Origin of the sequence: Massilia polaris, from assembly GCF_012927275.1 — a bacterium.
In the GTDB taxonomy this organism is placed as follows: domain Bacteria; phylum Pseudomonadota; class Gammaproteobacteria; order Burkholderiales; family Burkholderiaceae_D; genus Telluria_A; species Telluria_A polaris.
This window is the reverse complement of sequence record NZ_JABBGG010000012.1, coordinates 1-56,672: the sequence shown is the minus strand read 5'-3', so window position 1 is coordinate 56,672 and position 56,672 is coordinate 1. Positions and strand designations below refer to the sequence as shown.

General features: G+C 64.0%; 53 protein-coding genes, 1 tRNA gene and 1 pseudogene (1 of these 55 running past the window's edge). 40 read left to right on the top strand and 15 right to left on the bottom strand.

The window, feature by feature from the left end:
• The 3 genes in view from HHL21_RS18385 to HHL21_RS18375 are tightly spaced (at most 29 nt apart) and all read left to right on the top strand, a layout consistent with a single transcriptional unit that may run on beyond the window.
• Positions 1-556 carry the final stretch of an Ig-like domain-containing protein gene (locus tag HHL21_RS18385; RefSeq protein WP_169468576.1) on the top strand. 1,523 nt of this gene lie to the left of the window's left edge, so the window shows 556 of its 2,079 coding nt (coding positions 1,524-2,079); the start codon falls outside the window, past its left edge; the stop codon is at positions 554-556.
• Between the two features lie 29 nt (positions 557-585).
• Positions 586-2,211 (top strand): bifunctional shikimate kinase/3-dehydroquinate synthase AroKB, encoded by a 1,626-nt coding sequence (aroKB, locus tag HHL21_RS18380; protein ID WP_229496588.1) that lies wholly within the window; start codon positions 586-588, stop codon positions 2,209-2,211.
• Complete coding sequence (locus HHL21_RS18375) at positions 2,208-3,344, top strand: deoxyguanosinetriphosphate triphosphohydrolase (RefSeq protein WP_169468572.1); 1,137 nt, start codon at positions 2,208-2,210, stop codon at positions 3,342-3,344. The genes aroKB and HHL21_RS18375 overlap by 4 nt, the downstream gene beginning before the upstream one ends.
• Positions 3,345-3,421: 77 nt before the next feature.
• Here HHL21_RS18375 and mutY read toward each other — a convergent pair whose 3' ends face one another.
• Genes mutY through mutM form a run of 3 tightly spaced genes read right to left on the bottom strand, consistent with a single transcriptional unit; the run spans position 3,422 to position 7,333 of the window.
• The gene (gene mutY, locus HHL21_RS18370) at positions 3,422-4,525 is read right to left on the bottom strand and encodes an A/G-specific adenine glycosylase (protein WP_169468570.1); all 1,104 of its coding nucleotides are present in this window, start codon (positions 4,523-4,525) and stop codon (positions 3,422-3,424) included.
• On the bottom strand, positions 4,522-6,450 hold the full coding sequence (locus tag HHL21_RS18365) for a dynamin family protein (protein ID WP_169468672.1): 1,929 nt from the start codon (positions 6,448-6,450) through the stop codon (positions 4,522-4,524). The genes mutY and HHL21_RS18365 overlap by 4 nt, the downstream gene beginning before the upstream one ends.
• 49 nt (positions 6,451-6,499) lie before the next feature.
• The gene (mutM, locus tag HHL21_RS18360; RefSeq protein ID WP_169468568.1) at positions 6,500-7,333 is read right to left on the bottom strand and encodes a bifunctional DNA-formamidopyrimidine glycosylase/DNA-(apurinic or apyrimidinic site) lyase; all 834 of its coding nucleotides are present in this window, start codon (positions 7,331-7,333) and stop codon (positions 6,500-6,502) included.
• 151 nt (positions 7,334-7,484) lie between these two features.
• Between mutM and HHL21_RS18355 the strand changes: the two genes are divergently transcribed.
• The 7 genes from HHL21_RS18355 to pth all read left to right on the top strand — a co-directional run bounded on the left by HHL21_RS18355 (position 7,485) and on the right by pth (position 13,615).
• Positions 7,485-9,224 (top strand): tetratricopeptide repeat protein, encoded by a 1,740-nt coding sequence (locus tag HHL21_RS18355; RefSeq protein WP_370659758.1) that lies wholly within the window; start codon positions 7,485-7,487, stop codon positions 9,222-9,224.
• A gap of 132 nt (positions 9,225-9,356) precedes the next feature.
• Positions 9,357-9,965, top strand: coding sequence for an outer membrane lipoprotein LolB (locus tag HHL21_RS18350; protein WP_169468564.1), 609 nt, complete (start codon positions 9,357-9,359; stop codon positions 9,963-9,965).
• Positions 9,966-9,968: 3 nt separating this feature from the next.
• A complete protein-coding gene (gene ispE, locus HHL21_RS18345) occupies positions 9,969-10,874 on the top strand; it encodes a 4-(cytidine 5'-diphospho)-2-C-methyl-D-erythritol kinase (RefSeq protein ID WP_169468562.1) in 906 nt (301 codons plus the stop codon).
• Positions 10,875-10,938: 64 nt separating this feature from the next.
• Positions 10,939-11,015 (top strand) — tRNA-Gln (locus tag HHL21_RS18340).
• Positions 11,016-11,164: 149 nt separating this feature from the next.
• On the top strand, positions 11,165-12,115 hold the full coding sequence (locus HHL21_RS18335) for a ribose-phosphate pyrophosphokinase (RefSeq protein WP_169468560.1): 951 nt from the start codon (positions 11,165-11,167) through the stop codon (positions 12,113-12,115).
• 178 nt (positions 12,116-12,293) lie between these two features.
• The gene (locus HHL21_RS18330) at positions 12,294-12,920 is read left to right on the top strand and encodes a 50S ribosomal protein L25/general stress protein Ctc (protein WP_169468558.1); all 627 of its coding nucleotides are present in this window, start codon (positions 12,294-12,296) and stop codon (positions 12,918-12,920) included.
• A gap of 110 nt (positions 12,921-13,030) precedes the next feature.
• Positions 13,031-13,615, top strand: coding sequence for an aminoacyl-tRNA hydrolase (pth, locus tag HHL21_RS18325; protein WP_169468556.1), 585 nt, complete (start codon positions 13,031-13,033; stop codon positions 13,613-13,615).
• A gap of 1 nt (position 13,616) precedes the next feature.
• On the opposite strand, the gene HHL21_RS18320 is transcribed toward pth, so the two are convergent.
• From HHL21_RS18320 to HHL21_RS18310, 3 genes are all read right to left on the bottom strand, one after another.
• Positions 13,617-13,856, bottom strand: a complete 240-nt coding sequence (locus HHL21_RS18320; RefSeq protein WP_169468554.1) for a hypothetical protein — start codon at positions 13,854-13,856, stop codon at positions 13,617-13,619.
• A gap of 144 nt (positions 13,857-14,000) precedes the next feature.
• Positions 14,001-14,981 (bottom strand): Bug family tripartite tricarboxylate transporter substrate binding protein, encoded by a 981-nt coding sequence (locus tag HHL21_RS18315; protein WP_169468552.1) that lies wholly within the window; start codon positions 14,979-14,981, stop codon positions 14,001-14,003.
• Positions 14,982-15,173: 192 nt separating this feature from the next.
• Positions 15,174-16,220 carry an RNA-guided endonuclease InsQ/TnpB family protein gene (locus HHL21_RS18310; protein WP_169468550.1) on the bottom strand — a complete coding sequence of 349 codons (1,047 nt, stop codon included), beginning with the start codon at positions 16,218-16,220 and terminating at the stop codon, positions 15,174-15,176.
• 158 nt (positions 16,221-16,378) lie between these two features.
• Between HHL21_RS18310 and HHL21_RS18305 the strand changes: the two genes are divergently transcribed.
• From HHL21_RS18305 to bla, 3 genes are all read left to right on the top strand, one after another.
• Positions 16,379-17,476: a patatin-like phospholipase family protein gene (locus HHL21_RS18305; protein ID WP_169468547.1), complete on the top strand. Its 1,098-nt coding sequence runs from the start codon at positions 16,379-16,381 to the stop codon at positions 17,474-17,476.
• A 131-nt stretch (positions 17,477-17,607) separates the two neighbouring features.
• On the top strand, positions 17,608-18,699 hold the full coding sequence (gene ychF / locus HHL21_RS18300; RefSeq protein WP_169468545.1) for a redox-regulated ATPase YchF: 1,092 nt from the start codon (positions 17,608-17,610) through the stop codon (positions 18,697-18,699).
• A gap of 146 nt (positions 18,700-18,845) precedes the next feature.
• On the top strand, positions 18,846-19,730 hold the full coding sequence (gene bla, locus HHL21_RS18295; protein ID WP_169468543.1) for a subclass B3 metallo-beta-lactamase: 885 nt from the start codon (positions 18,846-18,848) through the stop codon (positions 19,728-19,730).
• A gap of 5 nt (positions 19,731-19,735) precedes the next feature.
• Here bla and HHL21_RS18290 read toward each other — a convergent pair whose 3' ends face one another.
• On the bottom strand, positions 19,736-21,430 hold the full coding sequence (locus HHL21_RS18290) for an AMP-binding protein (RefSeq protein ID WP_169468541.1): 1,695 nt from the start codon (positions 21,428-21,430) through the stop codon (positions 19,736-19,738).
• A gap of 49 nt (positions 21,431-21,479) precedes the next feature.
• Positions 21,480-21,767 (bottom strand): annotated as a pseudogene (locus HHL21_RS18285) (TerC family protein); the annotation flags it as partial.
• Positions 21,768-21,851: 84 nt separating this feature from the next.
• Between HHL21_RS18285 and HHL21_RS18280 the strand changes: the two are divergent.
• Both HHL21_RS18280 and HHL21_RS18275 read left to right on the top strand, forming a co-directional pair.
• Complete coding sequence (locus HHL21_RS18280; RefSeq protein ID WP_169468539.1) at positions 21,852-22,703, top strand: MOSC domain-containing protein; 852 nt, start codon at positions 21,852-21,854, stop codon at positions 22,701-22,703.
• Positions 22,704-22,762: 59 nt separating this feature from the next.
• Entirely contained in the window at positions 22,763-23,893 is a 1,131-nt protein-coding gene (locus HHL21_RS18275) for a GGDEF domain-containing protein (protein WP_169468538.1), read from the top strand.
• Here the strand turns inward: HHL21_RS18275 and HHL21_RS18270 are convergent.
• Complete coding sequence (locus HHL21_RS18270; protein ID WP_169468535.1) at positions 23,890-25,875, bottom strand: monovalent cation:proton antiporter family protein; 1,986 nt, start codon at positions 25,873-25,875, stop codon at positions 23,890-23,892. The two genes, HHL21_RS18275 and HHL21_RS18270, sit on opposite strands and share 4 nt — an antisense overlap.
• Before the next feature lie 109 nt (positions 25,876-25,984).
• Here HHL21_RS18270 and HHL21_RS18265 point away from each other — a divergent pair, with 109 nt between their 5' ends.
• Genes HHL21_RS18265 through HHL21_RS18240 form a run of 6 tightly spaced genes read left to right on the top strand, consistent with a single transcriptional unit; the run spans position 25,985 to position 30,940 of the window.
• On the top strand, positions 25,985-26,983 hold the full coding sequence (locus tag HHL21_RS18265) for a KpsF/GutQ family sugar-phosphate isomerase (protein ID WP_206085890.1): 999 nt from the start codon (positions 25,985-25,987) through the stop codon (positions 26,981-26,983).
• Positions 26,983-27,513, top strand: a complete 531-nt coding sequence (locus HHL21_RS18260; protein WP_169468532.1) for a KdsC family phosphatase — start codon at positions 26,983-26,985, stop codon at positions 27,511-27,513. The genes HHL21_RS18265 and HHL21_RS18260 overlap by 1 nt, the downstream gene beginning before the upstream one ends.
• Positions 27,514-27,519: 6 nt before the next feature.
• Positions 27,520-28,116 (top strand): LPS export ABC transporter periplasmic protein LptC, encoded by a 597-nt coding sequence (gene lptC / locus HHL21_RS18255; RefSeq protein WP_370659757.1) that lies wholly within the window; start codon positions 27,520-27,522, stop codon positions 28,114-28,116.
• Positions 28,117-28,146: 30 nt separating this feature from the next.
• A complete protein-coding gene (gene lptA / locus HHL21_RS18250) occupies positions 28,147-28,704 on the top strand; it encodes a lipopolysaccharide transport periplasmic protein LptA (protein ID WP_169468530.1) in 558 nt (185 codons plus the stop codon).
• A 4-nt stretch (positions 28,705-28,708) separates the two neighbouring features.
• Complete coding sequence (gene lptB, locus HHL21_RS18245) at positions 28,709-29,464, top strand: LPS export ABC transporter ATP-binding protein (RefSeq protein ID WP_169468528.1); 756 nt, start codon at positions 28,709-28,711, stop codon at positions 29,462-29,464.
• Positions 29,465-29,467: 3 nt separating this feature from the next.
• Positions 29,468-30,940 carry an RNA polymerase factor sigma-54 gene (locus tag HHL21_RS18240; protein WP_169468526.1) on the top strand — a complete coding sequence of 491 codons (1,473 nt, stop codon included), beginning with the start codon at positions 29,468-29,470 and terminating at the stop codon, positions 30,938-30,940.
• Here the strand turns inward: HHL21_RS18240 and HHL21_RS18235 are convergent.
• Complete coding sequence (locus HHL21_RS18235; RefSeq protein WP_169468523.1) at positions 30,937-32,121, bottom strand: murein hydrolase activator EnvC family protein; 1,185 nt, start codon at positions 32,119-32,121, stop codon at positions 30,937-30,939. The genes HHL21_RS18240 and HHL21_RS18235 overlap by 4 nt on opposite strands.
• Before the next feature lie 87 nt (positions 32,122-32,208).
• On the opposite strand from HHL21_RS18235, the gene HHL21_RS18230 reads away from it, so the two are divergent.
• From HHL21_RS18230 to HHL21_RS18160, 15 genes are all read left to right on the top strand, one after another.
• A complete protein-coding gene (locus HHL21_RS18230) occupies positions 32,209-33,201 on the top strand; it encodes a GlxA family transcriptional regulator (RefSeq protein WP_169468521.1) in 993 nt (330 codons plus the stop codon).
• Positions 33,202-33,293: 92 nt separating this feature from the next.
• Positions 33,294-35,687 carry a bifunctional salicylyl-CoA 5-hydroxylase/oxidoreductase gene (locus tag HHL21_RS18225; RefSeq protein ID WP_169468519.1) on the top strand — a complete coding sequence of 798 codons (2,394 nt, stop codon included), beginning with the start codon at positions 33,294-33,296 and terminating at the stop codon, positions 35,685-35,687.
• 5 nt (positions 35,688-35,692) lie between these two features.
• Positions 35,693-36,478, top strand: a complete 786-nt coding sequence (locus tag HHL21_RS18220; RefSeq protein ID WP_169468668.1) for an SDR family NAD(P)-dependent oxidoreductase — start codon at positions 35,693-35,695, stop codon at positions 36,476-36,478.
• Between the two features lie 13 nt (positions 36,479-36,491).
• Positions 36,492-36,983, top strand: a complete 492-nt coding sequence (locus HHL21_RS18215) for a MarR family winged helix-turn-helix transcriptional regulator (protein WP_169468517.1) — start codon at positions 36,492-36,494, stop codon at positions 36,981-36,983.
• 9 nt (positions 36,984-36,992) lie between these two features.
• Positions 36,993-37,847, top strand: a complete 855-nt coding sequence (locus tag HHL21_RS18210; protein ID WP_169468515.1) for an enoyl-CoA hydratase family protein — start codon at positions 36,993-36,995, stop codon at positions 37,845-37,847.
• 2 nt (positions 37,848-37,849) lie between these two features.
• Positions 37,850-39,025, top strand: a complete 1,176-nt coding sequence (locus HHL21_RS18205; RefSeq protein ID WP_169468513.1) for an acyl-CoA dehydrogenase family protein — start codon at positions 37,850-37,852, stop codon at positions 39,023-39,025.
• Positions 39,026-39,033: 8 nt separating this feature from the next.
• Positions 39,034-39,426 (top strand): RidA family protein, encoded by a 393-nt coding sequence (locus HHL21_RS18200; RefSeq protein ID WP_169468511.1) that lies wholly within the window; start codon positions 39,034-39,036, stop codon positions 39,424-39,426.
• A gap of 341 nt (positions 39,427-39,767) precedes the next feature.
• A complete protein-coding gene (gene hpf, locus HHL21_RS18195) occupies positions 39,768-40,121 on the top strand; it encodes a ribosome hibernation-promoting factor, HPF/YfiA family (RefSeq protein ID WP_169468509.1) in 354 nt (117 codons plus the stop codon).
• A gap of 148 nt (positions 40,122-40,269) precedes the next feature.
• Positions 40,270-40,833, top strand: a complete 564-nt coding sequence (locus HHL21_RS18190) for an RNA polymerase sigma factor (RefSeq protein ID WP_169468508.1) — start codon at positions 40,270-40,272, stop codon at positions 40,831-40,833.
• Positions 40,830-41,471 carry a hypothetical protein gene (locus tag HHL21_RS18185; RefSeq protein WP_169468506.1) on the top strand — a complete coding sequence of 214 codons (642 nt, stop codon included), beginning with the start codon at positions 40,830-40,832 and terminating at the stop codon, positions 41,469-41,471. Before HHL21_RS18190 ends, HHL21_RS18185 begins: the two co-directional genes overlap by 4 nt.
• Positions 41,472-41,476: 5 nt before the next feature.
• Positions 41,477-42,748, top strand: coding sequence for a S8 family peptidase (locus HHL21_RS18180; protein WP_229496580.1), 1,272 nt, complete (start codon positions 41,477-41,479; stop codon positions 42,746-42,748).
• Entirely contained in the window at positions 42,709-43,434 is a 726-nt protein-coding gene (locus HHL21_RS18175) for a TorF family putative porin (protein WP_169468502.1), read from the top strand. The genes HHL21_RS18180 and HHL21_RS18175 overlap by 40 nt, the downstream gene beginning before the upstream one ends.
• Positions 43,435-43,539: 105 nt before the next feature.
• Positions 43,540-44,094 (top strand): CHRD domain-containing protein, encoded by a 555-nt coding sequence (locus tag HHL21_RS18170; protein WP_169468500.1) that lies wholly within the window; start codon positions 43,540-43,542, stop codon positions 44,092-44,094.
• Positions 44,095-44,205: 111 nt separating this feature from the next.
• On the top strand, positions 44,206-45,288 hold the full coding sequence (locus HHL21_RS18165; protein WP_169468498.1) for an enoyl-CoA hydratase/isomerase family protein: 1,083 nt from the start codon (positions 44,206-44,208) through the stop codon (positions 45,286-45,288).
• A gap of 72 nt (positions 45,289-45,360) precedes the next feature.
• The gene (locus HHL21_RS18160) at positions 45,361-45,789 is read left to right on the top strand and encodes a VOC family protein (protein WP_169468496.1); all 429 of its coding nucleotides are present in this window, start codon (positions 45,361-45,363) and stop codon (positions 45,787-45,789) included.
• Positions 45,790-45,797: 8 nt separating this feature from the next.
• On the opposite strand, the gene rapZ is transcribed toward HHL21_RS18160, so the two are convergent.
• The 5 genes from rapZ to ilvA form a co-directional block, all read right to left on the bottom strand.
• Complete coding sequence (rapZ, locus tag HHL21_RS18155) at positions 45,798-46,661, bottom strand: RNase adapter RapZ (RefSeq protein ID WP_169468494.1); 864 nt, start codon at positions 46,659-46,661, stop codon at positions 45,798-45,800.
• Positions 46,662-46,707: 46 nt separating this feature from the next.
• The gene (hprK, locus tag HHL21_RS18150; protein WP_169468492.1) at positions 46,708-47,643 is read right to left on the bottom strand and encodes an HPr(Ser) kinase/phosphatase; all 936 of its coding nucleotides are present in this window, start codon (positions 47,641-47,643) and stop codon (positions 46,708-46,710) included.
• Positions 47,644-47,688: 45 nt separating this feature from the next.
• On the bottom strand, positions 47,689-48,171 hold the full coding sequence (locus tag HHL21_RS18145; protein ID WP_169468490.1) for a PTS sugar transporter subunit IIA: 483 nt from the start codon (positions 48,169-48,171) through the stop codon (positions 47,689-47,691).
• A 269-nt stretch (positions 48,172-48,440) separates the two neighbouring features.
• Entirely contained in the window at positions 48,441-49,271 is an 831-nt protein-coding gene (queF, locus tag HHL21_RS18140) for an NADPH-dependent 7-cyano-7-deazaguanine reductase QueF (protein ID WP_169468488.1), read from the bottom strand.
• Between the two features lie 6 nt (positions 49,272-49,277).
• Positions 49,278-50,810: a threonine ammonia-lyase, biosynthetic gene (gene ilvA, locus HHL21_RS18135; RefSeq protein WP_169468486.1), complete on the bottom strand. Its 1,533-nt coding sequence runs from the start codon at positions 50,808-50,810 to the stop codon at positions 49,278-49,280.
• A 172-nt stretch (positions 50,811-50,982) separates the two neighbouring features.
• Here ilvA and HHL21_RS18130 point away from each other — a divergent pair, with 172 nt between their 5' ends.
• The 4 genes from HHL21_RS18130 to HHL21_RS18115 all read left to right on the top strand — a co-directional run bounded on the left by HHL21_RS18130 (position 50,983) and on the right by HHL21_RS18115 (position 56,545).
• The gene (locus tag HHL21_RS18130) at positions 50,983-51,474 is read left to right on the top strand and encodes a YqaA family protein (RefSeq protein WP_169468484.1); all 492 of its coding nucleotides are present in this window, start codon (positions 50,983-50,985) and stop codon (positions 51,472-51,474) included.
• 207 nt (positions 51,475-51,681) lie between these two features.
• Positions 51,682-55,704: a DUF3683 domain-containing protein gene (locus HHL21_RS18125; protein WP_169468482.1), complete on the top strand. Its 4,023-nt coding sequence runs from the start codon at positions 51,682-51,684 to the stop codon at positions 55,702-55,704.
• A gap of 11 nt (positions 55,705-55,715) precedes the next feature.
• Positions 55,716-56,135 carry an HIT family protein gene (locus HHL21_RS18120; RefSeq protein WP_169468666.1) on the top strand — a complete coding sequence of 140 codons (420 nt, stop codon included), beginning with the start codon at positions 55,716-55,718 and terminating at the stop codon, positions 56,133-56,135.
• Positions 56,132-56,545 carry a gamma-butyrobetaine hydroxylase family protein gene (locus tag HHL21_RS18115; protein ID WP_169468480.1) on the top strand — a complete coding sequence of 138 codons (414 nt, stop codon included), beginning with the start codon at positions 56,132-56,134 and terminating at the stop codon, positions 56,543-56,545. The genes HHL21_RS18120 and HHL21_RS18115 overlap by 4 nt, the downstream gene beginning before the upstream one ends.
• The last annotated feature ends 127 nt before the right edge of the window (positions 56,546-56,672 follow it).

The window sequence follows — 56,672 nt, the reverse complement described above, 5'->3', positions numbered from 1 at the left end:
GTCCGGCGGCGAGCCGTTTGTCGATATGGGCGACCCATTCCTCGACACCGAGGAAGACGGCGTATATGAGGCAGTCGAGGGCGACCTGCCGATCCCATATAACAGCACGACCTACCGGGCGGCTGGAAACGGCAAGTGGGGCATCAACTACATCCGCGCCTCGGCCGTGATCACGTTCAGCGGTTCGACGCCGTTCCTGACCCGCGTGGTTTGCTCCGGCAGCACCTGCCGTGACTGGACCAGCGCCGACGGAACCGAGGACGTAATCGCCGGCGTCGCTGGGGCGGCGTGCTCGGCCCGCCCGCTGACCTTCCGTCTCCATGACCGCAACAACAACCCGCTGCCTGAGAATACTGCTGTGGCGGCAGGCGATACCGATAAACTCAGCCTTGGAGAGGTCATCCCGGCACTTGTTCCATCTTCGAACACAATCGGCGGTACAATTCACTCGGTAACCGTGAAGCCCGATTCCACATGCGCACACGGCAGCATTGTCGTGAAGGTCACGACACCGAAAGGAACCACCAAACCGTTTGCGTTCAAGTCACAAATTTGAGTTCTGAAAACATCTTCCTGATAGGCCTGATGGGGGCCGGCAAGACCACCATCGGCCGCATCCTTGCCCGCAAGCTGGGCAAGCAGTTCATCGATTCCGACCACGAGATCGAGGCCCGCACGGGCGCATCGATTCCGTGGATATTCGAGATCGAGGGCGAGCCGAGCTTTCGCCGGCGCGAGGCAGATGTTATCCGCGACCTCACCGCGCGCCAGGGCATCGTGCTGGCCACCGGCGGCGGCGCTGTCCTGAATCCAGAAACCCGCGCCTTGCTCAAGGCGCGCGGCACCGTCGTCTACCTGCGCGCCAACGTCAACAGCATCATGGCGCGCACCGCCCACGACAAAAACCGCCCGCTGCTGCAGACCGCCGACCCGCGCAGCCGCCTCGAAGAACTGACCTCGCAGCGCGAGCCGCTGTACCGCGAAGTTGCCGACCTCGTCATCGATACCGGCCGTCCTAACGTACAATCGATGGTCCATACCATCCTGGCACAGCTGGAAGCGCTCAACGCGCCGCATGCGGGGACTGGCGTTAAACCCGATCCGCGAGGCGCGATGAACGAAGCATCCAACACCACCCTGAACGTCAACCTCGGCGAGCGCAGCTACCCGATCGCCATCGGTTCCGGGCTGCTGGACGATCCCGGCCTGCTGGCGCGCCACATCGAAGGCCGCCAGGTCGCCATCGTCAGCAACACCACCGTCGCGCCGCTGTACCTTGAACGCGTCGCCGAACCGCTGCGCGCGGCCGGCCGCGAAGTCATCGAGATCATCCTGCCAGACGGCGAAGAACACAAGAACTGGTCCTCGCTGATGCAGGTGTTCGACGCGCTGCTGGCCAACAAATGCGACCGCAAGGTCACGCTGGTCGCCCTGGGCGGCGGCGTGATCGGCGACCTGACCGGCTACGCCGCATCGAGCTACATGCGCGGCGTGCCCTTCGTGCAGGTGCCCACCACCTTGCTGTCGCAGGTCGACTCCTCGGTCGGCGGCAAGACCGGCATCAACCACCCGCTCGGCAAGAACATGATCGGCGCCTTCTACCAGCCGCGCGCCGTGTTCGCCGACACCGGCACCCTGGCGACGCTGCCCGAGCGCGAACTGTCGGCGGGTTTGGCGGAAGTGATCAAGCACGGCGCGATCATTGACGCGCCGTTCTTCGACTGGATCGAGCGGAACATCGAAAAACTGCTGACCCGCGACCAGGCCGCGCTGGCGCACGCCATCGCGCGCTCGTGCGAGATCAAGGCCGACATCGTGCGCCAGGATGAGCGCGAAGGCGGTCTGCGGGCGATCCTCAATTTCGGGCACACGTTCGGCCACGCGATCGAAAATGGCCTCGGCTACGGCAAGTGGCTGCACGGCGAAGCGGTCGGCTGCGGGATGGTGATGGCGGCCGAACTGTCGTGCCGCATGGGCTACATCGAGCGCGCCAGCGTCGAGCGCCTGCGCGCGCTGGTCAACGCCGCCGGCTTGCCGACGGATGCGCCGGACCTCGGCGCCGAACGCTGGCTCGAGCTGATGGAAGTCGACAAGAAAAACGAAGGCGGCGCGATCAGGTTCATCCTGCTCAAGCCACTCGGCAGCGCCGTCATCACGACGGTGCCGCACGAGACGCTGCTCGCCACCATCGACGCCTGCGTGGCGCCATGACGCCGGAACAGTACCTCGCGCCGTATGCCGTGCAGTCGGACACGGCGCGCGGCCGCCGCTATCCGGAAGCGGCGCACGCCTCGCGCAGCCAGTTCCAGCGCGACCGCGACCGCATCATCCACTGCTCCGCGTTCCGCCGTCTCGAATACAAGACACAGGTGTTCCTGAACCACGAAGGCGACATGTTCCGCACGCGGCTCACGCACAGCCTCGAAGTGGCGCAGATCGGCCGCTCGCTGGCGCGCAACCTGCGGCTGAACGAAGACCTGGTCGAAGCGGTGTCGCTGGCCCACGACCTCGGGCATACGCCATTCGGCCATGTGGGCCAGGATGTGCTGGACGAATGCATGAAGGACCACGGCGGCTTCGAACACAACCTCCAAAGCCTGCGCGTGGTGGACACGCTCGAGCAAAGCTACGGCGCGTTCGATGGACTGAACCTGATGTTCGAAACGCGCGAAGGCATCCTCAAGCACTGCTCGCTGACCAACGCGAAGACGCTGGGACCTGTGGCGGAGCGCTTCATCGACCGCACCCAGCCATCGCTGGAAGCGCAGCTGACCAATCTCGCCGACGAGATCGCGTACAACAGCCATGACATCGATGATGGACTGCGTTCGGGGCTGATCACGATCGAGCAGCTGGAAGAGGTCGAATTTTTCGGGCGCCTGTGGCACGAGGTGCAGACGACGTTCCCGGGAGTTTCGGGACGGCGCGCGATTTACGAGACCTTGCGGCGTTTGATTACGGCGATGGCGGACGATCTGATCGCCACCTCGGGCGGCTTGCTGGCGGAGGCGAATCCGGGCAGCGTCGATGCAGTGCGCGCCAGCGCGCCGCTGATCCGGTTCTCGGACGGGATGCGCAAGGACGCCACGGAGCTGAAGCGATTCTTGCGGCAGAATCTGTACCGGCATTACCAGGTGAACCGGATGCGGGTGAAGGCCAGCAAAATTGTGCGCGAGTTGTATGAAGCGTTCGTCGCGGAGCCGGTGCTGCTGCCGCCGGATTATCAGGAGAACACGGGCGACGAGGGCAAGCAGGTGCGCATGATTGCCGATTACATCGCCGGGATGACGGACCGGTACGCGATCCGCGAGCACCGCAGGATTTTTTCGCTGGAAGAGCTCTAGCGTCGTCGTTCCCGCGAAGGCGGGAACCTATCTGAGGCATGCGGGCTATGGGTTCCCGCCTTCGCGGGAACGACACGTTAGTTGAAAAGCCCCGGCGTTTCCAGCTGCGCCAACAGCTTTTTCACGGGCGCCGGCAAGGGCGCCTGTTCAATCCTGGCCATATCCCACCACACGTACCTCGAATCGAGCTCCGCTCGCTGCGCGATCCCAATCCGGTACGGCGCGATATGCAGCTTGTAATGCGTGAACACATGCACCAGCGGCAGCAGCGCCTCGGTTTCTTCAACCTCGCCGAACGCCCCCGCGGCGCGCACGACTTCCTCAATCACTGTAGCGTCACCAGCAAGCGCCTGATGTCCATCCAGCTCCGGCAGCGACATCAGCCCGCCCCAGATCCCTGAATCCGGCCGCTGCTCCAGCAGCACCTGCCCGCCATGCACCACAGCCATCAAGGTGGCCCGCTTCTCCGGCACGGCCTTCTTCGGCTTACGCACCGGCAGTTCCGCCGTCCGCCCCGTCGCATAGGCCACGCAGCGCTGCCGCAGCGGGCAGCGCCCGCAATCCGGGCTGCTGCGCGTGCACAGTGTAGCCCCGAGATCCATCAAGCCCTGCGTGTACGACTCGATGCCTTCAACCGGCAGCAGCGCGTCGGCGCGCCGCCACAGCGCATCTTCGACGGGCTTCAGCCCCGGAAACTGGTCAACCCCGAATGTCCGCGCAAACACGCGCTTGACGTTGCCATCCAAAATGGCCGCCCGCGTCCCGCTCGAAAACGCGGCGATCGCCGCAGCGGTCGAGCGCCCGATGCCAGGCAGTTGCGCCAACAGCGCCGGGTCGCCCGGGAACACGCCGTCGTAATCAATCATCACGCGCTTGGCGCACGCATGCAGGTTGCGCGCTCGCGTGTAATAACCGAGCCCGCTCCACAGCGCCATCACATCTTCGGAGGGCGCTGAAGCCAGGCCGGCGAGGGTAGGAAAGCGTTCGAGGAAGCGTGCGTAGTAGCCAAGCACCGCGCTGACCTGCGTCTGCTGCAGCATGATCTCGGACAGCCAGATGCGGTAGGCGTCACGCGTGTTCTGCCACGGCAGCGCATGGCGGCCGTGCTGTTTCTGCCAGACGATAACGTCAGCCGAGAACGTGGGATCGGCCAGGTCGTCGAATTCGGTCGCGCGCTTCACGCAGCCGCTTCCAGTACGCGCAGGTCGGAGTCGATGGCCTTCGTTACGCCGCCGGCCAGCTGGCCGAGTCGCGCCTTGAGCTGGTCCAGTTCTTCCTGCGTGCTTTCGAACGAGGAGATTTTCTGTTCCAGGCTGTCGGTCGCGTCGTGGATGCGCTGGATCGAGGCGAGGCGGTGCTTGAGCTGGTCCTTGTGCTGGCGTATCTGCGATTCGAGCGGCGCCATGACGACCTTCAGCCATGCTTCGACGTCAGCGTTGGCGGCGCGGTAGCTGCGCCGCACGCGCGATGCGATCGAGTCGAAGAAGCGTTCCATGATGGCGTTACGGCTGCTCATGATCAGCGTGGTGGTGCCGAACTGGCGCGCGTAGGCTTCTTCGATGGCGTCGATCTCGCGCTTGTATTTGTTCAGCGAGAACGGCATCGGGATCGACAGCGACAGGCCGTGCTCGGCCGAGAATTTGCGGTACATCGATTCCATCATGGCGCTGATCTCGCCGATCTTGATGTTCGATGCGTCGAGGTTGCGGCGGGCCTGGTCGAAGAAATCGCGCACCGGGCCGCGCATGCCCGTGGCGAAGCGGGTCGCCGCCATCGCGTCGCGCACGCCTTCGATTTCTCCCTGCACCACGTCCATGCCGAGCGTGGTGTACAGCTCCGTCGACAGGCGCGCGAACACCGAGCGCGTGCCCTGCAGCTTGAACAGGCTGGCGTCGAATTCCTTTTTCTCGACGTCGATGCGGCGCATCATGTGCGCGACCACGCTCTGGTTTTTTCCGCGCAGGCTTTTCAGTTCCTGCAGCTGTTCGACGATGTCGCGCGTGCGCGCCGCGATCATGCCTTGCTGGGTGCCGACCACGCCCGCCATCTCATCGGCCAGCTGGGTGCGGATGATGTCCTTCTTCGACGGGATCAGCTCATGGAACAGCGCACTTTCGAGCGAATTGAGGCGGCTCTTTTCGAGCAGCGCCATGTCGCCGTTGATCTTGCCGACCAGCGCCTTCTGCGCCGATACGGGATACACCTGGCGCGGGTCGAGCGCGAGCAGCTGCGCGACACTGGCGCGCTGGCGTTCGATGTCGGCGTCGTTTTCGGCGTCGGTCTTCAGCTCGTCCCACATCGCGTCGATCTTGTTCAGCACGGCGATGCGGCCCGGGCCTGCGCCGATGTGGGTGCGCCAGACTTCGATGTCGCTCTTGGTGACGCCGGTTTCGGCGGCGAGGATGAACAGCACCGCGTGCGCGTTCGGGATCAGGTTCAGCGTCAGTTCAGGCTCGGTGCCGATCGCGTTCAGGCCCGGCGTGTCGAGGATGACGAGGCCCTGCTTGAGCAGCGGGTGAGGGAAGTTGATGATCGCGTGGCGCCACAGCGAGATTTCGACTTCGCCCTGGTCGTTCAGCGATGCCGCGGCGTCCGGGTCGGTTTCGTCGTACAGGCCGAAGCGCTTGGCTTCGTCGACGCTGACGTAGCGGGTCAGGCTGACCTGCTTGAAGGTGTCGATCATGTTGTCCGGCGCATCGAGCGACAGCGGCAGCACGGTCCATGCCGATGCGTCGTCGCGGTAGTCGCTGGTCGACAGCTGTTCGCCGCGCGTTTCGATCGGCAGCAGGCGCAGGCAGGGCGGCCAGGCCGGGTCGTACATCAGCTCCGTCGGGCACATGGTGGTGCGGCCGGCGGCCGATGGCAGGATGCGCTGGCCGTAGTCGGCGAAGAACAGGGCGTTGATCAGTTCCGACTTCCCGCGCGAGAATTCGGCGACGAAGGCGACCGACAGCTTGTCGTCGCGGATGCGGTCGAGCGCACGCGCGACGCGCTGCTCGCTGGCGGCGTCGCCGAGTCCGGCGTGGCTGACACCGGCCTGGTAAGCCACAAGCGCCGACGCCACGTTCTGGCGCCACGCGCTGTACTGCTCGAAATCCTGCACCATTTTGCTCACATTGCCCTCGCGTGCCGTTCCGTGCGAACGGCGCTTCCCGTCATTTCTGACAATTTACACAATAAAAAGTCGACCGCTGACCCTGCTTGATCTGGCGAATTTCAGCGCCACAGTTTCTGCACGGCATCCCTTTACGATCATAGACGAAATATGTCTGCTGGAAATAGCCTGATTGGCCGTTTACGGCAATAAAGTCACGCAAAGTGCTGCCTCCCTGCACAATTGCCTCGGCCAGGATCTGCTTGATGGCCTGGGCCAGCCTGTCATAGCGGACGGCGCTTATGCGGCCCGCATGAATCTTCGGGTTAATGCCGGCGCGAAACAGGCTTTCACAGGCGTAAATGTTGCCGACCCCGACCACGATGTCGCCCGCCAGCAGCACCTGCTTGATCGGCGCCTTGCGCTTGCGGGTGGCGCGGAACAGCAGGTCGCCCGAGAAGCCGTCGCCGAGCGGTTCGACGCCTAGCCCGCGCAGCAACAGGTACTCGTCCAGTGCGCCCTCGTCGTTGCCGTGCCACAGGACGGCGCCGAAGCGGCGTGGGTCATGCAGGCGCAGCACCTGGCGGCCCTCGGGGCCGGCGACGATCAGGTCGAAATGGTCGTGCGTCTTGTATTCGGTGCCTTCCGGCAGCACGCGCAGGTGGCCGGACATGCCCAGGTGGATGATCAGGGTGCCGTGCTCGAAGTGAATCAGCAAATACTTGCCGCGCCGGCCGGTCGCCAGCACGCGGCGTCCCGCCAGCAATCCGTCCAGTCCAGCTGGAAATGGCCAGCGCAAGCCGTCGCGGCGCGTCAGCACACCCTCGACCATGCGTCCTTCGATATGCGGCGCGACGCCGCGCCGCGTCACTTCGACTTCTGGCAATTCTGGCATCTGGGCGGAATTACATTGCGGCAGCGGGGGCGGGTGCGCACGCGACCGGGAGGTTAGGCGTAGAATCAGAAATCATCGATGTCATCCTGGAATTGCTTTGAAAAACGCTTTCGTCATTGTAACCCTCACGGGTCTGTTATCGGCGTGTGCTGTGGCGCAACTACCGCAGCCGGAACCCGCGCGCCCGGTGCAGGAAGCACCGGCGGCGGTGGCCGATGAAACCGATGCGGCAGATGTCTCCGACGACGAGGCCGCGGACGAGGAAAACCTGCCGAAAGTGGCGCTGAGCAGCGACCTGCTGTACCAGCTCCTGAAGGCAGAGTTCGACTTCAGGGAAGGCAACTGGAAAGAGCCGTACGCCGCGCTGATCGAGGCTTCGAAACAGACGCGCGACCCGCGCCTGGCCCGCCGCGCCGCCGAAATGGCGCTGAGCGTAAATGAGCACCCGAGTGCGATGGCGGCGGTCGGCACCTGGCGCGAGCTGTCGCCCGACTCGGACGAGGCGGCACGCGCTTACCTGGGCCTGGCCGTGCTGACCGACAAGCTGGCCGAAGCCGAGGGCATCCTAAGGCAGCGACTGGCAGACGCGCCGATCACCGAACGCGGCGCCACCATGTTCCAGGCCCGCCAGTTCATCGGCCGCGCCAAAGACAAGGCTGCTGCCGCGGCGATGTTCGAACGCCTGCTGGCGCCATACCGCCACATGGTCGAGGCGCGCATCCTGCTGGCGCAAAGCGCGTTCGGGCGCGGCGACAAGGTGCAGGCGGAAGCCGAGGCGCGCGCCGCGCTGGCGCTCAAGCCGGACTCCGAAATCGCCGTGCTGACGCTGGCGCAGGTGGCTGTGGACCAGGGCAGCGTCGAAGCCATGCTGGCGAAGTTCATCGCGGCCAATCCGAAAGCGCGCGAAGTGCGTGCCGCCCACGCCCGCATCCTGGTCGACCAGAAGCAGTACGAGAAGGCGCGCGATTCGTTCGAGGTGCTGCTCAAGGACCAGCCGGAAGATCTCGGCACGCTGTATGCGTTGGGTATCCTGTCGATGCAGCTGGACGACCCGGAATCGGCCGAGGAATACCTGAGCCACTTCACCGAAGTGCTGGCGAAGAGCCCCGATGACGAGCGCGATCCGTCGCGCGTGCTGCTGATGCTGTCTCAGCTGGCCGAACAGCGCGGCGACCTGCCGGCGGCGCTGAAATGGATCGGCAAGATCGACAGTGAAGACCCGGCTTTGTACTTCGGCGCGCAGGTCAAGCGCGCGCAGCTGATGGCGAAGCAGGGCGAACTGGCCGGCGCGCGCAAGGTGCTGGCGGGCCTGTCGCCTTCGGAAGCGACGCAGCAGGCGCAGGTCGTGCTGACTGAGGGCCAGATCCTGCGCGACGCGGGGCAGGGCCAGGCGGCCTACCTGGTGCTTGAGGACGGAGCGCGCAAGTTCCCGAAGAATCCGGACCTGCTGTACGACTTCGCGTTGCAGGCTGAAAAGCTGGGCCGTGTCGACGTGATGGAAAAGGCGCTGCGTGAAGTGATGGTGCTGGCGCCGGACAATCATCACGCCTACAACGCGCTGGGCTACTCGCTGGCCGAGCGCAATGTGCGGCTCGCAGAAGCGCTGGCGCTGATCGACAAGGCGCTGAAGATGGCGCCGGAAGATCCCTTCATCATGGACAGCCTGGGCTGGGTGCATTACCGCATGGGCAAGCTTGATGCTGCCGAAGCGCTGCTGCGCAAGGCGTATGCGCTGCGCAAGGATGCGGAGATTGCAGTGCACCTTGGCGAGGTGCTGTGGCGCAAGGGTGCGCAGGAAGAAGCGCGCAAATTGCTGCGGGAAGCAAGGGCCAAGGATCCGAAGAGCGACACGCTCAGGAACACGCTGGCGCGCCTTCAGCTCAAGCTCTGAGATAATTGCTCATCCACCGTCATTCCCGCGACAGCCTCGGCGGCCCCGCGGTAATCCATGCGCTACGTGCATCAATGCCACAGCATGGATACCCGCTTTTGCGGGTACGACGGCTAACATTAAGCGACTCGCATGAATAAATCACGCTACACGAAGATCTTCGCTGCCACCGTCACGGGGCTCCTCCTGGCTGCCTGCGCGACCACCGCGCCAACCAGCATGTCCCCGGCCCCCGTCGCCGCCTACCGCGACATCATCGACCTGGCTGGCCGCCTGTCCGTCAACTACCAAAAAGACGGCAAGCCGGAAACCCTGTCCGGCAAATTCAACTGGTCGCAAAAAGGCGAGCGCATCGACGTCGCCCTTGCGTCCCCGCTCGGCCAGACCCTGGCGAAAATCAGCGTGACCGCGGACGCGGCAACCCTGACCCAGGCCGACCAGGCCCCGCGCGTGGCAAAGGATATCGACAGCCTCACCGCCCAGGCCCTCGGCTGGTCGCTGCCGGTATCCGGTCTGCGCGACTGGCTGCAAGGCTACGCCACCGCCCCGGGCGGCAAGCGCTTTACCGCTTCGCCAGCCAGCAACACGGTCACCACCGCCGACGGCTGGCGCCTGACCTTCGTGTCGTGGCAGGACGAGACAGCCGCCCAGCCGGCGCCGAAGCGCATCGACGCCGAGCGTGCCGCCACCGCCACGTCCGAGCCAATGGCGCTCCGCATCGTGATCGACGCGCAGGGCTGATCGATGACGCAGACCTCCTTGCGCGATTGCCCGGCCCCGGCCAAGCTCAACCTGTTCCTGCACGTGTGCGGCCGCCGTCCCGATGGCTACCACCTGCTGCAAACCGTGTTCCAGATGGTCGACCACGGCGACAAACTGCATTTCACGCTGCGCAGCGATGGCCTGGTCCGCCGGCTGACGGACGTGCCCGGTGTGCCAGAGCATCAAGACCTGATCGTGCGCGCGCTGCACCTGCTGGCGGCCGAGTTCGAGCGCCGCCACGGCCGCGCCGCGCCCGGCATCGATGTCGACATCGACAAGATCCTGCCGATGGGGGGAGGGCTGGGCGGCGGTTCGTCCGACGCCGCCACCGCGCTGATGGCGGCCAACCACCTGTGGCAGGCCGGCCTTAAGCGCGACGAGCTGATGGCGCTCGGCTTGCCGCTGGGCGCGGACATTCCGTTCTTCATTTTCGGCCAGACCGCGTTCGCCGAAGGCGTCGGCGAAGCGTTGCAGGCGGTGGACGTGCCCGACTGCTGGTATGTGGTCGTCGAGCCCGGTGTTTCTGTGCCCACAGCGGCAATTTTTTCGTCAGAGGATTTGACAAGGAACACGGAACCCGTCACAATAGCGGACTTTTCCAGATGCCTCGTGAGTCAAACGAATCCGGGCGGGTTTGGAAAGAACGACTTGCAAGCTGTAGCAGCCCGCTTGTTCCCGCCGGTAGCAGAGGCGATCGAATGGCTCGGGCAATACGGCAAAGCCAGGATGACTGGCTCAGGGGCGTGCGTGTTTTGCGCGTTTTCCACTGAAAGCGAAGCCGACGAAGTGCTCAGTAATGTGCCTGCCGTCCGGACCGCGTGGAAAGCGAAATCGCTGGCACGACATCCTCTGGCTGAGGTGTTGCAAGTTGGTGGAGTTATAGACTAGAATTCGTTTGGCGTTTTATTCGACGTGAAATACGTAGAATGTAACGACAAGCAGTCAGTTGCGTAGGGGAATCGCCAAGCTGGTTAAGGCACTGGATTTTGATTCCAGCATACCAAGGTTCGAATCCTTGTTCCCCTGCCATTCAATTTTGCCTGGTCTGTCGATGCGAAGTCAGCGTCCAGCAGGTGAAGTCGGTGGCCTCGCTCTCGCGAGTCACCAAGTACACAGCGCCGGCCGGCTGATCCGGGCGGCGACATTCAAGATTTCAACGCTTACCTCTTGGGACTCCCATGGCTTACGAAAACCTGATGGTTTTTACCGGCAACGCTAATCCTGCGTTGGCAGAAGGAGTCGTAAAAAATCTCGGCATCCCCCTCGGCAAGGCAGTCGTGTCCAAGTTTTCGGACGGCGAAGTCATGGTCGAGATCAACGAGAATGTCCGCGGCAAAGACGTATTCGTTTTGCAATCGACTTGCGCACCGACCAACGACAACCTGATGGAAATCATCCTGATGGTCGACGCGCTCAAGCGCGCTTCCGCCGGCCGCATTACCGCAGCGATCCCTTACTTCGGCTACGCCCGCCAGGACCGCCGTCCGCGTTCGGCCCGTGTGGCGATTTCGGCGAAAGTCGTTGCCAACATGCTGGAAGAAGCCGGCGTCGAGCGCGTCCTGATCATGGACTTGCACGCTGACCAGATCCAGGGCTTCTTCGATATTCCTGTAGACAACATCTACGCTTCCCCGATCCTGCTGGGCGACCTGCAAAAGCGCAACTACGACGACCTGCTGGTCGTGTCGCCTGACGTCGGCGGCGTGGTGCGTGCCCGTGCGCTGGCGAAGCGCCTCGGCTGCGACCTGGCCATCATCGACAAGCGCCGTCCGAAGGCGAACGTGTCGGAAGTGATGAACATCATCGGTGAAGTCGAAGGCCGCAACTGCGTGATCATGGATGACATGGTCGACACCGCAGGCACGCTGACCAAGGCTGCCGAAGTGCTCAAGGAGCGCGGCGCCAAGAAAGTAATCGCTTACTGCACGCACCCGGTCCTGTCCGGCCCGGCGATCGACCGCATCAGCGCGTCGCCGCTGGACGAGCTGGTGGTGACTGACACGATTCCGCTGTCGGCTGCGGCGCAAGCCTGCACCAAGATCCGCCAGCTGACCTGTGCACCGCTGCTGGCTGAAACGTTCAAGCGTATCAGCAAGGGCGACTCGGTGATGTCGCTGTTCATCGACTAAGCGGTAGAAAAAGTTAGCTGTTTTCATGCGGCGCGCTGGCGAAAAAGCCAGCGCGCCGTTGTGTCTTCAAGGTTTCAAGGTTTCATGGGTGCGAAGCTGCACCCATTCTCGAGGTCTCCTGGTCGCGGGAGGTCTCACAACGCAGGGCAATCAAGCCCCGCATTTTTTGGAGTTTCACATGAAAGTTATCGCATTTAACCGCACTCTGCAGGGGACCGGAGCGAGCCGCCGCCTGCGCATTGCTGGCCAGACCCCAGGCATCATCTACGGTGGCGCAGAAGCCCCAGTACTGATCTCGCTGGACGGCAACGCCATGTGGCACGCGCTGAAGAAAGAAGCGTTCCACGGTTCGATCCTCGACCTCGAAATCGACGGCAAGACCCAGCAAGTCCTGCTGCGCGACTTCCAGATGCACGCATACAAGCAACTGGTCCTGCACGCTGACTTCCAGCGCGTTGACGCATCGACCAAAGTGCACAAGAAAGTAGCACTGCACTTCATCAACGCTGACGTATCGCCAGCGGTCAAGCTGCACGGCGCAACCGTGTCGCACGTCATGCAAGAGCTGGAAATTTCCTGCATGCCAGCTGACCTGCCAGAGTTCATCAATGTTGACCTGGCAAACATCGACGTCGGCCATTCGATCCACGTAGCTGACCTGGCGCTGCCAAAAGGCGTGACCGCGATCACCCACGGTTCGAACCAGACCGTCGCTACCGCAGCTGTACCAGCAGGCCACGTTGCTGCTGAAGCTGCTGCAACGACCGAAGTCGCTGCTGAAGAAAAGCCAAAAGCTAAGAAGTAATCTGCACGCCGCAGCAATGCGGTTTGCCGGAAAACCCGCGGGCCCAGCGCCGCGCGGGTTTTTTTTCGTCCGTTTTCACGGATAATAACGATTTTTCCGTTTGGAACAGCATGCCAATTCGCCTGATCGTCGGCCTCGGCAACCCCGGGCCCGAATATGAACAGACCCGCCACAACGCGGGCTTCTGGCTGGTCGACAACCTCGCCAACAGCCTTCCCGGCTGCCGCCTGCAGCGCGAGTCGCGCTTCAACGCGCTGGTCGCCAAGACCGCCATTGCAGGGCAGGAAGTATGGCTGCTCGAGCCGCAGACCTTCATGAACCGTTCGGGACAGTCGGTCGGCACCCTGGCGCGTTTCTACAAGGTCAACCCGGATGAAGTGCTGGTCGTGCACGATGAGCTCGACCTGGCGCCCGGCGTGGTCAAGATGAAGAAGGGCGGATCGTCAGGCGGGCATAACGGGCTGAAGGACATCACGGCTGCGCTCGGCACGCAGGACTACTGGCGCCTGCGCATCGGCATCGGCCATCCGCGCAGCCTGAGCTCGCAGCAGGCGGTGGCCGACTTCGTGCTGCACCGCCCGCGCAAGGAAGAGCAAGTGCTGATCGAGGAATCGATCGAGAAAAGCCTGCGCGTGCTGCCGCTGGCGGTTGAGGGCAAGTTCGATATCGCGACGATGCAGTTGCATACAGTGTGAGTTACCGTAGGGCTAGCTGCCCTTCACGATAATCTGCCCCTGCAAATCGCGCACCATCCGCTGGATCGCCGGCTGCATACGTTTGAAATCCGACGGCGTAGCTGCCATCGCGGTTGACCATGAAATGCTGGCGGTACTTGTCGATGACGAGCGACGTATCGGTGCCTGTGTCCACTGGCGCCGCGATGGCGGCGCGGGCAATCAGCACCCAGCACAATATGGCAATGGATCGCAGCACCATGGTTTCTCCGGCGGGACGAAAGAATCCATGCTACCCATGCCGTGGTGTTTCCGTTTGACAGCTCGCAACGTAATTCGCGAGCACAAAAGAAAACGGGACTGCAGCGAACTGCAATCCCGTTTGGCCCTCCGGCAAACTGATGAATTAATCGACGGTTGCGCCGCTTTCCTTCACCACCTTGGACCAGCGAGCAGCTTCGGCATGAACGAACTTGCCGAAGTTCTCAGGCGTATCGCCGACGAAATCGGAACCGGTCTCGGCACGGATTTTCGTAAACTCAGGCTGCTTCATGATCTTGACGGTTTCGGCGTTGATCTTTGCGATCACATCCTTTGGCGTCTTGGCAGGTGCGAACAGGCCGTACCACGCATAGGATTCGATTCCCCTCACACCAGCCTCAGCGAAGGTCGGAACGTCCGGCAGCAGTGGCGAACGCTGCGCGCTCGAAATTGCGATCGGCCTGACCTTGCCACTCTTAATATGCGGCATGATCGCGATGGTCGAGTCGAACATGATAGGGATGTGGCCGCCCAGCAAGTCGGCGATCGCTGGCGCAGAACCCTTGTATGGGACGTGGGTCATGTTCAGTTTCGTGACGCTGGCGAACAATTCGCTGGTCAGGTGCTGTGGCGTGCCGCTACCGGACGAAGCGTAGGAGAACTGGCCGTTCTTGGACTTGATGAAGGCCATCAGTTCCTTCAGGTTCTTCGCTGGGACCGAAGGGCCCGCGACCAGCACGAGCGGCACGCGCAGCAGGTTGGTCACCGGCGCCAGGTCCTTCAGCGGATCGAAGGTCATCTTCTTGTACAGGCTTGGATTGATGACGATCGGCGCGCTCGACGTGATCAGCAGGGTGTAGCCATCCGGCGTGGCGCGGGTAACCGCAGCGGTGCCGATGTTGCCGCCGCCGCCTGCGCGGTTATCGATGACGAACGACTGGCCCAGGGTTTCGGTAAGGCTCTTGGACAGCGGGCGCGCCGCGATGTCGGATGGACCGCCTGGCGGCCACGGCACCACGACCGTCACGGTCTTGGTAGGCCAGCCCTGCGCGAGGGCGCTGACGGAAACGACCGATGCCGCGAAAGCGCAAATGAGGGATTTACTTGTGCTGGAGAGTAAACGCATATTTCACATCCTTTAGTTGGTTGTCCACTTCCGAAAACAGTTACCGGCTGCCTGGAAGACCGGTTGATCGCTGCACATGCGGGGCGAATGAATGGCCGGATGTTTGCCAATATAGCACCGATAGCAGGCGCGCCGTTTGCTAGACGATATTCCCCGCAGCCGCGATAATCCTTGATTGACGTCCTCCCCGACCTAAACGTCGGGGATTCCTACAGCTAGCGTCGCACGTCCGCGACGGAGAATGTTTAGCGCAGCATTGAGATCACGATCATGTACCGCTCCGCAATCACAGCAACACCATTCCCTTATTCCAAGGTCTGCGATACCTTTCGGCCTGGAATCCGGAACAGCGCCGCAATCCGAGCAGATCTGGGTGGTAAAGCTCTCATTCACTTCTTCAAACCAGGCGCCATGCTTAACAGCCTTGTACGCCAGTTGTGCTCGGAAGGACGACCAGCCGACATCGTAGACGGACTTCGCCATGCTGGTCCTGGCGAGCGCCGCTGCATTGATATTTCCAACCACGATATAGTCGAACGCAGCGACGATGGCGCTGGTGCAGGTGTGCAGGTAATGGCGGCGGCGATTGGCAATCCGTGCGTGGATCGCCGCGCCCCGCTTCTTCTTACGCGCGCGCTGGGCCACCGCCAGCGCCGCCTCGCTGGCACGGTAGATGTGTGGCGCCGCAATGCGGCTGCCATCGCTCAGTGTGGCCAAGTCTTTCAGGCCAAGGTCGATTCCCACACCGCGCACCGGCAAGCGGGCAGGCGGCTCCTGTACGTCAAGGACGATATTGAGGAACCAGTTGCCGCGCCGGTCGCGCGAGAAGTTGGTCCCGTCGGTGATTTTGCCCTCGGGCAGCGCGCGCGAATGGAAGACGCGGAAGGTATTGCCGGCGAAGCGGAAGGCATTGCCTTCGCGTTTCAGTTCACGTCCTTTCAACGGCACCCAGGCCAGCGACTTCCTGCCGCGATAGCGAAGGTAGGGCCGGCGCGACTGGGAGCGCGACTTGGCGTACTGCTGGCATACGTCGTTGACCGTACCCGAGTGAAGGCCAAGCTCCTTGCTGCACCCCGTGGTGAGCTTGATCAGGTCAAAACCGGTATGCCAGCGGCGACCGAAACGCAGCGCATCCTTCTGTCTGTCGTTGCAGTAGTTCCACACGAAGTTGACTGTCCTTGCCTGCTTGTTCAGCAAGCCGGTCAGCGACTTTACGCGATAGCGGTAAACCAGTTTCATCCAGGTTCGACAGCAATCGTCGGCCATGGTTCCACTCTTAAAACCAAGGCATCGACTGCTGCGGCATGTCGTTTTACGGCGCCCGAATTGCTGCGCTATTCGCAGTCGTCTTCTTTTACACCTCGTCCTGAAGGACGAGGTGTCTCGGAGCAAATCTGATGAACGCACTTTCCTTCCATGCAGGCCCGTGCGCCCTTGAGCACATCAGCAAGTACGGCCTTCAGCCACAAGATATTGCCGTCGTCCCGGCGGCGGCGGGCGGAGCCAAAGGGCTGATTTTCCAGGCGCTGGACCAATGGATGTTCGGCAGCTGGCTGCCGTCCGCGCCGCGCGAACGGACGTTGATCGGATCGTCCATCGGCGCCTGGCGCATGGCTGCTGCCTGCCAGTCCGATCCTGTCGGCGCATTTGAACGACTCGGCGACCTCTACTGCGGCCAGCGCTACACGGCCAAGCCGACCCAGCAGGAAATCGACGACGTCTGCCAGAACTTGCTGCGTGAATTTATCGGCGGGCGCGAGGAAGAAATCCTGAATCATCCGCATTACCGGCTGAACATGCTGACGGTACGCGGCTTGCGCGGTTTGGCCTCGCCGGCGCACCCGCGCGCGGAAATGCGCGGCTTTGCCGCCGCATCGCTGCTCAACTTCACCTCGCGCGACCGGCTTGCCCACATGCTGGAGCGCGTCGTGGTGGGCGACAGCCGCGACGTTTCGCCTTGGCTACGCGAAAAGTTCGATTCGTTCACCACGCATTTTTCGCACCTCGACAAGGGCAACCTCGCATCGGCGCTCCTCGCGTCCGGAACCCTGCCGCTGATCATGAAGCCGGTGCGTGACATCGCCGGGGCGCCTGGCGGTGCTTACTGGGATGGCGGCATCATTGACTACCACCTGGCGCTGCCATACTCGCGGCTGGCAAACGGTTCGGTGAACGGATCGCTGGTCCTGTATCCGCACTTCACGGAGCATATCGTTCCCGGCTGGCTCGACAAAAGCTTGCCGTGGCGGCGCGCAGCACGCGGACCCAACCGCGGCTGGCTCGACAATGTCGTCATCGTCGCGCCGACCCGCGAGTTCCTGCGCACACTTCCACTGGGCAAGCTGCCTGACCGCAAGGACTTCAAGTACTACGGCCTCAACCACGACGAACGCATCCGCAACTGGAAGATCGCGATGTCGGAAGGGCAACGGTTGCGTGATGAACTGGCTGCGTTCGCGGCCAAGCCTGACATCGCTCGGGTCAAGTCGATGTGAGTCGCGCGATCGCTGTCAAGCTGCTAACGCCGCGCTTTTTGCGGCTAACAGCGGCTTCGCGGGTTACAATGTGGGGTTAAGGCGCATCCGCGCGCGGATCGCCACCGTCAATCGAATTAGAAAGTCTTCCCATGAGTCTCAAATGCGGCATCGTCGGCCTGCCTAACGTCGGCAAGTCCACCCTGTTCAACGCCCTGACCAAGGCCGGCATCCCGGCTGAGAACTATCCGTTCTGCACGATCGAGCCGAACGTCGGCGTGGTCGAAGTGCCGGATCCGCGCCTGAAGCAGCTGTCGGACATCGTCAAGCCTGAACGTATCGTCAACGCCATCGTCGAGTTCGTCGACATCGCGGGCCTGGTGGCCGGCGCGTCGCAGGGCGAGGGCCTGGGCAACCAGTTCCTGGCGCACATCCGCGAGACCGACGCGATCGTCAACGTCGTGCGCTGCTTCGAAGATGACAACGTGATCCACGTCTCCGGCAAGGTCAGCCCGCTGGACGACATCGCCGTCATCCAGACCGAGCTGGCGCTGGCCGACATGACCGCCGTCGAGAAAGCAATCCACCGCGAGCAGAAGAAGGCACGTTCGGGCGACAAGGATGCGGCCAAGCTGGTGTCCCTGCTTGAGCGCATCATGCCGCAACTGAACGACGCGCAGCCAGTCCGCGCGATGGGCCTGAGCGACGAAGAAATGGCCATCATCAAGCCGCTGTGCCTGATTACCGCCAAGCCTGCGATGTACGTGGCCAACGTGTCCGACACCGGCTTCAAGAACAACCCGCTGCTGGACCAGCTGACCGAATACGCCAAGTCCCAGAACGCGCCGATCGTCGCCATCTGCGCTGCGATTGAAGCGGAAATCGCCGACCTGGACGACGAAGACAAGCACGCCTTCCTGGCCGACATGGGCATGGACGAGCCAGGCCTCGACCGCCTGATCCGCGGCGCGTTCAAGCTGCTTGGCCTGCAAACCTACTTCACCGCAGGCGTGAAGGAAGTGCGCGCATGGACCATTCACGTCGGCGACACCGGCCCGCAAGCAGCCGGCGTGATCCACACCGACTTCGAGCGCGGCTTCATCCGTGCCCAGACCATCGCGTTCGACGACTTCATCACTTTCAAGGGCGAAACCGGCGCGAAGGAAGCGGGCAAGATGCGCGCTGAAGGCAAGGAATACGTGGTCAAGGATGGCGACGTTCTGAATTTCCTGTTCAACGTATAAATCGTCAGAACAGTTTGCAGGGCGGTTGATCCTGCAACAAATTGAGCCCCCGGTAGGACCTCTGCGCGAGCATGTCCCCGGGGGCTTTTTCATTCTGTCTATAATGCCGAAAACTTACACTTCTCAACAGCATGGAGGCAACAACGATGGCAAAAGCGGCGACCCTGGCACTGGCAACGGTATTGGCAATTGGCGGCCCGGCATCGGCCGCATGGAACGACCCGCAGCAGCCGTTCAAGGTGTTCGGCAACACCTGGTATGTCGGCACTAAAGAACTGTCGGCGATCCTGATCACCAGCCCGCAAGGCCACGTCCTGCTCGACGGCGCAGTGCCGGAGTCCGCGCCGTTTATCGAGAAGAACATCCGGGAGCTTGGCTTCCGCGTCGAGGACATCAAGCTGATCCTCAATTCCCATGCGCACATCGACCATGCTGGCGGAATCGCGGCCCTGCAGAAGGCGAGCGGGGCGATTGTCGCGACCAGCGCCCACGGCGCGCAGGTGCTGAAGGACGGCACCATCGGCAAGGATGATCCGCAATTCGCCGCAGCGAAGCCGGACCATTTTCCGAAGGTCGCGAAGGTAAGGGAAGTGGCCGATGGCGAGGTGCTGAAGGCCGGCGCCATCGCCGTCACCGCGCACATGACGCCTGGCCACACGCCGGGCAGCACCTCATGGACCTGGCAGTCCTGCGACGGAGCGAAATGCCTCGACGTCGTGTACGCCGATAGCCTGACGGCGGTCTCCCTGGGCGATTACCGCTATTCGGGCGGCAAGGGCGCGCCCGATGTGTCCAAGCTGTTCAAAGCCAGCATCGACAAGATCGCGGCGCTCAAATGCGACGTGTTGCTGACAACCCATCCCGGCGCGTCGGGCATGATGGAAAAGCGCGCGGCCAAATCGGACTCGCAGAATCCTTTCATCAACGCTGAGGCTTGCCGCGAACTTGCCAACCGTGCGCACGCGGGCCTCGCCACCCGCATCGCAACGGAGCAGGGCGAGAAGTCGGCTGCCATCTATTCGCGCGACTGATCCGGTCAGCCATGCGCCGTGGCGGCGGAATTTTTCTCCTCTTCCTCCATCACGACGCGCCGCAGTATTTTTCCGACCGGCGATTTCGGCAACGGCTCGGTGCGGAACGACACCTCTTTCGGCACCTTGTAGCCGGTCAGGTTCTTGCGGCAATGTTCCAGCAACGCTTCCGCAGTCAGCTCCGGATCGCGCCTGAGCACAACGATCTTCACCGCCTCGCCCGAGTGTTCGTCGCGCATGCGCACGGCGGCCACCTCGAACACGCCCGGATGCATCGCGACAACGTCCTCGACTTCGTTCGGGAACACCTTGAACCCTGAAACGACAATCACGTCTTTCTTGCGGTCGATCAGCCGGAAGTAGCCGCGCTCGTCCATGACCCCGATATCCCCGGTGCGCAGCCAGCCGTCGCTCGTGAATATCTTTGCGGTCTCGTCCTGCATGTTCCAGTAGCCCGGCATCACCTGCGGCCCGCGCACGCAAATCTCGCCTGCCTCGCCGACGGGAACTTCCTTGCCGAAGTCATCGAGCAGGGCGACCTCGGTCGAAGGGATCGGCAGGCCGATGCTACCGGTGAACTTGTTGAGGCTCGGCGGGTTGGCGCAGACCACGGGGGAGGTCTCGGTGAGCCCGTAGCCCTCGACGATGGCGACGCCGAACAGCTGCTGCCAGCGCTCTGCCACTGAGCGTTGCAGCGCCATGCCGCCGGCGACCACCAGCTTGACGGCGCTGGCGTCCACCTGGCGCAGCTCCGGCGTATTGAGCAGGGCGTTGAACAGCGTATTCACGCCGATCAACACGCTGAAGCGGGTGTGCTTCAGTTCCTTCACAAACGCCGGAATGTCGCGCGGATTAGTCACCAGCACATTGTTCGCGCCAAGCCGGCACAGGGTCAGTGTCAATGTCAGCGCGAAGATGTGGTACAGCGGCAAGGGAATGATGGCGACCTCCCGGCCTTCGTCCAGTGCGCCGCCAACCCACGCCGTCGTCTGCTCCACATTCGCCACGATGTTCCGATGGGTAAGCACCGCGCCCTTCGGTACGCCGGTAGTTCCGCCGGTGTACTGCAGGAAGGCCGTATCGGAACCGGCCAGCGTCACCTCGTCGAAAGCCAGCGCCTCGCCGCGGTTCAGGGCGTCGGACAGCGACACCGCCCCATTGATGTGCCACTCCGGCACCATGTGCCTGACATGCTTGACGACGAGGTTGACGATTTGCGCCTTGGGAAAATGCAGCATGTCGCCGACCTGGGTGGTGACCACGTGCCGCACTGACGTGTTGGCCTGGACCTGTTCAAACGTGTGGGCGAAGTTGTCGAGCACAACGATGGCGACGGCGCCCGAGTCGCTGAGCTGGTGCTGCAGTTCGCGCGCCGTGTAGAGCGGGTTGACGTTGACTACGGTGCATCCCGCACGGAGCGCGCCGAACATCACGACGGGATATTGCAGCAGGTTGGGCAGCATGATCGCGACCCGGTCGCCCTTGTGCAAGCCAATGCCATGCTGCAGGTAGGCGGCGAAGTTGCGCGACAGAACATCAAGCCGGCCCCAGTTGATGGTCGCGCCCTGGTTGCTGAAGGCCGGATGCTCGCGGTATCGGGCGCAGCACCAGGCCATCAGCTCGTTCAACGACGCGAACTGGTCGGGATTAATTTCTTCCGGAACTCCGGGCGGATAGCTCTTGAACCAGATTTTCTCCATGGCGGCCTCCAGCGGCGATTGAAGGAATGCTGTGCCAAGCTTGCGCTTATTACTTGCGCGTGACAAGCAGGCTCGCCACCACGCTGGCGCCGATCAGCATCGCCACGACCAGCAGCGACGCCGCCACCGGCACATGGAACCACGGCATGATCAGCATCTTGCTGCCGATGAAGATGAGTACCATCGCGAGGCCATAGCGCAGCAGGTGGAAGCGGTCGGCGACATTTGCCAGCAGGAAGTACAGCGCGCGCAAGCCGAGGATGGCAAACACGTTGGAAGTGAACACGATAAACGGGTCCATGGTGACGGCAAAAATGGCCGGAATCGAGTCCACCGCATGGCGATATATTCAAGCTGGTTCATATCCGGCGGCCGATTGGTGCGATACTGGCGGCCCCATATAAAAATTATAGTACGCGCAATGCCGGTTATCTCTGAACTCGTCCTTTATCCAATCAAGTCCTGCGCCGGCATCTCGGTGCGCCAGGCCACGCTGACCACTGCCGGGCTGTCGGTCGACAATGTCTACGACCGCGAATGGATGGTGGTGGACGAGCACGGCCAGTTCCTGACCCAGCGCGAGCATCCGCGGCTGGCGCTGGTCGCACCGCGCATCAGGCTCGACACGATCGAGCTGCGCGCGCCCGGCATGCTGCGCCTTGAAATCCCGCTCGACCTGCCCGCGCCGGAAAACGAAGTGCTGCGCGAAGTGAAGCTGTGGGATGACACCGTGCTGGCCTACGATTGCGACGAAACCACCGCGACCTGGTTCTCGCAGGTGATCGGCGCGCCGTGCCGGCTGGTGCGTTTCCATGCCAGCGCAAAACGCTTCGCCAGCACCAAATGGACCGGCGGCGTGCAGGCGCCGACCTTGTTCGCGGACGGCTACCCGGTGCTGGTGATCGGTTCGGCGTCGCTGGCTGACCTGAACGGCAAGCTGGTGGCGGCAGGGCGCGAGGCGCTGCCGATGGACCGCTTCCGCCCGAATGTCGTCATCGACGGCCTCGAGCCGTACGAGGAAGACTACGTCGACACCTTCAGCGCGGGCGACGCCGCCCTGAAACCCGTCAAGCCGTGCCCGCGCTGCCCGATCCCGTCGGTCGACCAGGCCACCGGCGTGGCGGGCCCCGATCCGCTCGACATCCTGCAGTCCTTCCGCAAGAAGCCGCAGCTGGACGACGCCGTCTGCTTCGGCATGAACTGCATCGTGACAAAGGGCGAGGGCGAGCGCCTGTTCGTCGGCCAGCAGGTCGCAGCCAGCCTGGCATTCTGACCGGCCCGAGCCCGTTCGGGTAAGATGGCGCGAGTTTAACTATTGCGGGAAGGAGCGCCATGCACGATTCGGGCCCAACGACGAACGAGCTGATGACGGAAAACGAGTCCCTGCGCGCGCGCATGGCGTACCTGATGGAGCAGGCCGAACGCAACCACGAGATCATGCGCCGCCACCAGGCCTTCGACCTCGAGATCGTCGGCTGCGACAACTTCCCCAAGCTGGTCACCGCGATCTTCCGCAGCCTGCCGGTGATCTCCGAACTCGATATCGTCACCCTCAGCCTGGTCGACGAAGAAGCCGACATCCAGACCGTGATGAACGTGCTGGGCGTGGACTTCGGCGAATTCCCCCAGCTGCATTTCGTCGCCACCGAGGCGGCGCTTGGCTTCGTCCCGTCGCGCAGCGCGGCCCTGACAGGCCCGCCCAAGCCGCTGCTCGGGCCTTATTCGCCGGTGCTGCACGCGGCGATGTTCCCGAACCCGCCGGCCGGCCTGCAAAGCATCGCGCTGGTTCCGCTGCTGCGCAACCGCCGCCTGATCGGCAGCCTGAACCTCGGCAGCCTCGATCCGACCCGCTTCACGCCGGCGCTGGGCACCGACTTCGTCGAGCACATGGCGTCGATCATCGCGATCTGCCTCGAGAACGTCATCAGCAATGAGATGTTGAAGTACATCGGCCTGACCGATTCGCTGACCGGCGTCTACAACCGCCGCTACATCGACCGCCGCCTGATCGAAGAGATCGCGCGTGCGCGCCGCCAGGCCTATCGCATCTCGTGCATGTACATCGATATCGACCACTTCAAGCAGGTCAACGACACGGTCGGCCACCAGGGCGGCGATGAGGTGCTGCGCGAGGTGGCGACCCGCATCAAGAACGAGCTGCGCATGTCCGACGCGCTGGGGCGTTTCGGCGGCGAGGAGTTTGTCGTGCTGCTGATCGACGCCGACCTGGAGAGCGCCGTCGCGGTGGCGCAGCGCATCCGCCACAGCGTTGCCAGCCAGCCGTTCCACCTGTCGACCGGCGGCCAGCTCCCGCTGTCTGTGTCGATTGGCGTCGCGACCCTGGAAGACTTCGAGCGCGACCACGCCATCGAAGGCGTGGCGCACCAGCTGGTGGCGCATGCCGACACGGCCCTGTACCAGGCCAAGGCGGAAGGCCGCAACCGCGTGGTGTCGTTCGACTAGTTCAGCAGGCGGCCTTCGGCGCGGGTAACCGCTTCCGCGGAGCCGCGCACCACTACCACATCGCCCTCGGCCAGCAGCGACTCGCGCGTGGCTTCAATGCGTTCGCGGCCGCGCCGCAGCGCCGCCACCTCGGCGCCAATCTCGTCCAGTTCCAGGTCGCCGATGCGCTTGCCGATCGAGCCTGCCCCTTCGGCCAGCGGCACCGAATGCAGGCGCACGAACAGGTGTTCGGGATCGTCGGCGGCGTCGGACATGCCATGGAAATAGCCGCGCATCGAGGCGTAGCGTTCGTCGCGCACCGACTGCACCCGGTGCACCACGCGCCGCAGCGGCACGCCCATCATCACCATCGCGTGCGACGCCAGCATCAGGCTCGCCTCGAGCGACTCGGGCACCACCTCGGTGGCGCCGGCTTTCTTCAATACGTCCAGTTCCGAATCGTCGTGGCAGCGCACGATGACGGGCAGGGACGGGGCCAGTTCGTGCACCTGGTGCAGGATCTTCAGCGCCGACGCGGTGTTGGCGTAAGCGATCACCATCGCGCTGGCGCGGTAGATACCGGCGGCGACCAGGCTTTCGCGCCGCGCGGCGTCGCCATACGACACGTTGGCGCCGGCCGACTGCGCTTCGCGCACCCGCTCCGGGTCGAGGTCGAGCGCCTGGTAGGGCACTTTTTCATCGGTCAGCAAAGTGGCCAGGCTCTGGCCGCTGCGGCCGAAGCCGGCGATGATCACGTGCTTTTGCGCGGCCATCGTGCGGGTCGCGATCTGGGTCAGCTGCAGCGACTGCATCATCCATTCGTTGGACGCCACCTTCATCACGATCCGGTCCGACTTCTCGATCAGGAAGGGCGCGATCAGCATCGACAGCACCATCGAGGCCAGCACCAGCTGGATCATGAACGGGTCGAGCAGCTTGGCGCCAGCGGCCAGCGTCAGCAAAACGAAGCCGAATTCGCCCGCCTGCGCCAGCCCCAGGCCGGTACGCATGGCGACGCCGTCGGAGGCGCCGAACCACTTGGCCAGCAGCGCGATCAGGGCAAACTTGAGCATCACCGGGATGACGGTCAGCACCAGCACTAGCCCCAGGTTGTCGAACACCAGCTGTACATTGAGCAGCATGCCGACGGTGATGAAGAACAGGCCAAGCAGCACGTCGCGGAACGGCTTGATGTCCTCTTCCACCTGGTGCTTGTACTGGGTTTCGGAGATCAGCATGCCGGCGACGAACGCGCCCAGCGCCATTGACAACCCGGCCTGCTCGGTGATCCATGCCGCGCCCAGCGTGATCAGCAGCAGGTTGAGCATGAACAGCTCCTGCGAGCGGCGCCTGACGACGATCGAGAACCAGCGCCGCATCAGCTTCTGGCCGATGAACAGCAGCAGCACCAGCACGATCACCGCCTTGACGGCGGCCCAGGCCAGCGTCTCCATCAGCACCTCGGGCGGCTTGCCCAGCGACGGGATCAGGATCAGCAAGGGCACCACGGCCAGGTCCTGGAACAGCAGGATGCCGATGATCTTGCGGCCATGCGGGCTTTCGAGTTCGAGCCGTTCGGTCAGCATCTTGACCACGATGGCGGTCGACGACATGGCCAGCGCGCCGCCGAGCGCGAACGAGGCCTGCCAGCTGATCCCGAAATTGCCGGGAAGCTGGGTCGAGGCCAGCCAGCCGAACAGCATGGCGCCGACGATCGTCAATACGACCTGCGCCATGCCGAGGCCGAACACCACCCGCCGCATCGCTTTCAGCTGCGCCAGCGAGAATTCGAGGCCGATCGAGAACATCAGGAACACCACGCCGAATTCGGCCAGCGTATGGGTGGTATGGTCGTTTTCGGCCAGGCCGAGGGCATGCGGCCCGATCAGGATGCCGACCGCCAGGTAGCCCAGCATCGGGGGCAGGTGCAGCATGCGGAACGCGACCACGCCGAGGACGGCGCTGCCAAGTAATAGAAGGGTCAGTTCCAGTCCTGAATACATGCTTGCCTGCGGCCCTTCATGGCGAAATCGTTGTTTGTTGCGTCTGGCAAGTTTTTTGCTTTCGCAATTCGTTTATACTTCCAGCATGAGTGTAACCCATGAAAAAACAATGCTGAAAGCTTTTGACAACACCGCCCTCCGGCGCGCGATGGACCTGGCGCGCGAGACGATCGACATCGAGGCCGACGCGCTGCGCGCCGTCCATGCCCGCCTGCTTGATGACGACAGCGTCGGCCGCGCGGTCGGCATGCTGCTCGGCTGCAGCGGCCGCGTGGTGGTGTCGGGCATCGGAAAATCCGGCCACATCGCCCGCAAGATCGCGGCGACCTTGGCCTCGACCGGCACCCCGGCGATGTTCGTGCACCCCGCCGAAGCGGCCCACGGCGACCTCGGCATGGTGACGTCGGAAGATGCATTTATTGCAATTTCTTACTCCGGCGAAGCGGCCGAGCTGCTGTCGATCTTGCCGATCGTCAAGCGCATGGGCGCGCCGCTGATCGCGATGACAGGTAACCCACAGTCGAGCCTGGCGCAACTGGCCGATGTGCACCTGAATATTGCTGTGGAGAAAGAGGCCTGCCCGCTGAACCTGGCGCCGACCGCCAGCACCACGGTGACCTTGGCGCTGGGCGACGCGCTGGCCGTCGCGCTGCTCGACGCGCGCGGCTTCCGCGAAGAAGACTTTGCGCGCTCCCATCCGGGCGGTGCGCTCGGCCGCCGCCTGCTGACCCACGTGCGCGACGTCATGCGCAGCGGCGACGCGATTCCGATGGTGACGGCCGACGTGCCGCTGTCGGCCGCGCTGTTCGAAATCACCCAGAAGGGCATGGGCATGACCGCCATCGTCGACGCCGCCGGCCGCCCGGCCGGCGTGTTCACCGACGGCGACCTGCGCCGCATGCTCGACAAGGTGCAGGACTTCACCAAGGTCACGATCCGCGACGTCATGCACGCCAGCCCGCACACCGTGCATCCGGAGCAGCTGGCCGTGGACGCGGTCGCGATCATGGAAGAATTCCGCATCAACCAGATGCTGGTGGTGGACGCCGACGGCAAGCTGGTCGGCGCGCTGCATATCCACGACCTCACCCGCGCCAAGGTGATCTGATGCGCGAGCTCGAACACATGCGCCGTGCCGCGGCCGTCAAGGTGATGATTTTCGACGTCGACGGCGTGCTGACCGACGGCAGCCTGACCTACGGCGCCGACGGCGAAGTCACCAAGACCTTCTTCGTGCTCGACGGCCTCGGCATCCAGCTGCTGAACAAGACCGGCGTGAAGACCGCGATCATCAGCGCGCGCAAGTCGCCGATCGTGGTCAGGCGCGCGGCCGACCTGGGCATCACCCACGTCTACCAGGGCATCCACGACAAGCGCATCGCCTTCAAATCGCTGCTGGAAGAAACCGGCGTCACGGCCGGCCAGTGCGGCTACATCGGCGACGACGTGATCGACCTGCCGCTGCTGCTGCAGGTCGGCTTTGCCGTCGCGGTCCCGGGCGGGCACGCCGAAGTGCAGCACCGCGCCCACTACGTCACGCGCGCCAACGGCGGGCGCGGGGCGGTGCGCGAGGTATGCGACATGGTCATGCGCGCGCAGGGCACCTACGAACAGGCGCTTGCGCCGTATTTCGCGTAAATTACCGTGCTGCGCCAACATCACAAGCGAACCGCCCACCGCTGGAAGCTCACGGCCATCATGATGGCCGCGGCCTTCGTCGCCTTCGGCAGCTTCTGGCTGGCGCAATTGATGGAAAGCGACCCGGGACTCAGCTCCGACGCGCTCAAGAACGAGCCTGACTACATCGTCGAGCGCTTCAGCGTCGTGCGCATGTCGCCGGCCGGGCAGCCGCGCTACATCGTCTCGGGCGACAAGCTGACGCACCGGCCGGTCGACGACACCGCGGAAATCGACAAGCCGCTGGTCCAGAGCATCGGCGAAGGCGTGCCGCCGACGACGATCCGCGCCAAGCGCGCGCGCGTCGACCATGGCAATACGCAGGTGCACCTGATGGGCGACGTCGACATCGACCGCAAGGCGACCGCCACCGCCAAGCCGATGCGCATGCGCACGCAGGCGCTGACTGTTTTCGTGGACGATGACCAGATGAAGACCGACCAGCCGGTCGAGGTGGTGTCGGGCGGCACGACCATGACCGGCACCGGCCTGTTCGTCGACAATACGACCCGCCAGGTGAATGTGACCAGCCGCGTGCGGATTGTTTATCCGCCGCGCCAATAACTAAAAAAATACAATAAGCGAGCAACCGACATGAAGAAAATCCTGCTGTTTATCGCGCTGTGCGGCATCGTCGCAGGTACCGCGCTCGCCGAGAAGGCCGATTCGAACAAGCCGACCGAGATTTTCGCCGATGAGGCGTCGTTTGACGATGTCAAGCAGATTCGCACGCTGAAAGGCAATGTGATCCTCACCCGCGGCACCTTGGTAATGAAGGCCGGCCTGGCAGTCTTGCGCGAAGACCCGGAAGGTTACCAGTTCGTCGTCTTCACTGCGGCGCCGGGCGCCGTCGCGACCTTTCGCCAGAAGCGTGACGGTGGCGACCTGTGGGTCGAAGGCCAGGCCGAACGCATCGAATACGACAACAAGACGGAAGCGGTCAAGCTGTTCTCGAAGGCCAAGCTGGCGCGCCTCGAAGGTAGTCGCGTGACCGACGAAGTCGAAGGCCCGTTCATTTCGTACGACAGCCGCAAGGAATACTTCACTGTCGAGAACACTGCAGCCGGCGGTAGCACGCCAGGCGCGGGCCGCGTCCGGATGGTGATCCAGCCATCGAACAAGCCGCCAACGCCGGCCACGCCAGGAAAATAAGACAATGGAAGAGCAAAAGTGCGGCAGCACCCTGATCGTACGCGGCCTGCAAAAGAGCTACGGCAAGCGCCTTGTGGTGCGCGACGTGTCGCTGCAGGTCGAGTGCGGTGAAGTGGTGGGTCTGCTCGGGCCTAACGGCGCCGGCAAGACCACCTCGTTCTACATGATCGTCGGCCTGGTGCCGTCGGACGCCGGCTCGATCGACATCAGCGGCGTCGATATCTCCAGCCTGCCGATCCACCGGCGCGCCACGCTCGGCCTGTCCTACCTGCCGCAGGAAGCGTCGGTGTTCCGCAAGCTGACCGTGGAAGACAATATCCGCGCCGTGCTCGAACTGCAGAAGGTCGACGGCAAGCCGCTGTCGAAGGACGAGATCGAGAAACGCCTCGACGCATTGCTGGCCGACCTGCAGATCGAAAAGCTGCGCGAGAATCAGGCGATGTCGCTGTCGGGCGGCGAGCGCCGCCGCGTCGAGATCGCGCGCGCGCTGGCGACCAATCCGCGCTTCGTGCTGCTCGACGAACCGTTTGCCGGGGTCGACCCGATCGCCGTGATCGAAATCCAGCGCATCGTACGCTTCCTGAAGGAGCGCAAGATCGGCGTGCTGATCACCGACCATAATGTCCGTGAAACGCTGGGCATCTGCGACCGCGCCTACATCATCAACCAGGGCGCCGTGCTTGCCTCTGGCCGGCCGGACGACATCATTGCTGACGAGTCGGTGCGGCGCGTCTACCTTGGCGAACACTTCCGGATGTAAGTCATGAAACAAACCCTGCAATTACGGACGTCGCAGCACCTTGCGCTTACGCCCCAGCTGCAGCAGTCGATCCGGCTGCTGCAGCTGTCGACGCTCGAATTGCACCAGGAGATAGAGCAGGCGCTGTCGGACAATCCCCTGCTCGAACGCCTCGACGATCCGCTCGACCAGTCGGTGCGCCTGCTTGCCGACGGAGCCATCAACACCGCCAGCCCTGCCGAAACGCCGACCGAGCCCGGCGCGCAGGAGGCCGCTCCGGCGGCTGAAGGCGAAACCTTCGACAGCCCTGAAGTCGCCAGCGTCGCCGGTGAAGGCGAGGGCGACGGCGACTGGGGCGACGTTGGCAGCGGCAAGGCGCCCGACGACGAGGATTCGCGTCCCCAGCTGGAGGCCAGCGCGACCACGCTGCGCGAGCACCTGATGGAGCAGGTCCGCGTGACCTGCCTGACGCCGCGCGACTGCGCGCTGGTCGAACTGATCATCGACGCGCTCGACGACAACGGCTACCTCGAAGAAGCGCTGGAAGAAATCCACTCGCGCATGCCGCCGGAACTCGACATCGAGATCGATGAACTGGTGACGGCGCTGTCGCTGGTGCAAAGCCTCGACCCGATCGGCGTCGGCGCGCGCAACGCATCCGAGTGCCTGGCGCTGCAGATTCGCCGCATGCAGGGTGTGCCGATGGTGACGCGGCGCATGGCGCTGGCCATCGTCGAGAAGCACCTGACCTGGTTCGCCCAGCGCGAATTCAACAAGCTGAAAAAAGCCCTCGACTGCGACGACGAAGACCTGCGTGAAGCGCAGGCCGTCATCCGCCAGTGCAACCCGCATCCGGGCGTCGCGTATGGCGGCGGCGTGTCCGATTTCGTGGTGCCGGACGTGATCGTGCGGCGCGCGCGCACAGGCTGGGTGGTCACTTTGAACAACGACGTCATGCCGCGCCTGCGGGTGAACAGCATGTACGCGAACCTGCTCCGGCAGGGCAAGGTCGAAGGGCAGCTCAACACGCAGCTGCAGGAAGCCAAATGGCTGATCAAGAACATGCGCCAGCGTTTCGATACGATTTTGCGCGTGTCTCAGGCCATTGTTGAACGCCAGCGTAATTTCTTCTCGCACGGCGCGGTTGCGATGCGTCCGCTGGTGCTGCGCGAGATCGCCGATACGCTGGGGCTCCACGAAAGCACGATTTCGCGCGTGACCACGCAAAAATACATGATGACCCCGCACGGGATGTTCGAACTGAAGTACTTCTTCGGCAGCCACGTCGCGACCGATGCGGGCGGCGAGGCTTCGTCCACCGCGATCCGCGCGCTGATCGTCCAGCTGGCCAGCGCGGAAGACCCGAAGTGCCCTCTGTCGGACAGCAAGATCGCCGACATGCTGGGCGAGCAGGGCATGGTGATCGCCCGCCGCACGGTGGCGAAGTACCGCGAAGCCCTGAAGATCCCGCCGGTCGCCCTGCGCAAGTCGCTTTAATCGAAATCGACTACAACGTCTCCCATCGGATACTCGCGCGTACGGGACTCCGATGCCCCGTCTTTGGCTTTCATTCGGTACTGATCGAACAGGTGCGGCAGGCCCTCGCTGGCCATGACGTCAGGATTGTTCGTCAGCTGGAAGTGCAAGTGCGGCTGGCGCGCATCGCCTGAATTACCAACTTGCGCGAGCCACTGACCGCGCTTGACGCGGTCACCGGCCTTCACGCGGACGCTGCCGGGCTGCAGGTGGGCGTAATAGGCAAAATGCCCGCCTCCGATGTCGATGACGACGCGATTGCCCGCGACCGATTCCATCGTAACCGGTACCGCCGGCTCGAATCCTGCTGGAGTACGTGGAATATTGTCCGGGTATCCATCCTGTGCGACGACAACGGTACCGTCCGCGACCGCCACAGTCTTCTCGCCGTACGCGTAATACGAACGCACATCGCGCTGGTCGCCGGACCAGGACTTGCCCTGTTTGTCGTACTTCTTCCAATCGAATGCATAGCGGCGCGAAACCTGCGCGATACCTTCGACGACCCACAGTCCCATCCGGTGATGCGAATGCAGGCTCGGATTATTGTCCGGGCTCCAGTTGGTACCTGCCAGCGGCCGCCCCAGCACACGAAGTGGCGTTGCAAGCGTGCCGATCGCAGGACCATCCGCGGCGGCCCCATCGAGCAGCGCGCGGTGGCGCAACCTTGCCGGCACCGGCACCTTGCTGTCGAATGCCAGGCACAGGAACGCGACGGCGCCCTGGCCAATTCCCAGCTTGCGCTTATCGCCCGCGTGGTCGCCGATCGTGATCCTGCGCAGGCGCGCATCCAGCTGCGCTTCCTTAATTTCCGCAAGGGGCTCGCCGTTGGTTTTATCGGCGTCGAAGACCTGGATGCCGCGCAGCGTCATGGCGTCGGTCGCGAAATTTTGGAAATGCACCTCATAGACAAGGTAATTCCGGCCCGCGCTCGGGAGCACCGTTGGCTCAAGCGGCGTACGCATCTGTAACTGGACCGGCGGAAATGCCAGGGCGGCAGGGTAGCTTGCGGGTGCCGCCACCGCGCCTGCGCCTGCAGGATCGCAACCGTGGGGTAGCGGCACGTTTGCAGCGCTGGCGCCGCCCGCAAGCGCAAAGGCGCTGGCGATGCAAACGGCGTGGTGGGAAATCCTTGCTGGCATAGTGTGATCCGCCTCAAATAATTGAGGCGCCATCATATAGGCGAAGCAGTTGACAGAAATGACAGCTATGGATGAATATCTGCCAATATGCGCGCAAACACCTCGCTTCCCATCGATGTCTGGGTACGGGTATTCCCAAACTTCCTGCTGCTTGATGCTACCGGACCCATTCAGGTCTTTTCCACCGCGAACGACGAAGCGCGCGACAGCGGCCTGACGGCGCCTTACCGCATTCACCTGATCGCGGCGGGCGGCAGCGCGGTCGCGTCGTCGGCAGGCATAAGCCTGTTGGCCGGACCGCTGCCGCGCCGAAGCCTGGCCGGCGCAACGCTCATCGTTTCAGGCGGACGTGTGGATGACCTTCCGTCGGTGGCGAAGCCGAACGACCGCGCCGTACTGCGCTGGGTCGCCAAGAGTGGAACGGCAGCGGCGCGCTGTTGCTCGGTGTGCACTGGCTGCTTCGTGCTGGCGCGCGCCGGCCTGCTTGAAGGGCGGCGCGCCGTCACCCATTGGGCTGATGTGGCGGCACTGCGTTCCGAGTTTCCGCAGCTCCAGGTTCATGCGGATGCCCTCCACATCCAGGACGGAAAGTTCCATACCTCGGCTGGCATCAGCGCAGGCATGGATCTGGCGTTGAGTCTCGTGGAAGATGACCTTGGCCGCGAAAGGGCGCTGGCCGTCGCCAAACGAATGGTCCTCTTCCTGAAACGCTCGGGCGGACAGCGCCAGTTCAGTTCAGAACTGATGGCGCAATCCGCGGCCGGCGGCGTCAGCGCCCAACTGACATCATGGCTGCGTCCGCGCCTGCATCAGCATGTCGATGTCGTGCAGATGGCGGCGGCCTGCGCGCTGTCGTTACGCTCGCTGCACCGCAAGCTGCGCGACGAGGTCGACCTCACACCGGGCCAGCTGCTGTCGCGGCTGCGCATGGAAGTCGCGTGCGGCCTGCTGGAGCAGCCCGGCATGACGGTAAAGCACGCCGCACGGCGGAGCGGCTTTGGAAGCGAGTACAACCTGCGTCGCGCCTTCGCAAGCCAACTGGGCGTGCTACCAAGCGAATATCAGTCGCGCTTCGCCTGACCAGCATGGACATCCTTGCTTTCGTTTAGACTTAAACTATTTAAACATGTAATATACTCGCTGGTAACCCGAACGATGACGGAGCAAATCTGATGAAGATAGTGTGCATAGGCGGCGGCCCGGCTGGCCTGTATTTCGCCCTGCTGATGAAGAAGCAGGACCCGTCGCACGAAGTCACCGTCATTGAGCGCAACCGTCCTTACGACACGTTCGGCTGGGGCGTCGTGTTCTCCGACCAGACGCTGGGCAACCTGGTGGCCGCCGACGAGCAGACCGCCCGCACCGTCCTGCAGTCGTTCAACCACTGGGACGACATCGACGTCCATTTCAAAGGCCGCACGATCACCTCCGGCGGACACGGATTCTGCGGCATCGGCCGCAAGCGACTGCTGAACATCCTGCAGGCCCGCTGCGAAGAACTCGGCGTGCGGCTGGTATTCGAGACCGATGTGGCCGACGACCAGGCCATCGCCGCCGAGTATGGCGCCGACCTGGTGGTCGCCTGCGACGGCCTCAATAGCCGCGTGCGTGCGCGCTACGTCGAGACCTACCGTCCCGACATCGACACCCGCCACTGCCGTTTCGTCTGGCTCGGCACCAGGAAAAAATTCGACGCCTTCACCTTCGCCTTCGAACAGACCGAGCATGGCTGGTTCCAGGCCCACTGCTACCAGTACGACGGCGACACCTCGACCTTCATCATCGAGACGCCGGAAGAAGTGTGGCGCAAGTCCGGCCTGGACGAAATGAGCCAGGAGGAGGGCATCGCCTTCTGCGAAAAGCTGTTCGCCAAATACCTCGACGGAAATCCCCTGCTCAGCAATGCATCGCACCTGCGCGGCTCGGCGATGTGGATCAAGTTCCCGCGCATCGTCTGCGAAGAATGGGTGCAGTGGAACACCATCGAGGGCCGCCGCGTGCCGGTCGTGCTGATGGGCGACGCCGCGCACACGGCGCATTTCTCGATCGGTTCCGGCACCAAGCTGGCGCTGGAGGATGCGATCGAGCTGGCGCGCTGCTTCACGCAGCAGGACGGCGCCGGCATCGGCAAGGTGATGGCCTGCTACCAGAAGCTGCGCTCGGTCGAAGTGCTGAAGCTGCAAAGCGCCGCGCGCAATTCGATGGAGTGGTTCGAGAACGTCGAGCGCTACACGGCGATGGAGGCCGAGCAGTTCGCATACTCGATGCTGACCCGCAGCCAGCGCCTGTCGCATGAAAACCTGCGCGTGCGCGACCCCGGTTACGTCGGCCGTTTCGAGGAATGGATCGCCGGGCGCGCGTTCGACCAGGCTGGTTTGCCGGCGCCTGCCCATGCCGCCGGCATTCCGCCGATGCTCACGCCTTTCCGCCTGCGCGGCACGGTGCTGAAAAACCGCATCGTGGTGTCGCCGATGGCGCAGTATTCCGCGGAAGGCGGCACGGTCGGCGACTTCCACATGGTGCACCTTGGCAGCCGCGCGCTTGGCGGCGCAGGCATGGTGTTCGCCGAGATGACCTGCGTGTCGGACGACGCGCGCATCACGCCGGGCTGCCCGGGCCTGTACACGCCCGAACATACGGCGGCATGGAAGCGCATCGTCGACTTCTTCCACAACAGTACCGATGCGAAGATCGCAATCCAGATCGGGCATGCCGGCGCCAAGGGATCGACGCGGCGCGCATGGGACGGCAGCGACCTGCCGCTCGATGAAGGCAACTGGCCGCTGGTTTCGGCGTCCAGCCAGCAGTACCTGGAAGGCGTGTCGCAAGTCGCGCGCGAGGCGTCCCGAGAGGACCTGGAGCGCATCCGGAGCGACTTTGTGCGCGCCACCGGCGAGGCGCAAAAAGCAGGTTTCGACTGGCTCGAACTGCACTGCGCGCACGGTTATTTTCTGTCGAGCTTTATCTCCCCGCTGACCAACCAGCGCACCGACGAATACGGCGGTTCGCTGCAAAACCGCTGCCGCTATCCGCTGGAAGTGTTCGCCGCCATCCGCGCCGCCTGGCCTGCGGACAAGCCGATCAGCGTGCGCCTGTCCGCCCATGACTGGGTCGAAGGCGGCATTACGCCGGACGACGCGGTGCAGGTGGCGCGCATGTTCAAGGAAGCCGGCGCCGACATGATCGACGTCTCTTCCGGCCAGGTCAGCAAGAAGGAAAAGCCGGTCTATGGCCGCATGTTCCAGACGCCGTTCGCCGACCGCATCCGCAACGAAGTCGGCATTCCGGCCATCGCGGTGGGCGCGATCTTCGAGGCCGATCACGCCAACAGCATCATCGCATCCGGGCGCGCCGACCTGTGCGCGATCGCGCGGCCGCACCTGGCCAATCCCGCCTGGACGCTGCACGAAACCGCAAAACTGGGCTACGCCGGCCTGCCGTGGCCAAAGCAGTACCACGCCGGCAAAATGCAGCTGGAACGTAACCTCGAGCGCGAACGCCAGGTTGCGGCGGCCAGCGCGGGCCTGGCGCCGCAGCAGGTCGCGGCCAAGCTGCTGGAAGGCTGATCATGATCGCTACCTCACAGGAAGCGCTGGCCGGAAAACATGCGTTCGTCACTGGCGGCGGCCGCGGAATCGGCGCAGCCATCGCGCGCCAGTTGCTGCTGGCCGGCGCCAGTGTCACCATCGCGGGACGCAGCCGCGATGCGCTCGAGGCCACGGTGGCTGAACTGTCCTCGCTTGGCGAGATCGCCTGCGTCACCATCGATGTCGGCCAGCGCGCCTCGGCGGCGCAGGCGTTTGCCGATGCGCGCGCGCGTTTCGGACCGGTCGATATCCTCGTCAATAACGCAGGGCAGGCCGAATCCGCGCCTTTCCTCAAGACCGGCGAGGAGATGTGGAACCGCATGCTGACCGTGAACCTCACCGGCACCTATCACTGCACCAGCGAGGCGCTGCCGGATATGGTGGCGGCGCGCTGGGGACGGGTCGTCAATGTCGCCAGCACGGCCGGACTGACCGGCTACGGCTATGTGGCGGCCTACTGCGCCGCAAAGCACGGCGTGATCGGACTGACCCGGTCGCTGGCGCTGGAGGTGGCGGCCAAGGGCGTCACCGTGAATGCGGTGTGCCCGGGCTACACCGACACCGATATCGTTCGGGGCGCGGTCGCCAACATCGTGGCCAAGACCGGCCGCAGCAAGGCCGATGCGCTGCGCGGCCTGGCGTCGTCGAATCCACAAGGCCGGCTGGTGCAGCCGGTCGAGGTGGCCAACGCGGTGCTGTGGCTCTGCATGCCCGGCTCCGGTGCGATGAACGGCCAGTCGATCGCGGTCGACGGCGGCGAAGTCATGTAACGGAGATGAGACCATGAGCGATAAGAGCGAAGCGCCTGTAGTAGACGTCGAAACCCGCCTGACCGACGACCATCACCAGTCGCTCAAGCTGTGGCTGCGCATGCTGTCGTGTACGACGCTGATCGAAACCGAGATCCGCTCGCGCCTGCGCGCGGAGTTCGGCATAACGCTGCCGCGCTTCGACCTGATGGCGCAGCTGGACCGCCATCCCGACGGCCTGCGCATGGGCGAGCTGTCAAAGCGGCTGATGGTCACCGGCGGCAATGTCACCGGCATCACCGACCAGCTTGAGCAGGAGGGACTGGTGGTGCGCGCTCCGGTGCCGGACGACCGCCGCGCCTACAGCGTCATGCTGACGCCTGCGGGCCGCCGTGCCTTCACCAGCATGGCATCGGTGCATGAAGGGTGGATCACGGAATTACTGGATGGCCTGGGCGGGCAGGAAAAGTCCACGCTGATCGCGCTGCTCTCGAAAATGAAGCAGCGCCTGAACGACAACGAATAGGAGAACCGAATGCGATATCTCAGGGGCGAACCCCACCAGCTGCAGGGCTGCGGACTGGCGCTAGCCGATTACAAGCCGCAGCATTTCCTTTTCAGCGTCGACCAGGGCGTCGCTACGATCACGCTGAATCGCCCGGAGCGCAAGAACCCGCTGACGTTCGAATCGTACGCCGAACTGCGCGACGTGTTCCGCTGGCTCGCCTATGCAGACGAAGTCAAGGCGATCGTCGTCACCGGCGCGGGAGAAAACTTCTGCTCGGGCGGCGATGTGCACGAAATTATCGGGCCGCTGACAAAGCTCGACATGCCCGGCCTGCTGGCATTCACCCGCATGACGGGCGACCTGGTGAAGGCCATGCGCGCCTGCCCGCAGCCGATTGTCGCTGCGATCGACGGCATCTGCGCGGGCGCCGGCGCCATCATCGCGCTGTCCTCCGACATCCGCTACGGCACTGCGCGCAGCAAGACCGCCTTCCTGTTCACCCGTGTGGGACTGGCCGGCTGCGACATGGGAGCGTGCGCGCTGCTGCCGCGCGTGATCGGCCAGGGCCGCGCGTCGGAGCTGCTGTACACCGGCCGCAGCCTGGGCGGCGATGAAGCCGAGCGCTGGGGCTTCTACAACCGCCTGTGCGAGCCAGGATCGGTACTGGCCGATGCGCAGGCATTCGCCGCATCGCTGGCCGCCGGCCCGACCTTCGCGCACGGCATGACCAAGAAAATGCTGCAGCAGGAATGGAACATGGGCGTCGACGAAGCCATCGAGGCCGAAGCGCAGGCGCAGGCCATCTGCATGGCGACCAATGACTTCCACCGCGCCTACCACGCCTTCGTGGCCAAGGAAAAACCTCAATTCGAAGGCGACTGAACATGGCCGATACCGATTACCTCAGCTGGCCTTTCCTTGAGCCGCGCCACCGCGAACTGGCGCTGTCGCTGGATGCGTGGGCGGCGCAGAACATCGCGCAAGAGCATGGGCACGATGTCGACGAAGCATGCCGCGCATTGGTGCGCCAGCTGGGCGACGCCGGATGGCTCAGGCACGCAATCGGCGGCGAAGCCTATGGCGCAACCGGCGAAGCTATCGATACCCGCGCCGTTTGCCTGATCCGCGAAACGCTGGCGCGCCACTCCGGCCTGGCCGACTTCGCGTTTGCCATGCAGGGCCTCGGCAGCGGCGCGATCACCTTGTTCGGCAGCGAAGAAAACAAGCGCGACTACCTGACCCGCGTGGGCCGCGGCGATGCGATCGCCGCGTTCGCGCTGTCCGAGCCGGATGCCGGTTCCGACGTGGCGGCGATGGCCTGTTCCGCTGTCCTCGACGGCGACCACTACGTGCTCAATGGCGAAAAGACCTGGATCTCGAACGGCGGCATCGCCGACATGTACGTCGTGTTCGCCCGCACCGGCGAAGCGCCGGGCGCGCGCGGCATCTCGGCCTTCATCGTCGACGCCGGCCTGCCGGGCTTCGAGATCGCCGAGCGCATCGACGTGATCGCGCCGCACCCGCTTGCGCGGCTGCGCTTTACCGCTTGCCGCGTCCCCGCCAGCAAGCGGCTGGGCGAGGCGGGCAAGGGCTTCATGGTCGCGATGGCCACGCTCGACATCTTCCGCACCTCGGTAGCCGCTGCCGCACTTGGCTTTGCACGGCGCGCGCTCGATGAGGCATTGGCGCGCGCCACCTCGCGCAAGATGTTCGGCAAGACGCTGGCCGACTTCCAGCTGACGCAGGCGAAGCTGGCGCAGATGGCGACCGGCATCGACGCGGCCGCGTTGCTGACCTACCGCGCCGCATGGCAGCGCGACCAGGGCAAGCGCGTGACCAAGGAAGCGGCGATGGCCAAGATGAGCGCGACCGAGACCGCGCAGCAGGTCATCGACGCCGCCGTGCAGATGTTCGGCGGCCTTGGCGTCGTCAGCGAGCAGCCGGTCGAACGGCTGTACCGCGAGATCCGCTCGCTGCGCATCTACGAAGGCGCCACCGAAGTGCAGCAGCTGATCATCGCGCGCGAGCTGCTGGCGGAACAGCCCAATCAAACACAGTGAGAGACGCCATGGATTTCCTTCAACCACCAGGCTGGCAGCGTCCGCGCGGCTACGCCAACGGTATCTCGGCCAGCGGCCGCATGGTTTTTGTCAGCGGCATGATCGGCTGGGATGCCGCGTGCCAGTTCCATACCGATGATTTTGCGGGCCAGGTGCGCCAGGCGCTCGAGAATGTCGTCGCCGTACTGGCCGAGGGCGGCGCGAAGCCGGAGCACATCGTGCGCATGACCTGGTACGTGGTCGACAAAAACGAGTACGTCAATGCGTACCCGGAGATCGGCGTGGCCTACCGCGAAACGATCGGACGCCACTTCCCGACCATGAGCGCGGTGCAGGTCGCAGGGCTGGTGGAAGACCGCGCGCGGGTCGAGATCGAGGTCACCGCGGTCGTCCCGGAGTAGCTTGCAGGTGGCGCTGATGGCGCCCCCGTCTCCAATTGCCGTGCACCCCTTGTTTAGATTGGAATAGCTGGTACACTAGGTTTACATGAGGGCATGTTTCTCACGTGCCAACTCATTCTTTTTTAGTATTTAGAAGGAGCCAAACCCCTAGAAATCCATTTTCCGACTGTAAGATTTGCGGACATGCTGGGAAAGGGTTTCGCGATGGCAGATTCCGTGCCCCTTCGCTTGCACTCACTTCATCCCCCATACCCCCGCCAGTCTTTGAAGCTATCGATTCCTCTACGCGATGCATTCGCGCAAGAACCGGAAGTGTTAGCAACGTCATCAAAGGAGTGTGTATGAATCTCACCATCAGTGGTCATCATCTCGAAGTCACCCCCGCCATCCGCGACTACGTCCACACGAAGCTCGAGCGCATCAAGCGCCACTTCGATCAAGTGATCGATATCTCTGTCATCCTCACCGTCGATAATCTCACCGAAAAAGAAAAACGCCAGAAGGCGGAGATTAACCTGCACATGTCGGGTAAGACGGTATTCGTCGAAAGCGTGGCGGCCGACCTGTACGCAGCGATTGATTCATTGATCGACAAACTTGACCGCCAGGTCATGAAATACAAGAACAAACTCCAGGACCATAATCGCGAGGCGATCAAGCGCATACCCGAATCGGAACAGCCGGCCGCGGCCTGAGCATAGCTTCGATTCATGATGAAAGGCGTCCGCGGGCGCCTTTTTTGCGTGTGCGCCTGTGTGCCGCTCGCTGGTGGCATACTTTGACGCGCAATTGAACCATCCAGCGCGCTGGCGGTATTAACGCCAGACAAGGGAGGAATCCGGAATGCACGGCGGCACCGTCGATGCCAGCGATGCCCAGTTGATCAGCGCAGTCGCTGAGGGGGACAAGCACGCCTTCGAATTGCTTTACCACAGCTATTTTCCGCGCCTGACCCGCTTCCTCCAAGGCATGACGCGCAATGCGCAACTGATCGAGGAGATCGTCAACGACACCATGCTGGTGGTCTGGAACAAGGCCTACAGCTTCGACAGGACCTGCAAGCCGTCGACCTGGGTTTTCGCGATTGCGTACCGCACCGCGTGCAAGGCGGTCAGGGCGCTGGACGAACCCGTCGAGGCCGACCCCGGCCTGCTCGAAGCTTGCACCGAAGACGGGCCGGAACACGAGCTCGGCCGGCATCGCCTGCGGCACGCGGTCGGCGCGGCACTGGAGCATTTGCCGGTGGCGCAGGCCACGGTGGTCCGGCTGGCCTACCACCACGACATGGGGTATGCCGACATCGCCGCCGTGCTGGATTGTCCGGTCAACACCGTCAAGACCCGCATGTTCCATGCGCGCCAGCGCCTCAAGGAGTTGTTGGCCGGATATTTGGAGGAAAAGGTATGAATGCCCACGACGCCAAACCTGATCCGGTGTCGCACGAAAGGGCCCAGCAGTTGCTGCCGTGGTTTCCTTCCAGCGTACTGGATGACGCCGAGTTCGCCGGGGTCGAGGCGCATGTTGCGGCGTGCGCCGAATGCCAGGCCGATGTCGCGTGGCAGGCCAGGCTGCGCGCCTCGGCGCCGTCTCCCGACGAGGCGCCGGACGCGGATCGCGCCTTCGCCAGGCTGGTGCCGCGGCTTGGCCCGCAGCCGCGGCATATGTCCGTGCCTGAGCGATGGCACCGCGCGGTCGCCGCCAACAGCGCCTGGCTGCGCTGGACCGCGGCCGCCCAGTTTGCCGTGATCGGCGTGCTGGCTGCGCTGCTTGCGCGGCCCGGCGCGGACATCGGCGACTACCGTGCGCTCGGCAGCGCGCGGCCGGAGCAAGGCGACCTGGTGCTCGTATTCCGGCCGGACACGCCGGAACATGAAATGCGCCGCATCCTCCAGGCCAGCGGCGCCAGGGTGGTGGACGGTCCGGGCGAGACCGGGGCCTGGGTGCTCGCCGTTCCCGCAGGCCAGGCCGGCGGCGCGCTGAGGCGCATCAGGGCCGAACCGTCAGTCACGCTGGCGCAGCCGCTGGCGGCCGGGGGCCAGCGATGAGATCCATGCTCGCAGCCGCCATGCTGGCCCTGTGCGCGGCGCTGCCCGCAGGGGCTGCCGCACAGGTTTCCCCGGCGACCGTGGAAAAGGCTGCCGCAGCGGCGGCGTCGCGCCAGCTGCTGGTCATGCTGCGCCTTCCGCCACAGCACTTCCATCCCGACGCCGCCTACGCCGGCCGCTATCCCGACGATGGCGGCCGCGCGGCCCGCCGCCGCGCCGGGCAGGAACTGGCGCGCAAACACGGATTGAAGCTGGTCGACGACTGGCCGATGCCGGTCATCGGCATCGACTGCTACGTCATGGAGCAGGCCGGCGATGCGCCGCTCGAGCCTGTGCTGGAAGCGCTGGCGCGCGACCCGCGCGTGGCGTGGGCGCAGCCGATGAACACCTACCAGGGCCTGGCTGGCGACGATCCGCTGTATCCCGTGCAGCCGGCGGCAAAGTACTGGAAACTGGCGCAGCTGCACAAGTCCAGCACCGGGCGCGGGGTGCGCGTCGCCGTGATCGACAGCGGCATCGACGCCGGTCATCCCGACCTGGCCGGCCAGGTCCGCCAGCAGCAGGATTTCGTGGGCAGCCCGGCCGCGGCGGAGTTACATGGCACCGCGGTCGCCGGCATCATCGCGGCGCGCGCCGGGAACGGCCTGGGCATTGCCGGGATCGCGCCCGATGCACGCGTGCTGGCCCTGCGCGCGTGCTGGACCGACGTCGCAGGCCTTACCCGCTGCAACAGCTTCACGCTCGGCAAAGCCTTGAACTTCGCGATCACCAATGGGGCCAAGGTCATCAACCTCAGCCTGAGCGGGCCTGCCGACCGCTTGCTGCAAACCCTGCTCGACACCGCCGCCGCGCGCGGCATGGTGGTGGTGGGCGCGGCCGACCCGCAGCGCGCCGACGGCGGGTTTCCGGCATCGTATCCGGGAGTGATCGCGGTGGCCGGCGCGGACCGCGCGCATGCGCCCGCCGGCGCCTTGCTGGCCCCCGGCGCCGGCATCCCCACCACCATGCCGGGAGCGCGCTGGGGCTTCGTGTCGGGTCCGTCGTACGCGGCAGCGCACGTGGCGGGACTGGCCGCGCTGCTGGTGCAACTCGATCCCTCGGCCAACGCGGCCCAGTTGCGCGACACGATACGGACGGCGGCGAACAACGCTGCAGTGCAAGCGTTCCCGGTTGCGCAAGCTGGTAACATCGACGCGTGCGCGACGATCGCGCACGCTACCGGAGCATGCGCCTGTTCATGTCCCTCAATTGCAGCAGTGAAAGCAAGCAGTCCCTAAGCCGCGCCCTGCGCATCGTGGCCGCGGCCGCCTGCCTGCTGGCCGCCAGCGGCGCGCGTGGGCAGTTGAGCGGCAGCGTATCGTTGGCGTCGGAATACAGCGCACGCGGCGTTTCGCTCAGCAATGGTCGCGCCGCTCCGCAGTTCAGCCTGTCTTACGATGGCGCGCAAGGCTGGTTCGCCGGCGCCTCTGCCGCGCCGCGCCTGACACTGGCCGGGCGTTCCGGCGTCACCAAGACGGTGGCGTACGGCGGCTACGCGCGCCGCCTTCGGTCCGGCCTGAGCTGGGAAGCGGGCGCCAGCAGCACCTGGTTCTCGCATGTGTCCGCCTACAATTACCGCGAGCTCTTCCTTGGACTGGCCTCCGACCGGCTGAGCGGCAGGCTGTATCTTGCGCCCGCCTATTACGGCTATGGCGGCCGCGCCGCGTATCTTGAACTGACTGGCTTTCATCCCCTCGGCGAACGGATCAAGCTGGTGGCCCAGGCCGGCATCCTCCATGGCTTGAAGGGACATGCGGCCAGCGCGCGCGACCGGGTCGACATGCGCCTGGCGATCAGCTTCGATTCAGGCCCGTTCAATGTCCAGCTGGCCGTGCTGCGGAGCGCCGGCATTGGTTCCGGCACGGATCGCGCAGCGGATCGCGCAGCGCGCTCGCTTGCCGCCAGCACCTCGTATTCATTCTGATTTTTCGCGCCTGGCCGTGAACCAGCTGCCTCCGGAGCGGTATTAACCGCATGTGACAAGCAGTGTTCACCCGGTACGTCCTTTAATCAGATCGAGAGGCCAGTCATGAAACTTCAGAGCATCACATTCATCCGTATCCTGCCGGCGCTGGTTGTCGCGCTGCTCGCAGCGTGCGGCGGCGGCAGCGACGACGACTACAACGACTTTGCCATGAACCCACCGCCAGCGACGACTCCGCCGCCGACCACGCCGCCACCGACCACGCCGCCGCCAACCACGCCGCCGCCAACCACGCCGCCTCCGGCGTACACCGAGCAGTACGTCGCTACCTTGAACGCCGCCACCGAAGTGCCGCCTAACCCCACCGCGGGTACCGGTACGGGCACGCTCGCGGTCGACCCCGCCACCCGCATGATGACGGCCACGGTCACCACCACCGGCGTGCCGGGCGTGGCGGGGCACATCCACCAGGGAGCCGCTGGTGTCAACGGGCCCATCCAGATCCACCTCGCGGAATCGGCCACCGGCAGCGGCGTCTGGAGCGCCACTGCCCAGCTGACCGATGCGCAGCTGGTCGCGCTGCGTGCAGGCAACCTGTATTTCAACATACACACCGTTGTCTATCCCGACGGGCAGATTCGGGGACAGATCCATCCTTAAGGCTGTAAAGGGCGGTGGCCTGGGTAGCGGCCGCCGCCCGCATCAAGTCATGCTCTGGCAGGTGCGGTTTGTCGATAGAATATCGGTCTGTCCATCCTTTACCTGTCCGTCATGAGCGAATTCGTCCAAACCCGCATCGTCAGCCGCACCGGCGTCATCACCCTCGACCGCCCCAAGGCGCTTAACTCCCTGTCGCTTGGCATGGTGCGCGACCTGGCCGACGTGCTGGAAGCATGGCGCACCGACAGCGCAGTCGACGCGGTGGTCATCCGCAGCAGCAGTGAGAAGGCCCTCTGCGCCGGCGGCGATATCCGTTTCTTCCACGAGGTCGGCCACGCCACGCCGATGGGCGGCAGCGCGCTGCTCGAGGACTTTTTCACCGAGGAATACGCGCTCAATCACCTGATCCATTACTACCCGAAGCCATACGTTTCATTGATGGAAGGCGTCGTGATGGGCGGCGGCATGGGTATCGCGCAGGGCGGGCCCGATAGCGGCATCCGCATCGTCACCGAAGGCACCAAGGTGGCTATGCCGGAGGTGAACATCGGCCTGTTCCCCGATGTCGGCGGCTCGCACTTTTTGTCGCATGTGCCGGGGCAGCTGGGGAATTACCTCGGCTTGACCGGGCTGACGATCGGCGCGGCCGATGCGCTGTATGTCGGGCTGGCTGATTTGTTTGTGCCGCAGGCGCAGATGGCGGCGCTGAAGCAGCTGGTTGAAACGACGCCGGGCAGCGCGCTGCGTGCGGCGATCGAGGCGTTCGCTGCACCGTTCAAGGGGCAGGCGGGCGCGAGTATCCTGGAAGCGAATCGCGCGGGGATCGACAGGCATTTCGGCGCCGGTTCGGTGGCCGCGATCATGGCGTCGCTGGCGACGGATGACGGCGCGTTCTTCCAGAAGGCGCTGGGCGCGATGCGCCAGCGTTCGCCGCTGATGATGTGCGTGACGCACGAGCTGCTGGTGCGCGGCGCGAAGCTCGATGTGGCGGACTGCCTGCGCATGGAGCGCACGCTGGTGCGCCATAACTTCGAGCATGGCGAAGTGCTGGAGGGCGTGCGCGCGCTGGTGATCGACAAGGACAATGCGCCGAAGTGGAATCCGGCGACCATGGACGAAGTGACGCAGGAAATGGTGGAGAAGTTCTTCGCGCCGGTGTGGCCGGCAAAAGCCCATCCGCTGCGGCACCTGTAGGATTTCGTAGGGCGGATGCGCCTTCGGCTTATCCGCCCTACGGTTTACGTCGTTGCTAACAAGGAGGTCGGCATGGAAACTCAGGAACTTCATCGCGGGCGGCTCATCGATCACATCCAGCTGGTTGTGCGCGATCTTCCCGCATCACGCAGGTTTTACGCCGCGGTCTTCAATGTGCTCAGGGTGCCGATGGCCGGCGAGGGGGAAAACTATTTCTGGGCGGACGAGCTGTTCGTCTCGACTGCCGACAGCGAGGCCGCGCAGGGCAAGCTGACCGGCCGCCACCACCTGGCGTTCCAGGCGCAGGACCGGGCGATGGTCGAGGCGTTCTACAAGGCGGCGCTGGAGAACGGCGGCAAGGACAACGGCGCTCCCGGCGAGCGTCCCTACCATCCCGGCTACTACGCGGCCTTCGTGCTGGACCCGGACGGGAACAACATCGAAGCCGTCTTCCACGGCGCAGCGAAGCGCAGCGCGCCGTCGGTCCACATCACGTTCTAAGCCGAACCTTACGACTGCTCGCGGTGCCTCAGCACCACGCGCTCGGTCGGGCTGAAATACGCGGCAAGCCGTTCGGCCATGTACACCGAACGGTGCTGCCCGCCCGTGCATCCAAGCGCCACCGTCAGGTAGCTGCGGTTATCGGTCTTGAACGACGGCAGCCACTTCTCGATGAACACGCGGATATCGTTCAGCAGTTCGGCGGCGCTCGGCTGCGCGTCGAGGAAGGCGATCACCGGCGCGTCCTTGCCCGTCATCGGGCGCAGCGCCAGGTCGTAGTAAGGATTCGGCAGCGCGCGCACGTCGAACACGAAGTCCGCATCGAGCGGCACGCCAAGCTTGAACGCGAACGATTCGAAGAACAGCGTCAGCGGCGCGCGTTCAATCTCCACCAGTTCCTTGATCCACACGCGCAGCTTGTTGGCCGACAGTTCCGAGGTGTCGATCACGTGCCCCAGGTTCTCGATCGCAGACAGGCGCTCGCGTTCTTCAAGGATGCATTCGATCAGCGTGCGGCGCGCGGCGGGGTTCTCGTCCGGCCGCAGCTGGTGCGACAGCGGATGGCTGCGGCGCGTTTCGGAGAAGCGCGCGACCAGCGAATGCGTGTTCGCAGTCAGGAACATGGTCTTGACGTCGTGCCCGTCGTCGGTCAGCCGGCGGACGTTGGCGGGCAGCTCCACCAGCGATTGCGCACTGCGCGCATCGACCGCGACGGCCAGCTTGCTGGTACCGTCGGCGACCAGCGCAGTGACCAGGCTTGGCAGCAGGGCGGGTGGCAGGTTGTCGACGCAGTAGTAGCCGGCGTCTTCAAGAACGTTGAGGGCTACCGATTTGCCGGAGCCGGAAATGCCTGTGATTAGTACGATTCGCATGGGTCGATGATACCGCAATGGCATCGTTTTCGCTCAGCGTCGTGGCTCAGTCGCCGGTCATGGCCTGGCGCTGGCGCTCCATGAATTCCTGCAGCGTGTCGATACCGCGCAACTGGAGGATCGTGTTGCGCACCGCAGCCTCGAGCAGGACCGCGATGTTGCGGCCGGCTGCGACAGGAATCACGACCTTGCGGATCGGCAGGCCCAGCACATCCTCGGTCGGGAAGTTGAACGGCAGGCGCTCGACTTCTTCTTCCGCCGCGCCGCGCCGCACCAGGTGCACGATGAGCTTCAGGCGCATCTTGCGGCGCACCGCGGTCTCGCCGAAGATCGCCTTGATGTCGAGCAGGCCGAGGCCGCGCACTTCGAGCAGGTTTTGCAGCAGCGGCGGGCAGCGCCCTTCGATCATGTTCGGCGCGATGCGCGAGAATTCGACCGCGTCGTCGGCCACCAGGCCGTGGCTGCGCGAGATCAGTTCGAGGCCAAGCTCGCTCTTGCCGAGGCCCGAGTCGCCGGTGATCAGCACGCCGACGCCGAGAACGTCCATGAACACGCCGTGCATGATGATGCGCTGCGCGAGCTTCTTCGACAGGTACACGCGCAGGAAGTCGATCACCTGCGCGGCCGGCAGCGGCGTCGAGAACAGCGGGATGTTCTGCTCGTCGCAGATGGCGAGGATGTCGGGCGGCGTGTCGAGGCCTTGCGCGATGATCAGCGCGGGCGGGCCGCCGCCGATCAGTTCAGCGATGACGTGCGCGCGCGAGCTCGATTTGAGGCGGTGGTAGTAGCCCAGTTCCTGGTGCCCGAACACCTGGATGCGGCCGGGGTGGATCAGGTTCAGGTGGCCGACCTGGTCGGCTGCGGAAGCCACATCGCCCGAGATCAGGCGCTCGCCGCCGGGGAAGCCGGCGAACCAGCCAAGCTCCAAAGACTCGCGGTTGTCGTCGTACAGCCGTTGGATGGTCAGCGGGGTTTGCAGCATGAACGGGTCTTTGTAGTAGGGCGCGTCGCGCCCGGAACGCCAAGTTTAACCCAAGGCCTGCAGGCTGGGTTGCCAGCTGGTGATACGCGCATGGACCGACTTCGGGTCCGGATCGGTCGAGAGGGCGGTGCGGAATGCGTCGTCCGAGAACATCTCGGCGATCTCCGACAAGATTTCCAGGTGCTGCTGGGTGACGTGGTCAGGGATCAGCAGGAAGAACAGCAGGTTGACCGGCTGCCCGTCAGGCGACTCGAACGGAATCGGCTCGGCCAGGCGCACGAACGCGCCCAGCGGCGCCTTGAGGCTCTTGCTGCCCTTGATGCGGCCGTGCGGTACCGCGACGCCGTGCCCAAGGCCGGTCGAACCGAGGCGCTCGCGCGCGAACAGGTTGTCGGACACGGTCGAGCGTGCGATGCCGCAGTTGTTTTCAAAGATCAGCCCGGCCTGCTCGAAGGCGCGCTTCTTGCTGGAAACTTCGAGATCGAGCAGCACGTTTTCGGGCGACAGTATTTTGCTAAGATTGGTCATGACACGGTGTGTAATGTTGCAGTGCACAAAGGTGCTTGCGAGCCAGAATTATAGGCCTGTTTTGCGGCCGTGTAATTCGATTTCGACTTGGCAAACGGCGCATTGCCCAACGCCGGCCAGCCACAAGCATATATGGCGTTGGTTTATTGGGAATCAAGCCCATCTCAGCAGTGCGGAACGCGCTGATGCAGGTGAAGATATTCCCGCTCGGCAACTCGGTCAATGCAGGTAACCGGTGCCGATTGGAAACATTGATGTCGCTCAGACGGTCACTGGCGCGCGTTGCGGAGGTTGGGCGGGCGGGTGGTGCTGAAATTGGCGCGCCAGGGATTGATGTCCAGCCCGCCGCGGCGGGTGTAGCGCGCATACACGGCCAGCTTCTGCGGCGCGCACTGGCGCATGATGTCGACGAAAATCCGTTCGACGCACTGCTCGTGGAATTCGTTATGTTCGCGGAAGCCGATCAGGTATCTGAGCAGGCCTTCCTGGTCGATCTGCGGGCCGACGTAATGAATCTGCACCGTGCCCCAGTCGGGCTGGCCGGTCACCAGGCAGTTCGACTTGAGCAGGTGCGACACCAGGGTCTCGTCGACCGGCGGTTGTCCTTTGACGGCCTTCAGCAGCGCCGGGGACGGCGAGTAGTTATCGACCTCGATGTCAAGGCGGTCCAGCAGCAGGCCGTCCAGCTCGCCCATCTTCAGGCGGCCGAAGTCTTCCTGCATCGTCACCGTCACGCTCACCGGTGCGCCGGCGGCGGCGGAGACGTCTTCGCGCAGCAGTTCGGCCAGCGCGTCCTGGTTGGCAAGGCGGGTCTGGTTGAACGAGTTGAGGTACAGCTTGAACGACTTCGATTCGATGATGTTGGGCGAATCGGCCGGCACCGTGAACGTCGCTATCGCCACCTGCGGCTTGCCGCGCATGTTCAGCCACGACAGCTCGTAGGCGTTCCAGATGTCGACGCCGAAGAACGGCAGCGCGCCGCCGATCTGCAGCTCGTCGCGCTTTTGCTGGCGCGCGATCGGGAACAGCAGCTCGGGTGCGTACTGCGTCTGGTAAGCGGAGGTTTTGCCCAGCGGTGATTGGTCAGCGGTGTTGGTCATTGTCGTTCAAAGGAAAAGCTTGTACACGGGGTTGGCACTCTCGTCCCAGTAACGGTAGCCGAGGGTGGTGAGGAACTGGCGGAATTGGTCCATCTCGCCGGACGGCACCTGCAGGCCGACCAAAATGCGGCCGACGTCGCCGCCCTGGTTGCGGTAGTGGAACAGCGAGATGTTCCAGTTCGGCGCCATGCTGGCGAGGAAGCGCATCAATGCGCCCGGGCGTTCCGGGAATTCGAAACGATACAGCAGCTCGTCGTGCGCGAGGGCGCTCTTGCCGCCGACGAGGTGGCGGATGTGCAGCTTGGCCAGCTCGTCGTGGGTCAGGTCGAGCGTGCGGAAGTCGTGCTGCTCGAAGGTACGCGCCAGCATGCTGGACTCGCCGCGCGCGGCGATCTGGATACCGACGAAAACGTGCGCTTCGCGCTCGTCGCTGACGCGGTAGTTAAATTCGGTGACGTTGCGCGGCCCGACCAGTTCGCAGAAGCGGCGGAAGCTGCCGCGCTGTTCGGGGATCGTCACCGCGAAGACGGCCTCGCGCGCTTCGCCCACTTCGGCGCGTTCGGCGACGAAGCGCAGGCGGTCGAAGTTCATGTTGGCGCCGCAGGCGATCGCCACCAGCGACTCGTTGCGCACCGGGTTCTTCGACATCGCCGAGCGCTCGACGTAGGCCTTGGCGCCGGCAATCGCAAGGGCGCCGGCCGGTTCGAGGATGCTGCGGGTGTCCTGGAACACGTCCTTGATCGCTGCGCAGATGGCGTCGTTGTCGACGATGATGATCTCGTCGACATACTTTTGCGCCAGGCGGAAGGTCTCTTCGCCGACCAGCCGCACGGCGGTGCCGTCCGAGAACAGGCCGACGTCGGACAAGGTCACGCGTTCGCCCGCTTTCAGGCTGCGCGCCATCGCGTCCGAGTCCAGCGTCTGCACGCCGATGATCTTGATGTCGGGGCGGACTTGCTTGACGTAGGCGGCCACGCCGGCAATCAGGCCGCCGCCGCCGATGGCGACGAAAATCGCATGGATCGGGGCGGAGTGCTGGCGCAGGATCTCCATGCCGATGGTGCCCTGGCCGGCGATCACGTCGGGATCGTCGAACGGATGGACGAAGGTCAGCTTCTGTTCTTTCTCCAGCGTCAGCGCGTGGTTGTAGGCGTCGGTGTACGACTCGCCATGCAGCACCACTTCGACATTCGCGCCGCCGCGCGCCTTGACGGCGTCGATCTTCAGCGGCGGGGTGGTGGTCGGCATCACGACCAGTGCACGGCATCCGAGCTTGCAGGCCGACAGGGCGACGCCCTGCGCGTGGTTGCCGGCGGAGGCGCAGATCACGCCGCGCTTCAGCTGCGCCGCGGTCAGGTTGGCCATCTTGTTGTAGGCGCCGCGCAGCTTGAAGCTGAACACGCTCTGCATATCTTCGCGCTTGAAGTAGATGCGGTTGTCGAAGCGCTCCGACAGGGTCGGGGCCAGTTCCAGCGGGGTTTCATCAGCAACGTCATAGACGCGCGCGGTCAGGATTTTTTTAAGATAGTCGATTGTCATGGTCTGCAAACTGTAGATAGGGGATGACGCATTTCGTGGACTGTCCTGATCGGCGTGTGGCCGAAGGCGTGCAGTGCGACAGGCGAGCGCGGGTGGCGGGCTCTGCCTATCGTGTCGTTGCGATAGGTTTTCCTCATTATAATGGACGCTTCCCACGCCGTCTTTTGCCCCCATGATCGAATCCGCAGTTCTCTGGCTGCTCAAAGTGCTGGCCGCGCCTGCGGTCGGCCTCAGTTCGGTCTTCATTATCTCGTTCGTCTCCGCCACGCTGGTGCCGCTCGGCTCCGAGCCGGCCGTGTTCGCGGTCGTCAAGGCCAACCCCGAGATGTTCTGGCCGGCGATCCTGGTCGCCACCCTCGGCAATACGCTGGGCGGGGCGGTCGACTACTTCATCGGCTACCGCGCCAAGGTGGCCTTCGCCAAGGAACGCGAATCGGTCTGGTTCAAATGGCTGGCGCGTTTCGGTCCGAAGGCGATGTTGCTGTCGTGGGTACCCGCCGTCGGCGACCCGCTGTGCACGCTGGGCGGCTGGCTGCACCTGCCGTTCTGGCCGAGCATCGGCTACATGGCGATCGGTAAATTCGGACGCTACCTGACCATGACCGCGCTGCTGTTGTACGTGCCGGACGGGTTCTGGAAACGGCTGGGCCAGATGCTCGCCTGAATATCCGGCTCGATCGGAATCCATGCAAATATCCGGTGCAGCAGCGCCGTTCCGTGCAAATAAGATTTGCACGGAAGGCAATTTTTGCAAATAAATGACGGCTCGGGCCGCTTGTATAGACGTGAAAAACTGGCATCGCCCGGCGTTGTGCAGCGCAATACGCTAAAATGTTCCTCCCTAGGGTCAGTCTGACAAGTCCACAATTACATGAACGCCCCCGCACAAATCCAGGCACTGCTGGCCGAAACGCCGAACGGCCCCGCGACCACCCGCCTTCGCGAAATCCCGTACAACTACACCTCGTTTTCCGATCGCGAAATTGTGATCCGCCTGCTGGGCGAAGAAGCGTGGGATCTGCTCGACACCCTGCGCGGCGCGCGCCAGACCGGGCGCTCCGCCCGCATGCTGTACGAAGTGCTGGGCGATATCTGGGTGGTGCGGCGCAATCCCTACCTGCAGGACGACTTGCTGGACAACCCGACCCGCCGCCAGGAGCTGATCGACGCGCTGCATCACCGCCTGTCGGAAGTCGACAAGCGCCGCCTGACCGTGGACTCGCTCGAAGCGGGCGACGCCGAACTGGCGCGCGCCCGCAGCGCCGCGGTTGAAAAGCTGCTGGCCGCCGCGACCCGCGCGGTCGAAGACTTCGGTAACGAATTCCGCAAGACCTACGACCTGCGCAAGCGCGCCACCAAGGTGCTTGGCCGCTACACCGAAAAACACAACATCCGCTTCGACGGCATCAAGCGCGTGTCGCACGTCACCGACGCCACCGACTGGCGCGTCGAATACCCATTCGTCGTGCTCACGCCGGACACCGAAGACGAAATGGCCGGCCTGGTCAAAGGCTGTATCGAACTTGGCCTGACCATCATCCCGCGCGGCGGCGGCACCGGCTACACCGGCGGCGCGATTCCGCTCACGCCGATGTCGGCCGTGATCAACACCGAAAAACTGATCGCGCTGGGCGAAGTCGAAATGACGATGCTGCCCGGCGTTGAGCGCGAATACGCGACCATCTATTCCGGCGCCGGCGTGGTGACCAAGCGCGTGTCCGACGCCGCCGAACGCGCGGGCTTCGTGTTCGCGGTCGACCCGACGTCGGCAGAAGCTTCCTGCATCGGCGGGAACATCGCCATGAACGCGGGCGGCAAGAAGGCCGTGTTGTGGGGCACCGCGCTCGACAACCTGGCGTCGTGGCGCATGGTCGACCCGAACGGCGACTGGCTCGAAGTGACCCGCATCGACCACAACCTGTCGAAGATCCACGACACGCCGCTGGCGCGCTTCAAGCTGGACTGGACGCATCCGTCCACGCGCGGCTCGGCGAAGGCCGAGCCGTTCAAGACCGAGATCCTGGAAATCGAAGGCCGCCGCTTCCGCAAGGAAGGCCTGGGCAAGGACGTCACCGACAAATTCCTGGCCGGCCTGCCGGGCATCCAGAAAGAAGGCTGCGACGGCCTGATCACGTCCGCGCGCTGGATCCTTCATAAGATGCCGAAGCACACGCGCACTGTCTGCCTGGAGTTCTTCGGCCAGGCGCGCGACGCGATTCCATCGATCGTCGAAATCAAGGACTACCTGGACGGCCTGCCGTCCAAAGGCGGCGAAGCGTTTGCGACGCTGCGCCTGGCCGGCCTGGAACACCTCGACGAGCGCTACCTGCGCGCGGTCGGCTATGCCACCAAATCAAAGCGCGGCGTATTGCCGAAGATGGCGCTGTTCGGCGACATCGTCGGCGACGATGAAAACGCGGTCGCTGTCGCCGCGTCGGAAGTCGTGCGCATCGCGAACACCCGCGTCGGCGAAGGCTTTGTCGCCGTCAGCCCGGAAGCGCGCAAGAAGTTCTGGCTCGACCGCGCCCGCACCGCGGCCATCGCCAAGCACACCAACGCCTTCAAGATCAACGAAGACGTGGTGATCCCGCTGAACCGCATGGGCGAATACACCGACGGCATCGAGCGCATCAATATCGAGCTGTCGATCAAGAACAAGCTGCAGCTGGTCGAGCAGCTGCGTGGCTTCGTCGCCGCCGGCCACCTGCCGGTCGCGAAAGGCGACGACGCTGCGCGCGAGGGTATCGGCGCCGACGAAATGCTGGGCGACCGCCCGCAGCAGGCGCTGGACTTGCTCGATGCGGTGCGCGAGCGCTGGACCTTCGTGCTGGCGAATCTCGACCAGCCGCTCGCCGGCGTCAAGGATCGCCTGCTGGAACTGGGCGTGCAGCAGCAGGCCGACGTCTACGACGCGCGCCTCGCGCAGCAGCCTGGCGCGACGCTGTTCGACGTGGTGCAGGACCGCACCGTGCGCGTCTCATGGAAGCAGGAGCTCCGCGCCGAGCTGCGCCACGTCTTCAACGGCGGCTCGTTCAAGCTGATCCTCGACGAAGTCACCGCGATCCACCAGCGCGTGCTGCGTTCGCGCGTGTTCGTCGCGCTGCACATGCACGCCGGCGACGGCAACGTGCACACCAACCTGCCGGTCAATTCCGACGACTACGCGATGCTGCAGGACGCGCACGAAGCCGTTGGCCGCATCATGAAGCTGGCGCGTTCGCTGGACGGCGTCATCTCCGGCGAGCACGGCATCGGCATCACCAAGCTGGAGTACCTGACCGAAGACGAAATGAAGGACTTCCGCGACTACAAGCTGCGCGTCGACCCGGAAGGCCGCTTCAACAAGGGCAAGCTGCTGAACAACCCGGAATTCAACGCCGACCTGCGCAACGCCTACACGCCGTCGTTCGGCCTGATGGGCCACGAATCGCTGATCATGCAGCAAAGCGATATCGGCGAGATCGCCACCAGCATCAAGGACTGCCTGCGCTGCGGTAAGTGCAAGCCGGTCTGCACCACGCACGTGCCGCGCGCGAACCTGCTGTATTCGCCGCGCGACAAGATCCTCGCGACCTCCGCGCTGATCGAAGCCTTCCTGTACGAAGAGCAGACCCGCCGCGGCGTCTCGATCCGCCACTGGGAAGAGTTCGAGGACGTGGCCGACCACTGCACCGTGTGCCACAAGTGCGTGACGCCGTGCCCGGTCAACATCGACTTTGGCGATGTGTCGATGAACATGCGTAACCTGCTGCGCAAGATGGACAAGAAGAGCTTCAACCCGGCCACCGCGGCCGGCATGTTCTTCCTGAACGCGACCGACCCGACCACCATCAACGCCACCCGCAAGGCGATGATCGACTGGGGCTTCAAGGCGCAGCGCGCCGGTAACAGCCTGCTCAAGAAATTCGCGAAGAAGCAAACGAAGGCGCCGCCGCCAAGTACCGGCAAGCCGCCGGTGCGCGAGCAGGTGATCCACTTCATCAACAAGAAAATGCCCGGCAACCTGCCGAAGAAGACGGCGCGCGCGCTGCTCGACATCGAAGACGACAAGGTCATCCCGATCATCCGTAATCCGAAGAGCACCACCGCCGACACCGAGGCCGTGTTCTACTTCCCGGGCTGCGGGTCGGAGCGATTGTTCTCGCAAGTAGGCCTGGCGACGCAGGCGATGCTGTGGGAAGTGGGCGTGCAGACCGTACTGCCGCCGGGTTACCTGTGCTGCGGCTATCCGCAGCGCGGCGCCGGCCAGTACGACAAGGCCGACAAGATGATGACGGATAACCGCGTGCTGTTCCACCGCATGGCCAACACGCTGAACTACCTCGACATCAAGACGGTGCTGGTTTCGTGCGGCACCTGCTACGACCAGCTTGCGACGTATGAGTTCGAGAAGATATTCCCTGGCTGCCGCATCATGGACATCCACGAATACCTGCTGGAGAAGGGCGTCAGGCTCGAAGGCGTGACCGGTACGCGCTACATGTACCACGAGCCGTGCCACAACCCGATGAAGCTGCAGGATTCGGTCAAGACCGTGAATTCGCTGGTCTCGACCATCGACAACGTCAAGATCGAGAAGAACGACCGCTGCTGCGGCGAGTCGGGCACGTTTGGCGTATCGCGTCCGGACATCGCCACCCAGGTCCGCTTCCGCAAGGAAGACGAGATGGAGAAGGGCGCGGCCAAGCTGCGCACCGACGGCTTCGGCGGCGACGTCAAGATCCTCACCAGCTGCCCATCCTGCCTGCAGGGCCTGTCGCGCTACAATGAAGATTCAGGCACCACGGCGGACTACATCGTGGTCGAAATCGCGCGCCACAAGCTGGGCGAGAACTGGCTGCCCGAGTATGTGGCGCGTGCCAACAACGGCGGCATTGAAAGGGTTCTGGTGTGACTCGGCAGCCGATGCTGTGCGAATTGTGCGAACCGAAGGCCCCGACGGTTTATCGCGACGACAGGCTGTCGGTGATCCTCGTCGACGATGCGGCGTATCCCGGTTTCTGCCGCGTGATCTGGAACGATCATGTGAAGGAGATGAGCGACCTGGCGAACGAGGATCGCCTGTACATCAACGAAGCGGTGTACCAGGTCGAGCTGGCGCTGGTTGGCGTTATGAAGCCCTTTAAGGTGAACCTGGCCAGCCTGGGCAACATGGTTCCGCACCTGCACTGGCACCTGATTCCACGTTACGAAGACGACGCGCAGTTCCCGAGCCCGGTGTGGGCGCCCGCTGTGCGCACCACCGACAAACCTGTACTGGCGGCGCGCCGCGCGCTGCTGCCGCAACTGGCTGCGGATATCGCACGCCGGCTGGAGAAGAAATGACACCTACCGAACTGACCGTACGCCAGAAATCGAAAGTCTTGGATATCGCCTTTGATGACGGCAGCGCGTTCTCGCTGCCGTTCGAACTGCTGCGCGTGTATTCGCCGTCGGCCGAGGTGCGCGGACACGGCACCGGGCAGGAAGTGCTGCAGCTCGGGAAGCGGGAGGTCGGTGTCACGGCGCTGGAGCCGGTGGGGAATTATGCGGTGCAGCCGACATTCACGGACGGGCACAATACCGGCCTGTTCACGTGGGAATATCTGTACAAGCTCGGGAACCAGCAGCAGGCCTTGTGGGCGGATTACATGCAACGCCTGCATGCCGCCGGTTTTGAGGGCGATAGCGGTCGCCAGCCCGGAGCGGCCATCCCAGGCGCCCCGGTTGCAGCGAAAGGCTGCGGCAGCCATTAAGCGTAGGGCAATGGAATGGACTCCTCCACCTACGGCAGCAACTGTGCCAGACTGAAGTGTCGAGCAGACAATTCAATCACAGAGGAGGAGTCCAAATGTATGCTACACGAGTTGGTGTTGATCTTGC

Bases quoted from the DNA above. Each gene is read 5' to 3' on its own strand.
- HHL21_RS18205 (WP_169468513.1), top strand. From the start codon at position 37,850: ATGGCCGATACCGATTACCTCAGCTGGCCTTTCCTTGAGCCGCGCCAC.
- HHL21_RS18235 (WP_169468523.1), bottom strand. From the start codon at position 32,121: ATGCCAGCAAGGATTTCCCACCACGCCGTTTGCATCGCCAGCGCCTTT.
- HHL21_RS18350 (WP_169468564.1), top strand. From the start codon at position 9,357: ATGAATAAATCACGCTACACGAAGATCTTCGCTGCCACCGTCACGGGG.
- pth (WP_169468556.1), top strand. From the start codon at position 13,031: ATGCCAATTCGCCTGATCGTCGGCCTCGGCAACCCCGGGCCCGAATAT.
- HHL21_RS18115 (WP_169468480.1), top strand. From the start codon at position 56,132: ATGACACCTACCGAACTGACCGTACGCCAGAAATCGAAAGTCTTGGAT.
- HHL21_RS18375 (WP_169468572.1), top strand. From the start codon at position 2,208: ATGACGCCGGAACAGTACCTCGCGCCGTATGCCGTGCAGTCGGACACG.
- ilvA (WP_169468486.1), bottom strand. From the start codon at position 50,810: ATGACAATCGACTATCTTAAAAAAATCCTGACCGCGCGCGTCTATGAC.
- lptB (WP_169468528.1), top strand. From the start codon at position 28,709: ATGGAAGAGCAAAAGTGCGGCAGCACCCTGATCGTACGCGGCCTGCAA.
- HHL21_RS18270 (WP_169468535.1), bottom strand. From the start codon at position 25,875: ATGTATTCAGGACTGGAACTGACCCTTCTATTACTTGGCAGCGCCGTC.
- hpf (WP_169468509.1), top strand. From the start codon at position 39,768: ATGAATCTCACCATCAGTGGTCATCATCTCGAAGTCACCCCCGCCATC.
- ychF (WP_169468545.1), top strand. From the start codon at position 17,608: ATGAGTCTCAAATGCGGCATCGTCGGCCTGCCTAACGTCGGCAAGTCC.
- mutM (WP_169468568.1), bottom strand. From the start codon at position 7,333: ATGCCAGAATTGCCAGAAGTCGAAGTGACGCGGCGCGGCGTCGCGCCG.
- HHL21_RS18165 (WP_169468498.1), top strand. From the start codon at position 44,206: ATGAGCGAATTCGTCCAAACCCGCATCGTCAGCCGCACCGGCGTCATC.
- HHL21_RS18310 (WP_169468550.1), bottom strand. From the start codon at position 16,220: ATGAAACTGGTTTACCGCTATCGCGTAAAGTCGCTGACCGGCTTGCTG.
- HHL21_RS18330 (WP_169468558.1), top strand. From the start codon at position 12,294: ATGAAAGTTATCGCATTTAACCGCACTCTGCAGGGGACCGGAGCGAGC.
- HHL21_RS18130 (WP_169468484.1), top strand. From the start codon at position 50,983: ATGATCGAATCCGCAGTTCTCTGGCTGCTCAAAGTGCTGGCCGCGCCT.
- HHL21_RS18190 (WP_169468508.1), top strand. From the start codon at position 40,270: ATGCACGGCGGCACCGTCGATGCCAGCGATGCCCAGTTGATCAGCGCA.
- HHL21_RS18120 (WP_169468666.1), top strand. From the start codon at position 55,716: ATGCTGTGCGAATTGTGCGAACCGAAGGCCCCGACGGTTTATCGCGAC.
- HHL21_RS18225 (WP_169468519.1), top strand. From the start codon at position 33,294: ATGAAGATAGTGTGCATAGGCGGCGGCCCGGCTGGCCTGTATTTCGCC.
- HHL21_RS18160 (WP_169468496.1), top strand. From the start codon at position 45,361: ATGGAAACTCAGGAACTTCATCGCGGGCGGCTCATCGATCACATCCAG.
- HHL21_RS18145 (WP_169468490.1), bottom strand. From the start codon at position 48,171: ATGACCAATCTTAGCAAAATACTGTCGCCCGAAAACGTGCTGCTCGAT.
- hprK (WP_169468492.1), bottom strand. From the start codon at position 47,643: ATGCTGCAAACCCCGCTGACCATCCAACGGCTGTACGACGACAACCGC.
- HHL21_RS18180 (WP_229496580.1), top strand. From the start codon at position 41,477: ATGCTCGCAGCCGCCATGCTGGCCCTGTGCGCGGCGCTGCCCGCAGGG.
- lptA (WP_169468530.1), top strand. From the start codon at position 28,147: ATGAAGAAAATCCTGCTGTTTATCGCGCTGTGCGGCATCGTCGCAGGT.
- HHL21_RS18265 (WP_206085890.1), top strand. From the start codon at position 25,985: ATGCTGAAAGCTTTTGACAACACCGCCCTCCGGCGCGCGATGGACCTG.
- HHL21_RS18210 (WP_169468515.1), top strand. From the start codon at position 36,993: ATGCGATATCTCAGGGGCGAACCCCACCAGCTGCAGGGCTGCGGACTG.
- bla (WP_169468543.1), top strand. From the start codon at position 18,846: ATGGCAAAAGCGGCGACCCTGGCACTGGCAACGGTATTGGCAATTGGC.
- HHL21_RS18185 (WP_169468506.1), top strand. From the start codon at position 40,830: ATGAATGCCCACGACGCCAAACCTGATCCGGTGTCGCACGAAAGGGCC.
- HHL21_RS18280 (WP_169468539.1), top strand. From the start codon at position 21,852: ATGCCGGTTATCTCTGAACTCGTCCTTTATCCAATCAAGTCCTGCGCC.
- HHL21_RS18215 (WP_169468517.1), top strand. From the start codon at position 36,492: ATGAGCGATAAGAGCGAAGCGCCTGTAGTAGACGTCGAAACCCGCCTG.
- aroKB (WP_229496588.1), top strand. From the start codon at position 586: ATGGGGGCCGGCAAGACCACCATCGGCCGCATCCTTGCCCGCAAGCTG.
- HHL21_RS18125 (WP_169468482.1), top strand. From the start codon at position 51,682: ATGAACGCCCCCGCACAAATCCAGGCACTGCTGGCCGAAACGCCGAAC.
- HHL21_RS18290 (WP_169468541.1), bottom strand. From the start codon at position 21,430: ATGGAGAAAATCTGGTTCAAGAGCTATCCGCCCGGAGTTCCGGAAGAA.
- HHL21_RS18260 (WP_169468532.1), top strand. From the start codon at position 26,983: ATGCGCGAGCTCGAACACATGCGCCGTGCCGCGGCCGTCAAGGTGATG.
- rapZ (WP_169468494.1), bottom strand. From the start codon at position 46,661: ATGCGAATCGTACTAATCACAGGCATTTCCGGCTCCGGCAAATCGGTA.
- HHL21_RS18240 (WP_169468526.1), top strand. From the start codon at position 29,468: ATGAAACAAACCCTGCAATTACGGACGTCGCAGCACCTTGCGCTTACG.
- HHL21_RS18230 (WP_169468521.1), top strand. From the start codon at position 32,209: ATGCGCGCAAACACCTCGCTTCCCATCGATGTCTGGGTACGGGTATTC.
- HHL21_RS18335 (WP_169468560.1), top strand. From the start codon at position 11,165: ATGGCTTACGAAAACCTGATGGTTTTTACCGGCAACGCTAATCCTGCG.
- ispE (WP_169468562.1), top strand. From the start codon at position 9,969: ATGACGCAGACCTCCTTGCGCGATTGCCCGGCCCCGGCCAAGCTCAAC.
- HHL21_RS18170 (WP_169468500.1), top strand. From the start codon at position 43,540: ATGAAACTTCAGAGCATCACATTCATCCGTATCCTGCCGGCGCTGGTT.
- queF (WP_169468488.1), bottom strand. From the start codon at position 49,271: ATGACCAACACCGCTGACCAATCACCGCTGGGCAAAACCTCCGCTTAC.
- HHL21_RS18315 (WP_169468552.1), bottom strand. From the start codon at position 14,981: ATGCGTTTACTCTCCAGCACAAGTAAATCCCTCATTTGCGCTTTCGCG.
- HHL21_RS18275 (WP_169468538.1), top strand. From the start codon at position 22,763: ATGCACGATTCGGGCCCAACGACGAACGAGCTGATGACGGAAAACGAG.
- HHL21_RS18305 (WP_169468547.1), top strand. From the start codon at position 16,379: ATGAACGCACTTTCCTTCCATGCAGGCCCGTGCGCCCTTGAGCACATC.
- HHL21_RS18200 (WP_169468511.1), top strand. From the start codon at position 39,034: ATGGATTTCCTTCAACCACCAGGCTGGCAGCGTCCGCGCGGCTACGCC.
- HHL21_RS18365 (WP_169468672.1), bottom strand. From the start codon at position 6,450: ATGGTGCAGGATTTCGAGCAGTACAGCGCGTGGCGCCAGAACGTGGCG.
- HHL21_RS18320 (WP_169468554.1), bottom strand. From the start codon at position 13,856: ATGGTGCTGCGATCCATTGCCATATTGTGCTGGGTGCTGATTGCCCGC.
- HHL21_RS18175 (WP_169468502.1), top strand. From the start codon at position 42,709: ATGTCCCTCAATTGCAGCAGTGAAAGCAAGCAGTCCCTAAGCCGCGCC.